This is a genomic window from Bacteroidota bacterium (genome assembly GCA_018831055.1).
Classification (GTDB): domain Bacteria; phylum Bacteroidota; class Bacteroidia; order Bacteroidales; family B18-G4; genus M55B132.
Genome location: JAHJRE010000186.1, coordinates 1 through 54331 on the forward strand (window position 1 = coordinate 1; position 54331 = coordinate 54331).

42 protein-coding genes and 2 tRNA genes are annotated in these 54331 nt (G+C 42.6%); 29 read left to right on the forward strand and 15 right to left on the reverse strand.

The window, feature by feature from the left end; genetic code table 11:
• Nucleotides 1–40 precede the first annotated feature (40 nt).
• From KKA81_11980 to KKA81_12025, 10 genes are all read left to right on the forward strand, one after another.
• Entirely contained in the window at nt 41–1264 is a 1224-nt protein-coding gene (locus tag KKA81_11980) for an FtsX-like permease family protein (protein MBU2651646.1), read from the forward strand.
• 21 nt (nt 1265–1285) lie between these two features.
• The gene (locus KKA81_11985) at nt 1286–2512 is read left to right on the forward strand and encodes an ABC transporter permease (protein ID MBU2651647.1); all 1227 of its coding nucleotides are present in this window, start codon (nt 1286–1288) and stop codon (nt 2510–2512) included.
• Between the two features lie 12 nt (nt 2513–2524).
• Complete coding sequence (locus tag KKA81_11990; GenBank protein ID MBU2651648.1) at nt 2525–4177, forward strand: T9SS type A sorting domain-containing protein; 1653 nt, start codon at nt 2525–2527, stop codon at nt 4175–4177.
• A gap of 13 nt (nt 4178–4190) precedes the next feature.
• Entirely contained in the window at nt 4191–4883 is a 693-nt protein-coding gene (locus tag KKA81_11995; protein MBU2651649.1) for an ABC transporter ATP-binding protein, read from the forward strand.
• Nucleotides 4884–4888: 5 nt separating this feature from the next.
• On the forward strand, nt 4889–6085 hold the full coding sequence (locus tag KKA81_12000) for a hypothetical protein (GenBank protein MBU2651650.1): 1197 nt from the start codon (nt 4889–4891) through the stop codon (nt 6083–6085).
• Nucleotides 6086–6168: 83 nt separating this feature from the next.
• A complete protein-coding gene (gene rpsO, locus KKA81_12005) occupies nt 6169–6438 on the forward strand; it encodes a 30S ribosomal protein S15 (protein MBU2651651.1) in 270 nt (89 codons plus the stop codon).
• A gap of 84 nt (nt 6439–6522) precedes the next feature.
• Nucleotides 6523–8664, forward strand: coding sequence for a polyribonucleotide nucleotidyltransferase (pnp, locus tag KKA81_12010; protein MBU2651652.1), 2142 nt, complete (start codon nt 6523–6525; stop codon nt 8662–8664).
• 153 nt (nt 8665–8817) lie between these two features.
• Nucleotides 8818–9681 carry a sigma-70 family RNA polymerase sigma factor gene (locus tag KKA81_12015; protein MBU2651653.1) on the forward strand — a complete coding sequence of 288 codons (864 nt, stop codon included), beginning with the start codon at nt 8818–8820 and terminating at the stop codon, nt 9679–9681.
• A gap of 49 nt (nt 9682–9730) precedes the next feature.
• Nucleotides 9731–10384, forward strand: a complete 654-nt coding sequence (locus KKA81_12020; protein MBU2651654.1) for a ribulose-phosphate 3-epimerase — start codon at nt 9731–9733, stop codon at nt 10382–10384.
• 99 nt (nt 10385–10483) lie between these two features.
• The gene (locus KKA81_12025; GenBank protein MBU2651655.1) at nt 10484–11947 is read left to right on the forward strand and encodes an aminoacyl-histidine dipeptidase; all 1464 of its coding nucleotides are present in this window, start codon (nt 10484–10486) and stop codon (nt 11945–11947) included.
• Nucleotides 11948–11952: 5 nt separating this feature from the next.
• On the opposite strand, the gene KKA81_12030 is transcribed toward KKA81_12025, so the two are convergent.
• Nucleotides 11953–12531: a hypothetical protein gene (locus tag KKA81_12030; protein ID MBU2651656.1), complete on the reverse strand. Its 579-nt coding sequence runs from the start codon at nt 12529–12531 to the stop codon at nt 11953–11955.
• A 222-nt stretch (nt 12532–12753) separates the two neighbouring features.
• Here KKA81_12030 and KKA81_12035 point away from each other — a divergent pair, with 222 nt between their 5' ends.
• Nucleotides 12754–14247: a hypothetical protein gene (locus tag KKA81_12035; GenBank protein MBU2651657.1), complete on the forward strand. Its 1494-nt coding sequence runs from the start codon at nt 12754–12756 to the stop codon at nt 14245–14247.
• Here the strand turns inward: KKA81_12035 and KKA81_12040 are convergent.
• On the reverse strand, nt 14234–15859 hold the full coding sequence (locus KKA81_12040; protein ID MBU2651658.1) for a sodium/sugar symporter: 1626 nt from the start codon (nt 15857–15859) through the stop codon (nt 14234–14236). The genes KKA81_12035 and KKA81_12040 overlap by 14 nt on opposite strands.
• Nucleotides 15860–15956: 97 nt before the next feature.
• Here KKA81_12040 and KKA81_12045 point away from each other — a divergent pair, with 97 nt between their 5' ends.
• The 5 genes from KKA81_12045 (at nt 15957) to KKA81_12065 (ending at nt 22776) form a co-directional block, all read left to right on the forward strand.
• Entirely contained in the window at nt 15957–17102 is a 1146-nt protein-coding gene (locus tag KKA81_12045; protein ID MBU2651659.1) for a galactose mutarotase, read from the forward strand.
• A 2-nt stretch (nt 17103–17104) separates the two neighbouring features.
• Entirely contained in the window at nt 17105–18706 is a 1602-nt protein-coding gene (locus tag KKA81_12050) for a tetratricopeptide repeat protein (GenBank protein MBU2651660.1), read from the forward strand.
• A gap of 140 nt (nt 18707–18846) precedes the next feature.
• Nucleotides 18847–19956 carry a DUF3298 and DUF4163 domain-containing protein gene (locus KKA81_12055; protein MBU2651661.1) on the forward strand — a complete coding sequence of 370 codons (1110 nt, stop codon included), beginning with the start codon at nt 18847–18849 and terminating at the stop codon, nt 19954–19956.
• 12 nt (nt 19957–19968) lie between these two features.
• Nucleotides 19969–20805, forward strand: a complete 837-nt coding sequence (locus KKA81_12060; GenBank protein MBU2651662.1) for a mechanosensitive ion channel — start codon at nt 19969–19971, stop codon at nt 20803–20805.
• 270 nt (nt 20806–21075) lie between these two features.
• A complete protein-coding gene (locus KKA81_12065) occupies nt 21076–22776 on the forward strand; it encodes a Na/Pi cotransporter family protein (GenBank protein ID MBU2651663.1) in 1701 nt (566 codons plus the stop codon).
• Nucleotides 22777–22785: 9 nt separating this feature from the next.
• Here KKA81_12065 and KKA81_12070 read toward each other — a convergent pair whose 3' ends face one another.
• Both KKA81_12070 and KKA81_12075 read right to left on the reverse strand, forming a co-directional pair.
• Complete coding sequence (locus tag KKA81_12070) at nt 22786–24162, reverse strand: hypothetical protein (protein MBU2651664.1); 1377 nt, start codon at nt 24160–24162, stop codon at nt 22786–22788.
• A 42-nt stretch (nt 24163–24204) separates the two neighbouring features.
• Complete coding sequence (locus tag KKA81_12075) at nt 24205–25215, reverse strand: porin (GenBank protein ID MBU2651665.1); 1011 nt, start codon at nt 25213–25215, stop codon at nt 24205–24207.
• A gap of 148 nt (nt 25216–25363) precedes the next feature.
• Between KKA81_12075 and KKA81_12080 the strand changes: the two genes are divergently transcribed.
• Complete coding sequence (locus tag KKA81_12080) at nt 25364–27634, forward strand: inorganic phosphate transporter (GenBank protein MBU2651666.1); 2271 nt, start codon at nt 25364–25366, stop codon at nt 27632–27634.
• 3 nt (nt 27635–27637) lie between these two features.
• On the opposite strand, the gene prmC is transcribed toward KKA81_12080, so the two are convergent.
• Nucleotides 27638–28519, reverse strand: a complete 882-nt coding sequence (gene prmC, locus KKA81_12085) for a peptide chain release factor N(5)-glutamine methyltransferase (GenBank protein ID MBU2651667.1) — start codon at nt 28517–28519, stop codon at nt 27638–27640.
• 88 nt (nt 28520–28607) lie between these two features.
• Here prmC and KKA81_12090 point away from each other — a divergent pair, with 88 nt between their 5' ends.
• The 10 genes from KKA81_12090 (at nt 28608) to KKA81_12135 (ending at nt 37244) form a co-directional block, all read left to right on the forward strand.
• Nucleotides 28608–29255: a hypothetical protein gene (locus tag KKA81_12090; protein ID MBU2651668.1), complete on the forward strand. Its 648-nt coding sequence runs from the start codon at nt 28608–28610 to the stop codon at nt 29253–29255.
• Nucleotides 29252–30505 carry a glycosyltransferase gene (locus KKA81_12095; GenBank protein ID MBU2651669.1) on the forward strand — a complete coding sequence of 418 codons (1254 nt, stop codon included), beginning with the start codon at nt 29252–29254 and terminating at the stop codon, nt 30503–30505. Before KKA81_12090 ends, KKA81_12095 begins: the two co-directional genes overlap by 4 nt.
• A gap of 27 nt (nt 30506–30532) precedes the next feature.
• Nucleotides 30533–31135: a YigZ family protein gene (locus KKA81_12100; GenBank protein MBU2651670.1), complete on the forward strand. Its 603-nt coding sequence runs from the start codon at nt 30533–30535 to the stop codon at nt 31133–31135.
• A gap of 239 nt (nt 31136–31374) precedes the next feature.
• On the forward strand, nt 31375–32811 hold the full coding sequence (gene dnaA, locus KKA81_12105) for a chromosomal replication initiator protein DnaA (protein MBU2651671.1): 1437 nt from the start codon (nt 31375–31377) through the stop codon (nt 32809–32811).
• A 92-nt stretch (nt 32812–32903) separates the two neighbouring features.
• A complete protein-coding gene (locus KKA81_12110) occupies nt 32904–33380 on the forward strand; it encodes a low molecular weight phosphotyrosine protein phosphatase (GenBank protein ID MBU2651672.1) in 477 nt (158 codons plus the stop codon).
• On the forward strand, nt 33377–34327 hold the full coding sequence (locus KKA81_12115; GenBank protein MBU2651673.1) for a pyridoxal-phosphate dependent enzyme: 951 nt from the start codon (nt 33377–33379) through the stop codon (nt 34325–34327). Before KKA81_12110 ends, KKA81_12115 begins: the two co-directional genes overlap by 4 nt.
• The gene (locus tag KKA81_12120) at nt 34315–35055 is read left to right on the forward strand and encodes an SAM-dependent methyltransferase (GenBank protein MBU2651674.1); all 741 of its coding nucleotides are present in this window, start codon (nt 34315–34317) and stop codon (nt 35053–35055) included. Before KKA81_12115 ends, KKA81_12120 begins: the two co-directional genes overlap by 13 nt.
• Before the next feature lie 66 nt (nt 35056–35121).
• Nucleotides 35122–36036 carry an ATP-binding cassette domain-containing protein gene (locus KKA81_12125; GenBank protein ID MBU2651675.1) on the forward strand — a complete coding sequence of 305 codons (915 nt, stop codon included), beginning with the start codon at nt 35122–35124 and terminating at the stop codon, nt 36034–36036.
• Entirely contained in the window at nt 36014–36817 is an 804-nt protein-coding gene (locus KKA81_12130; GenBank protein MBU2651676.1) for an ABC transporter permease, read from the forward strand. The genes KKA81_12125 and KKA81_12130 overlap by 23 nt, the downstream gene beginning before the upstream one ends.
• Before the next feature lie 64 nt (nt 36818–36881).
• Nucleotides 36882–37244, forward strand: a complete 363-nt coding sequence (locus KKA81_12135; GenBank protein MBU2651677.1) for a hypothetical protein — start codon at nt 36882–36884, stop codon at nt 37242–37244.
• Nucleotides 37245–37415: 171 nt separating this feature from the next.
• Here KKA81_12135 and KKA81_12140 read toward each other — a convergent pair whose 3' ends face one another.
• The 9 genes from KKA81_12140 to KKA81_12180 form a co-directional block, all read right to left on the reverse strand.
• Nucleotides 37416–38648 carry a M48 family metallopeptidase gene (locus KKA81_12140; protein ID MBU2651678.1) on the reverse strand — a complete coding sequence of 411 codons (1233 nt, stop codon included), beginning with the start codon at nt 38646–38648 and terminating at the stop codon, nt 37416–37418.
• 11 nt (nt 38649–38659) lie between these two features.
• Nucleotides 38660–40756: a hypothetical protein gene (locus KKA81_12145; GenBank protein ID MBU2651679.1), complete on the reverse strand. Its 2097-nt coding sequence runs from the start codon at nt 40754–40756 to the stop codon at nt 38660–38662.
• 13 nt (nt 40757–40769) lie between these two features.
• On the reverse strand, nt 40770–41516 hold the full coding sequence (gene fabG / locus KKA81_12150) for a 3-oxoacyl-[acyl-carrier-protein] reductase (GenBank protein ID MBU2651680.1): 747 nt from the start codon (nt 41514–41516) through the stop codon (nt 40770–40772).
• Between the two features lie 63 nt (nt 41517–41579).
• Nucleotides 41580–45824, reverse strand: coding sequence for an alpha-glucan family phosphorylase (gene glgP / locus KKA81_12155; GenBank protein ID MBU2651681.1), 4245 nt, complete (start codon nt 45822–45824; stop codon nt 41580–41582).
• Between the two features lie 95 nt (nt 45825–45919).
• Entirely contained in the window at nt 45920–46681 is a 762-nt protein-coding gene (locus tag KKA81_12160) for an SDR family oxidoreductase (protein ID MBU2651682.1), read from the reverse strand.
• 14 nt (nt 46682–46695) lie between these two features.
• Nucleotides 46696–48255 carry a polysaccharide deacetylase family protein gene (locus KKA81_12165; protein ID MBU2651683.1) on the reverse strand — a complete coding sequence of 520 codons (1560 nt, stop codon included), beginning with the start codon at nt 48253–48255 and terminating at the stop codon, nt 46696–46698.
• A gap of 12 nt (nt 48256–48267) precedes the next feature.
• Nucleotides 48268–49557, reverse strand: coding sequence for a glycosyltransferase family 4 protein (locus KKA81_12170; protein ID MBU2651684.1), 1290 nt, complete (start codon nt 49555–49557; stop codon nt 48268–48270).
• A 39-nt stretch (nt 49558–49596) separates the two neighbouring features.
• Nucleotides 49597–51543 carry an amylo-alpha-1,6-glucosidase gene (locus KKA81_12175; GenBank protein MBU2651685.1) on the reverse strand — a complete coding sequence of 649 codons (1947 nt, stop codon included), beginning with the start codon at nt 51541–51543 and terminating at the stop codon, nt 49597–49599.
• A gap of 99 nt (nt 51544–51642) precedes the next feature.
• Nucleotides 51643–52947 carry an ATP-binding protein gene (locus KKA81_12180; GenBank protein MBU2651686.1) on the reverse strand — a complete coding sequence of 435 codons (1305 nt, stop codon included), beginning with the start codon at nt 52945–52947 and terminating at the stop codon, nt 51643–51645.
• 135 nt (nt 52948–53082) lie between these two features.
• Here KKA81_12180 and KKA81_12185 point away from each other — a divergent pair.
• A tRNA-Ser gene (locus KKA81_12185) sits at nt 53083–53169 on the forward strand.
• A gap of 204 nt (nt 53170–53373) precedes the next feature.
• Here KKA81_12185 and KKA81_12190 read toward each other — a convergent pair.
• Nucleotides 53374–53465, reverse strand: a tRNA-Ser gene (locus KKA81_12190).
• A 161-nt stretch (nt 53466–53626) separates the two neighbouring features.
• Between KKA81_12190 and KKA81_12195 the strand changes: the two genes are divergently transcribed.
• Nucleotides 53627–54331, forward strand: a 705-nt coding sequence (locus tag KKA81_12195; GenBank protein MBU2651687.1) for a hypothetical protein, incomplete at its 3' end; no start/stop codon positions are given.

Consider the following 54331-nt stretch of genomic DNA (forward strand, 5'->3'; position numbering starts at 1 on the left):
GGAGATCGGAGATCGGAGATAAATGCAAATTTAAGGAACGATGACACAATACGTACAAATTGCATGGCGGAATCTATGGAGGAATAAGAGGAGGACACTGATCACGGTGGCTTCGGTTTTCTTTGCCCTGCTGTTGGCTCTTTTTATGCGCTCGATGCAGGTAGGCACATATGAAATGATGGAGCACGACTCGGTAAAAAACACTACGGGTTATCTTCAGGTTCAGGCCAAAGGCTATTGGGACGATAAAACCATTAACAATACTTTTGAGAACAGCCAGGGTCTGGTGGATACATTAATGGAAATTCAAGGGATAACCTGTCTTACACCCCGTCTCGAATCGTTTGCTTTGCTTTCATCGGGCAATATGACCAAAGGAGTCGCCATCATAGGCACAGATCCCGCGATAGAAGACTCGATGACTGGATTAAAAAACAGGATCATCCGGGGAACTTACTTCTCCTCAGACAGTAACTCCATACTTGTAGGGGAAGTTCTGGCCCGATATCTGAAGGTTGATACCGGAGACACTCTGATACTGCTTAGCCAGGGCTATCATGGGATTACGGCAGCCGGGGAATTCATCATCCAAGGCATATTCCGCTTTCCGGCCCCCATGATGAACAGTGAAGTAGCTTACCTTAAACTTCAGGATGCGCAATATTTCTATGCTGCTCCCAATCGTCTGACATCCCTGTCGGTGATGATCGATGATCCCGACATGCTGGAAGATCTTCGTGAGACAATCACAGATAAAACAAGAGGAAAATATGCTGTGCTAACCTGGAAAGAGATGCTGGTTGCTTTGGTGCAGAGCATTGAAAGCGACAATATCAGCGGGTGGTTCATGCTTGGCATTCTTTACCTGGTGGTTGCTTTTGGGATTTTCGGCACCATGCTGATGATGACCATGGAACGAAAAAGGGAGTTTGCCGTGATGGTTTCAGTAGGGATGCAGCGTTATAAACTAACCCGGATAATCCTCCTGGAAACCTTTTTCATAGGTTTACTCGGTATTATTGTAGCATTCCTGATAAGCCTCCCTGTGATCAACTATCTCCACCACCATCCCATTCCGCTCACAGGAGCAGCAGCAGAAGCCATGCTGGAAATGAATGCTCGTCCCATACTTCCGTTCTCCCTTGATCCGGAATTATTTATAAACCAGATCATCGTCATTGGAATACTCACGCTGCTTGCTGTTGTTTTTCCTGTGTATTACGTAAACAAATTTAATATCCTGAGGGCATTCCGGGGAAAATAAACAATTAAAAAATTCAGAAAAATGATCGTATCTGTATCCTGGAAAAATATTTGGAGAAATAAAACCCGAAGCATGGTGGTTATCCTGGCCGTCGCTCTTGGGTTATTCGGAACGGTATTCATGATAGCCCTTATGAATGGTCTGATTGACCAAAAAGTGGATGCTTCCATCAGTAATGAACTGTCGAACATTCAGATACATACCCCTGGTTTCCTGGAAGATAAATCCATACAACATATGATGGATAATGCCGGGTTGCTTGTTGAAAAAGTAAAGAAAACCGAAGGGGTTAAGGCTGTTTGCCGGCGAACAAAATCAATGGGCATGGTCAGCACAGCAAGTTCCGGCAGCGGTGTAATGGTAAACGGTATCATTCCGCAGGAAGAAAAGATGGTGACAGACATACACAAACATACAGTGGATGGATCCTATTTTGAACAAAACTTTAAAGTAACCCCATCAATCTTTATCGGAAAAAAACTTGCAGAAAAACTGAATGCCGGAGTCGGCTCTAAAATTGTGATGACTATTCAAAGCACATCCGGAGATATCACCTACGGGCTATACCGCGTAGTAGGCATATACAAAACAGACAACGCAATGTATGACGAAGCCAATGTTTTTGTAGAAAACACAAGTCTCGTCGATTTAATTGCAGTGGATCCTGACAAATCATCTGAAATTGCCATATTACTTGAAAACAATGATCTTACCGATAAGGTAACAAGCAACCTGAAAGATTCTTTCCCGAAGCTAAGCGTTTTATCCTGGAAAGAATCCGATCCTGCTGTCTTCGCCATGATCAGCCTTATGGATCAGTTTTCCTGGTTTATGGTAGCCATAATAATGATTGCACTGGTATTTGTGATAGTTAATGCAATGTTAATGGCCATCCTGGAACGTACCAGAGAAATTGGGATGCTGATGGCCATAGGAATGAACAAAAGGAGGGTCTTTCTGATGATAATGATGGAAACCATTTTTCTTTCGATCACCGGGGCCATTGCAGGGATATTATTGACTGTTATCACCGTTGCTTTAACTTACCAACAGGGTATCAATTTTGCCGCTTTCGCAGAAGGATTTGAATCGATTGGATACAGTGCTCTGGTTTTCCCTACTGTTAAAACGACATTTTACATTAGTATCGGAGTTATCGTGATAATAACAGCTGCTATCGCTTCGGTCTGGCCTGCCAGAAAAGCTTTGAAACTGCAACCGGCAGCGGCTGTTCGCGAAGATGCCTGATAAAATTATTATATGAATAAAAACATAAACATATTGGTCTTTATCTTTTTTGCCATGACCTGTATCACTTTTTCACTTCAGGGGCAACCTTCTCCGGAAGAAAAGTATCAGGTTTACCGGGATCGTTTGAGAATGGAATTTATGGCAGGAATAGGCCCTGAGACAGGTTTCAGCTTACCTGCTCTGGCACGGGATACTGTGACCGGTACCATTTTATGGTCGGATTGCACCATTGATCTGGGGCAATACATTGGCGTTCTGGGAACAGAATATCATATTCTTTCGCAGGAAGGTAAAGAGACAGGGCAAACGGTAAAGGAGCTTTATTATGCCCTGTATGCTCTTAACCGTCTGGATATTAGCGCCGAGATATATTTCGGTGGTGAACCCAGCCTTAACGGTTTCTTTATTCGTGATGATGTAAGTACCGACTCCCTGAATATGGATTCGGTACTTTCTCGATTAAACCAGGGTTTACCGGTACCATTGATCGATTCCCTGAGGTCAGACCTGATGTCGTCAAATACGCGTGACAAAGAAGAAAGCCTTGATCAGGCCATTTTGCTGATCACAGGGCTGGGACTGGTCAGAAAGTGTGTTCCTGAAGATGTTGTTTATTCTGAAAACAATACCATTTTACCATTCCAGGATTTCGAAACCTCCCTGAGCAAAGAGGCATCCAACCAAATCGCAAGAATCGTGAATTATATGAAAGAAGGCGATTCGGTTATTGTCAGGAGGGACACTACCGATCCAAATTTATACGGGATAATGGGTGAAAACTGGGATTTCATTATTAAAAATCCTGTAACCTATGAAAATGTGATGCGGGGAGAAAATGCATTTCTCTTATCGGCCGGATTTGCAGGAGCGAAATACCATCTCACCGGCCAGGATTCCCCAACCACCGACACTATCCGGGAAACCACGGCAAACGAGATCTTTCAGTATCTTGAGAACTACATGATCCCGAACCAGGAAGATTTTAAAGTGATAAACCTTGATGCAATGTCAAATATATGGCCGGAAGGATTGCAGGCAGATACAACATTTACAGACTATAACGCACGGGTGTTAGGTCCCCGTTCCCGGCAGCAGGATTACGGATGGATACCTATGTTACATCAAATGGTATTCGGTGGTAAAAATTACCTGATGAGTTACCTGCCACCGGATACAATCTTTTACAATGATCCCGAGGCGTATTATGAATACCTGTTGGAACTTGCACCTTCTGAAGGTCCATACAATTACAACGATTCTATTTATCCCAATTTCGAGTGGTCATCAACATCAAGGACCATACACCCGGAACGGAGAGGAGAAACGGGTACTGCATTTCCGGGAAACTATAACGGACTGGATTATATGCTTTATTATAATCTTTATCGTATTTTGTTCGAGTATCCGGTTATTATAGAGGAGATTACACCAGAAGACTTCCTTGTTTTTCCAAATCCGGCAAAAGATTATATTATGGTGTCTTACCCGCAACCCTTCCGTCTCAAATTGACAGATACATATGGCCGTCTTCTTCAGGAGAAGCAATGCTCCCATGCGGGTGTTTACAAAATGTCACTGAATTCATTTTCATCCGGCACCTATATTTTGATCATTTTTCCTGAGAAAGAAAAACCCATAGCAAAAAAAATAATAATACTGTAAACAACTTATAATCATGTCAGTAATTGAAGTTATAAACATTGAAAAGACCTACCAGGAAACGAAAGTGCCTGTGCATGCCGTGAACGGTATTAATCTGGAGTTCGATGAAGGCGAATTCACGGCAATAGTTGGTCCTTCCGGGTCAGGCAAAACAACGCTTCTGAATATGATCGGAGGGCTGGATGCACCCACAAATGGAGAAGTATTGATCAATAACATCAATCTGTCAACCTTACGTTCGAGGAAGCTCATCGATTTCCGGTTGAGAAACATCGGTTTTGTTTTCCAGGCATATAATCTTATACCGGTATTAACAGCATTGGAAAATGTGGCTTTCATATTGCAATTGCAGGGTTGGTCAAAGCAAAAAAGACACGATAGAGCAAAAGAATTGCTCAATGCAGTTGGTATTGATGATGAGCGTTTTCATCACCGTCCGGGTAACCTTTCGGGAGGTCAGCAGCAGCGTGTTGCCGTAGCCAGGGCGTTGGCACCCCGGCCCAAATTTATTCTGGCCGATGAACCGACGGCCAACCTCGATTCCAGGTCCACATCCGAATTGCTTGACATCATGCAAAAGATGAATGAAGAATCAAAGATCACATTTATCTTTTCCACGCACGACCAGCGTGTTATGGACAAGGCAAAAAGGATTATCACCATTGAAGACGGGAAAGTAAAAGAAGATCTGTCTGTCAGAAACTAAAGAGGATGAGAACAAAAACAATTTTGCTTTTTTTCGCACTCTTCCAGGTTTCTGCCATTTATGCCGGAAACGACGGAAAGGAAAGAAAGTACTCCTTGAACGGGCATCTGCAGGATTTACAGATGGAGTGGATAGAAGACTTCAGGGGAAGCTGGCAGGATTTAAACACGATCAGCAACCGTTTCGACTTCCGTTTTTTTCCAAAGCCTTGGTTCAGCGCCCATATCGGAATGCGAAACATCCTGGAATACGGACAATTGGTTGAATACTCCAATATTTTATCAGATTTTTCAAAAGGGGAAGTATCAAGTTTACACGACCTGATGACCAAAGATCCCGGCTATTTACAATTGACATATAGTTTAGCCGATGAGAGGTCATTTTTTGCCTATACAAGTTTTGACAGGGCAAATATTCAAATCACACAAAAAAAATTGTCCTTTACCCTGGGGCGGCAACGAATTAACTGGTCTTCCAATCTTGTATGGACACCAAACGACATTTTCAACACCTTTAATTACTACGATTTCGATTACGTGGAGCGACCGGGTTGTGATGCGGCTCTTGTGCAGTATTACACAGGAAGCACTTCATCGCTGCAGGCAGCGGTAAAAATCGATCACGAAGAGGAGATCACCCTGGGAGCCATGTATAAATTTCTATTGAGAAACTATGATTTTCAGTTTATGGCAGGAAAAATGGATGGTGATGCCGTTGTGGGTGCGGGGTGGTCGGGTCAGGCCTGGGGTGCAGGTTTCAACGGAGAGTTATCCTATTTTCGTGATTTGGACAATTTCAGTGATACATCAGGCCAATTGGTAGCTTCGGCGGGGCTCAACTACACTTTAAACCGCTGGTATTTTCATATGGCAGGACTTCTTAACACCGATGGAACAACCGGGCCTGCCAGTATGGGTAATTTCATTGATTTCAACCGGAACATCAGTGCCAAGACCCTCACCCTGGCCAGATATTCTGTTTTTGGGGAGATCTCATACCAGGTCAGTCCTCTCATCCTGGCTGATGCCTCGGCAATATATAATCCTAACGATAAATCCTTATATCTGGGGCCCTCAGTTGATTTTTCCCTGACTGATAACATTGGTTTGCTTGTAAGCGGTCAAATTTTCCTGGGAAACGAAGGCACCGAGTTCGGGGATTATGGAACAATGCTATATTTGCGGCTTAAATGGTCATTTTAAAAAAATTACCGATAATTGATTGACTATATTAAAAAGAATCATTACTTTTGCAGGCCAATTTTGAATACAGATATTTCAAGAATATGTACTTAACAACTGAAATCAAGCAGAATTTTTTCAAAGATCACGGTAAGTCGGAATTTGACACCGGTTCAGCTGAAGGGCAGATTGCGCTTTTTACATACAGGATCAAACATCTTACAGAGCATCTGAAAGAAAACAAGAAAGACACTGCAACCCGCAGGTCGTTGGTATTGTTGGTCGGCAAAAGAAGGAAGTTGCTTGATTATCTAAAGAACACGGAAATTGCACGGTACCGCTCCATCATCAAGGAATTGGGTATCCGTAAGTAAGATATATTTTGCACCGGACAAAAAAGGCAATTTAGGAATTGCCTTTTTTTGTATTTTTCTATTAGGCATTTACAAATTATTCAAATGACAGTAAAAGGTATTACGAAATCGTTCGACCTTGGAGGGAAAACGGTTTCAATTGAAACCGGCCGACTGGCGAAGCAGGCCGACGGTTCAGCTGTGGTAAAGATGGGCAACACCATGTTGCTTGCCACGGTGGTAGCCAAGAAAGACCCCCTGGAGGGAGCAGATTTTCTACCCCTTACGGTAGAGTATAAAGAAAAATATGCCGCAACCGGCAAATTCCCGGGTGGCTTTTTCAAGCGTGAGGCTCGGCCCTCGGAGTATGAAATCCTCATTGCCCGTTTGGTCGACAGGGCCTTACGTCCCATATTCCCTGATAATTACCATTGCGATACACAGGTACTCATCACCTTGATATCCGGAGATAAGGATGTTGCTCCCGATGCACTTGCTGCCCTTGCCGCTTCATCGGCACTGGCGGTATCCGATATTCCGTTCAATGGACCGATCTCTGAAGTAAGGGTTGCAAAGATACAGAACGAATACATTATCAATCCTACCATTTCATCATTGGAGCATGCCACATTGGACCTGATGGTGGCAGCTACAATTGACAATATCGTCATGGTAGAAGGAGAAATGAAGGAAGTTTCCGAACAGGAAATGCTGGAAGCTCTTAAAATCGCTCACGAAGCCATTCGCATTCAATGCAACGCGCAACTTGAACTTGCCGAAATGGCAGGAAAAGCCGGGGCAAAAAGAGAAATTGAACCGGAAAAGGAAGATGAAGAGCTTCGTCAGCGACTCATTGAAGCCACAGGTGACAAGGTCTATGACCTGGCCAAATCCTTCATTAACAACAAAAAAATAAGGAATGAAAAATTCAGCGAAGTTGAAAAAGAATTCCTGAGCACCTTCTCCGAAGAAGAGCTGGAAGAAAAAGAGGCTCTGATAAAAAAATATTTCCACGATCTTCAGAAAGAGATCATCCGCAAGATGGTACTTTACGAAAAGGTAAGGTTGGATGGACGAAAAACAGATGAAATACGCGATATCTGGTGTGAAGTGGATTATTTGCCTTCAGCGCATGGCTCTGCCGTATTCACACGCGGCGAAACACAGTCTCTGGTAACAGTAACTCTTGGCACCAAGCTTGATGAACAGGTCATTGATGGAGCCATTATCGAAGGCACCAGTAATTTCATCCTGCATTATAACTTCCCGGGTTTTTCAACCGGAGAGGTAAAGCCCATACGGAGCACATCCCGTCGGGAGATTGGCCATGGAAACCTTGCCATGAGGGCGCTTAAACAAGTTATTCCCAATGGGGAAGAAAACCCATACACCATAAGGATAGTTTCAGATATACTCGAATCCAACGGTTCGTCATCCATGGCAACGGTTTGCGGTGGCACCCTCGCACTGATGGATGCCGGTGTCAGGATTACCCGCCCGGTTTCAGGAATTGCCATGGGTATGATCAGTGATGCTGAAACAGGAAAGTATGCTATCCTGTCAGACATCCTTGGCGATGAAGACCACCTTGGTGACATGGACTTCAAAGTTACCGGAACACGAAATGGAATCACCGCCTGCCAGATGGACATAAAAGTTGAAGGCTTATCCTATGAAGTATTGGAAGAAGCTCTGGAACAAGCAAAAAAAGGAAGGATACATATTCTCGACATCATGGAGAAGACCATTTCCGAACCCAGGGCCGATTATAAAGATCATGTTCCCAGGATAGAAAAGATGATCGTTAACCGTGAATTCATCGGAGCCATCATAGGACCTTCAGGTAAGGTGATCCAGGAAATTCAGCGCGAAACCAACACAACCATTGTAATTGAGGAAGAAGGAGAATATGGAATAGTGGATATAGTTTCAAGTGACAAGGAATCTATAGAAAAGGCCAAGCTGAGGATACGCCGGATCGTGGCTGTACCGGAAGTTGGGGAAGTATACCTTGGAACTGTAAAAAACATCACAACTTTTGGTGCTTTTGTGGAGATTTTACCGGGTAAAGACGGGCTTCTTCACATATCGGAAATCGACTGGAAAAGGCTGAAGGATGTAGAAAGCGTGTTAAAGGTGGGAGATCAGATTGAGGTAAAGCTGATTGGCGTGGATGCTAAAACGGGAAAGCTGAAGCTTTCACGTAAGGTATTGCTTCCTCAGCCACCAAGGCAAAATCAGGATTGAAACAAAAACATAGCTTGATTCGTACAATTGCAGCATAATCCTTATTATTTTTGTGACCGAAAATTTTTAAACTTTCAATAATAGGATAGAAATTGAGCCAGATGTTTATGTGGAATCAATTATCACAAAACATTTCATAACCAAAATCATTCTATGAGGCAACTAAAGATCACCAAGCAGGTAACCAACCGTGAAACCGCGTCTCTCGACAAGTATTTGCAAGAGATAGGCAAGGTTGAGTTGCTAACGGCTGAGGAAGAAGTAACGCTCGCCCAGCGTATTAAACAAGGTGACAGGCTGGCTCTTGAAAAACTGACCAAAGCGAACCTGCGGTTTGTGGTGTCGGTATCCAAGCAATATCAGAATCAGGGTTTGAGCCTCCCCGACCTTATCAATGAAGGTAATCTGGGGTTGATCAAGGCCGCCCAGCGTTTCGATGAAACGAGGGGTTTTAAATTCATCTCTTATGCCGTTTGGTGGATCCGCCAATCGATACTCCAGGCTTTGGCAGAACAATCAAGGATCGTAAGGCTGCCGTTAAACAAAATCGGCTCCATCAACAAGATCAACAAAGCTTACGCCAAGCTGGAGCAGGATAATGAAAGGGAACCCAAGGCAGAAGAGATAGCTGAAATGCTCGACATACCCGAAACCGAGGTGAAGGAATCATTAAGGAATTCCGGAAGACATGTTTCAATGGATGCTCCTCTTATCCAGGATGAAGAAAACACAATGTATGATGTGTTGAAATCGGATGAAGGACCTACACCTGAAACAGAACTGATGTATGAATCCCTTCGCAAGGAAATTGACCGTGCCATCTCCACCCTGACACCCAGGGAGGCAGATGTGATCCGGCTCTACTTTGGTCTGAACAGCAAGCATCCCATGACACTGGAAGAGATCGGAGAAAAATTCGATCTGACCAGAGAAAGGGTGCGGCAAATCAAAGAGAAGGCCATTCGTCGTTTAAAACACACTTCCCGAAGCAAAATTTTAAAGACATATCTGGGATAGGAAGCGGACAAAGTCCGCTTTTTTTTTTACTTTTGGTCAAAACCTTTACATGAAACATCTGATAGCACCTTCACTCCTTTCCGCTGATTTCGGTAAACTCAGGGAAGAAATTGAAATGGTGAACAATAGTGAGGCCGACTGGTTTCATATCGACATCATGGATGGCGTTTTTGTCCCCAATATATCATTTGGTTTTCCTGTATTAAAAAGCATCCGGAAATATGCAGCCAAACCGCTTGATGTGCATCTTATGATCATTGATCCCGACCGCTATCTTGAACGCTTTCGCGAGGCGGGAGCCGATTTGATTAGTGTACATTACGAAGCCTGCACACATTTGCATCGCACGGTTCAGGCAATTAAAAACACCGGTTGCAAAGCCGGAGTGGTGTTAAATCCCCATACACCGGTTGCATTGCTAGACGATATCATTGCCGACCTTAACCTTGTCCTGATCATGGCAGTTAATCCGGGTTATGGGGGTCAAAAATTCATTCAACGCACCTATGAGAAAGTCAAACAATTAAAAAAGATGATCTCACAACGAAACAGCGATGCACTTATTGAAATTGACGGGGGGGTAACTCTTGATAATGCCGGGCCTCTCATTCAGGCCGGCGCTGACGTGCTCGTTGCCGGAAACACGGTTTTTGCATCAGACAACCCGGTGGAGACGATAAGAAGATTGAAAAATATGGATTAGATTCCCGGCTTTCGCCCCAGCCTGCCCCGCTTGCCCCGACGAAAGTCAGGGGCAAGCGGGACAGGCAGGATAGCAATATAACAATATAACAATATACCCATGAACAACGAATTATTAAACCTTCAGCCTTCCAAAGTCTGGTATTATTTTTCGGAAATCCTGAAGATTCCAAGACCTTCGAAAAAAGAAGAGAAAATTGCGGCTTATATTAAAGATTTTGGCAAAAAACATAATCTGGAAACCTTAGAGGATGAGGTTGGAAATATTTTAATCCGCAAACAAGCCAGTAAAGGCAGGGGAAACATGGTCCCAGTCATCCTGCAAAGCCATATTGATATGGTTTGTGAGAAAAATGAAGATACGGTCCATGATTTTAACCAAGATCCAATACAGGCATATATTGACAATGGATGGGTTAAGGCACGCGGAACGACCTTAGGAGCCGATGATGGTATTGGCATCGCAACCCAGCTAGCTATTCTGGCTTCCGAAGATATTGAGCATGGCCCGATGGAATGTTTGTTCACTGTTGACGAAGAGACTGGATTAACAGGCGCTTTCGGTCTTAAAGCAGGCTTCTTAAATGGAAAGATCCTGCTGAATCTCGATTCTGAAGACGAAGGACAGCTTTTTATCGGATGTGCCGGCGGAAGAGATACGGTTGCCGAGATACAAACAGGATGGCTCACCACACCGGAGAATCATCAGGCATTCAGGATTAAGGTCTCAGGTTTACTTGGTGGACATAGCGGGGATGATATCAATAAAGGACGGGGCAATGCGAATAAAATACTCAACCGCGTACTTTGGGACGCATCAAACACCTTAGGTGCACTTGTCGCAACGTTCGAAGGCGGTAACTTACGGAATGCAATTGCCAGAGAAGCTTCGGCTACTGTTATGGTTCCCGATAAGCAGGCAGCCAATCTGAAAAAGTTGACAGAGAATTACGACCAGGCCATAAAAAAAGAATTGCATATCTCCGATCCCGGAGTGAAAATTCAGATTGAAGAAACAAATCAACCTGAACGTGTACTTGACACCATAACACAAGCAGCCCTGATCAACAGCGTATATGCCTGTCCCCACGGTGTCATTGCCATGTCGCAGGATATTAAAGACTTTGTGGAAACCTCTACAAACCTGGCATCCGTGAAAACCGGTTCCGATGCAATTATTATTACCACAAGCCAGCGTAGTTCTGTTGATTCAGCAAAAACGGATATCTGTAATATGGTTGCCAGTGTCTTCCGGTTGGTCAACGCACGGATTACTCATAGTGATGGTTATCCGGGCTGGACACCCGATCCCAACTCCAGGATTGTTGAGATCACACGGCAGGCCTACACAGACCTTTTCGGAGAAGAGCCGAAGGTTCTTGCTATCCATGCAGGACTGGAATGCGGGCTCATCGGCGATAAATATCCCGGTATGGATATGATCTCATACGGACCTACACTGCGGGGAGTGCATTCACCCGACGAAAGACTTGAAATATCAACGGTTACAAAATTCTGGGATCTTACCCTGGAGGTATTAAAAAGAATTCCTGAAGAGAAATAACAAGCCTATAACCCCACTCCAAATCCGATACGGATAATTGGATTATTGGGTGCATACTCGGTTTCGTTAAGATTGAACAGCACAAGCAGGCTCACAAAAGCATTCTGGCTTATCCATTGCCGGTAACCGGCCCCTACATAAATATTATGCAATGGAACTCGTTTCATCGTGAAGGTATATATATCCGGAGGTGTGAAATAGATATTCGTCGGTTCTTCATGGCTCAGGAATTCATATTCGGCATGAATGAATAGATCCTGGAAAAAGAAAAGATAATACCTGCCGAAAACACCACCGCCATAATCGTTCTCATCAAACTTCAATCCGCTGTAATTATACCAGTAATATGAATAGGAAAGCCTTACCCCCACATCAAAGCTGGGACTGATATGATAGCCCAGCAGTGGACTTACATAAACATAGCCTTCTCGTGGCCATATCCAGAATCCAATGCCCCCTCCCATAAAAAACCTCTTTTGTAACTGCGGTTGTTTTTCTTCCTGAAAATCCTTGCCAAACTGAGCTTTTACATTGAACAAACCGGTGAAAACCAGCAGTACTATCAAGATAAGTTTTAGTTTCATGAGGGGTATGATCTTTTACAGTTATGAATATTCAAATATACGCATATTTGCTTTCCCATCCCGCAATGAAGAACAAATCTTCAGCGAATCAACAGGCATAATTAATCAGGATAAAATACTGTTCGTCAATTACCTTGATTTTCTCCTGATTGCGTCAGACAATAAATACTATTTTTAAACGTATGACTCGAGGATTGATTATCTTTGACCTGCTTTTTAACTATGGCACTTTACAAAAATCAAAGTAAACTAACGGCATCGCTCATTTCTATTCTCCTCATCCTGATTTTTTTTTCGTGCAGGAAGGAAGATGACATTGACGGAGATCCATCGGTTAAGCTATCTTTTTCAACCGATTCAATTGTCTTTGATACGATTTTCACAACCGTAGGATCTGTCACGCAGTATCTCAAAGTATATAATAATCATGATAAAAGAATAAAGATATCATCTATATTCCTGGGTACAGGTCCATCATCTTTTTATCGCATCAACGTTGACGGAACACCCTCTACGCAACTGAGTAATGTAGAAATTGCCGCTGACGACAGTTTGTTTGTTTTCATCCGTGTCACTCTGGATCCTAATTCGGATCTCACTCCCTTTGTAGTCACTGATCAGATAATATTTGAAACCAATACAAACATCCAGGATATAGATCTTTTAGCCTGGGGACAGAACGCATACTATCATATTGCAGACACAAAGGTGCCCGGCCTCCCAAAATACAAGATTGTGGCACGCACTGACAGTACCGTTACATGGAACAACGACAAACCTCACCTTGTATATGGTTATGCAGTGGTTGATTCATTGGGATCACTCACCATACAGGAAGGAACTTCTATACACTTTCATAATGCATCCGGGTTGTGGATTTACCGATACGGGCATTTGAATGTAGACGGAACCAGGCAAAACCCCGTTACGTTTCAGGGCGACCGTCTTGAAAGCTATTTCAGGGATATCCCGGGCCAGTGGGACAGGATATGGATCAATGAAGGTAATACCGATAACCGCATTAACTACGCAGTGATCCGCAATGGATTCATTGGCCTTCAAACGGAAACACTGAATCTGAACAATCCTGTCGACGGGCATGTTCTCCTGACCAACACCAAAATTGAAAACATGACAGGGGTAGGTATCCTGTCGAGGTTTTACAGGATAACCGGGATCAATAACCTGGTAGACCAGTGCGGACAGTATGGATTGGCTTTGACCTGGGGAGGGCAATATGATTTCCGGCAGTGTACTTTCGCCAATTACTGGACCGAATCTATACGGCAAACGGAAAACCTGGCCCTAACCAATTACTTTGAAGATGCAGGAGGTAACGTCATTGTCTTTGAAATGGACGCCTACTTTGGAAATTGCATTAATTACGGGGCCTTGCAGGAGGAAATGATATTCGATAAAAACAACTCAGCCCCTTTCCTGTATCAATTTGAGAACTGCCTGTTACGTACTCAACAGGATATATCCGACCCAAGCCTTTATCCCGGAAGTTTCAGGAATCAGGATCCCCGGTTTGTCAACACCCAGAAATTTGATTTTCACCCCGATACTTTATCCCCTGTTATCGGTGCCGGGAGCCAGAATGTGATCAATTCCTCGGCTTATCCGTTTATTATATCCATTGATTTAGACGGCAATTCGCGTGTTATTCCCGACATTGGAGCCTATCAGTACACCGGAATTGCTACCAGAAAATAATATACAGGGCAGCGACAATAGCGGAGAGGATGATCGCACCGACATTAAATACCGGTCCGGTGTGAAATAACCCCTTGTGAAGGTCAATACCCTTTGTAACTTTTGATTTTGGTTCCAGGAGGCTGATAAGTATCCCAATTCCGGCAAGCACCAGGAAAACCACGCCCATCCTGTCGAGGAAAGGCTGTGAAGGCAGGATTACCTTAAACAGGAAAGAAAGCGGAATTGTCAGGATCGCCACCAGCAAAGCAGCATTGGGAGTCATTCGTTTCCAGAACAGCCCGAAACAGAATATCACCACCACACCCGGAGTCACAAATCCTGTGAATTCCTGAATATACTGGAATGCCTGATCAAGGCTTCCCAGTAGCGGGCGTGCCGTAATGATGGCGATAATGAGTGCGATAAGGCTTACCATCCTTCCAACCGGAACCATTTGAGTATCGGAAACATTTTTACGGATATAGTTTTTGTAAATATCCATGGTAAAAATGGTTGAGGTTGAGTTAAGCATCGACGCGAGAGAAGATACGATGGCAGCTATCAATGCGGCAAAGGCAAGACCTTTCAACCCGGCCGGCACAAAAGTATGTAACAGCCATGGATAGGCCTTATCGCTGGGTTCAATTACTACTGAAGGATCATCCGCGGTAAGAACGAAGGCGGCAATACCCGGAACTACCACAATCACCGGGATTAAAATTTTCAGGAATCCGGCAAAAATCACTCCCCTTTGGGCCTCACGGATATTTTTAGCAGCAAGTCCACGCTGAATAATATATTGGTTGAATCCCCAGTACGAAATATTGGCAATCCACATACCCCCTATCAACACGCCAAGTCCGGGAAGATCCAGATAAGCATCTTTTACCCCGCCTTTCCCATCCGGTATCATATGCTGTCCTTTTTCCAGGATCATATTAAAATGTTTGGGAGCTTTCTCAAGCATCTCACTAAATCCTGCAACAATACCCTCACCACCGGAAACAGCATCCAATGCAAGGAAAGTTGTAAGCAAACCACCCCCTATCAGGAAAATAACCTGGATAACGTCAGTCCAGGCAACTGCCGAAAGCCCTCCATAAATCGAATAAATGGCAGCAAAAGCAGCAAGGCCGATGATACCCCAGGTAAGAGGAATATCCATAATGGTATGTAAAGCCAGAGCTCCCAGGTACAGCACCGATGTGAGGTTGACAAAAACATATACCAGGAGCCAGAAGGAGGCCATGGCCGTCCTTACCCTGTTATCATACCTCATTTCAAGGAACTGAGGCATAGTATAAATCTTTTTTTCCAGGAAAACCGGAAGAAAAAACTTCCCCACAATGATCAATGTTATGGCAGCCATCCACTCATAGGATGCAATGCCCAATCCGATTGCGAAACCTGATCCGGACATACCTATGTATTGCTCGGCAGAAATATTGGAGGCAATCAGGGAAGCTCCAATAGCCCACCAGGGCAAGGCTTTGCTGGCCAGAAAATAATCCTGCGCAGTCTTCTTGGTACCTTTCTTGGTTCTTGAAACCCATAAACCTACGCCAATAATCAGTAATCCGTAAGCTATGAAAACCAGGTAATCAATAGTAAGGAATCCGGAAGTATTCATGGTTTTTGATTTGCTCAAATCAAAATTAAAAAACTCTTTTTAATTTCCAACATGGGAGCATATATTGTATATTTGAATTATCAAACCTTATGAAATTATGAATAGATCAATCCCCGGCCGGTTGCTTTTTACCGCACTGATCCTGAACTTCTTTTCCTGTAATGGACCACAGCAGGAACCCGGTGAATCTGCAAATCATCAAATCATGCAAATAGAAAGAGAAAACTTCGGTGTTGTAGACAGTACAACAGTTTACCTGTACACACTTCGCAATGAAAAAGGTATGGAGGTGAGCATCACCAATTTCGGAGGAATAGTTACCTCCATAAAAGTACCTGATAAAAATGGTGAATTCGCAGATATTGTCCTTGGTTTCGACAGCCTGACACCATACACCGGAGAGCATCCATATTTCGGATGCATAGTAGGACGCTACGCAAACAGGATTGCCAGAGGAAGCTTTGTCCTGGAAGGAAAAACATACACTTTAGCTACAAACAATGGCCCTAATCACCTTCACGGAGGATTAGCGGGATTTGACAAGAAGATCTGGAAGGCAACAGATCAGGTAAAAAATGATACGGCTTCATTAATCCTCGAATATACCAGCCCTGACGGGGAGGAAGGCTATCCCGGAAATCTCAGTGTTGTGGTAAAATACAGCCTGAACAACCAAAATGAGCTTATTGTCAGTTATCGCGCAACCACTGACGCACCCACACCTGTCAATCTCACCCAGCACAGCTATTTCAACCTGGCAGGTGCCGGTAACGGAGATATACTTGGGCATATCATGATGATTGATGCCGACCGTTATACAGAGGTCGACGAAACGCTGATCCCAACCGGAAATCTTCCCCTTGTGGAAGGTACCCCTATGGATTTCAGAAAACCAGAACCGATTGGTTCAAGGATAGATCAGGTGACGGGAGGATATGACCATAATTATGTTTTGAATAACGAGGGAGAAATGAGGGTAGTGGCCCGTGTAATGGAACCGGAAAGTGGCAGAACGCTTGAAGTGCTAACAACAGAACCCGGCATACAGTTTTACTCAGGAAACTTCCTTGATGGCAGCATAACAGGAAAACAAGGAAAGACATATTTCAAGCACTATGGATTTTGCCTGGAAACGCAACATTTCCCCGATTCTCCAAATCAACCCGGGTTTCCGGATGCAATCCTGGAACCGGGTGAGGATTATAAATACACGGCAATATTCCGGTTTTCCGTACAACCCTGACGATGAAAAAAGAAAGCAAAAAAACCGATCAAACCAAATTTTCCTGGATAATCCTGGGATTGATCCTGGTAATGACCGTTATACTATATGGGCGTTCAACCCGGTATGGATTCATGGAAGGATGGGATGATCTGGAATACATTGAAAATAAAGAAGTTCAGAAAGCAGATATAAGCCGAATATTTTCCGGATTTCAACTGGGCATGTACCAACCGTTAAGCGTTTTGAGCCTTTCGCTTAACTACAGCACGGCAGGAACCAATGCTGCTCCTTATCACACTGCTAACCTATTTCTGCATCTGATAAATATAATCCTGGTTTTTGTCTTTATTAATCATCTAAGCCGGAATAAATCGCTTGGTGTGATATGTGCATTGCTATTTGCTATACACCCCATGAATGTGGAAGCTGTAGCCTGGATATCAGCAAGAAGCACATTGCTTTTTACCGGTTTATCGCTGGGGTCCTTGATTTGCTATTTAAAATATAAAGAACACAACAGAAAGTGGGTATGGGCAAGCATTGCCGTTTTACTATTCATCCTGGCACTCCTGGCCAAATCTCTGGCGATTACACTTCCCCTTGTATTTCTGCTTAACGATTGGTACAGAAAAGGTAAAATAAAATTATGGGATGGATTGGAGAAAATTCCACTTTTGGCCATTTCTGTTATCTTTGGAATTATAACCATCAGGGCATCAGAAAGTTTTGGACATATAACCCCGATTGAGACCCAGTTTACATTAACAGAGCGGGTCATACTGAATGTGCATACCATAATTCTATATTTGTTTAAAGCGTTATTTCCTGTCAATCTTTCGGCTATTTACGCTTTCCCACTAAAAACAACGGGTCATCTGGGATCCCTGTATTATCTGTCCTTAATCCCGGCAGCAGGCCTAATCTTCCTTTTCTTCTGGAAAAACCGTTTTCGGAAAGAGATAATCTATGGTATATTATTCTTTCTGTTGAGCATATCCATTGTTCTGCCTCTATTCTGGTCAAGAAAGTTTATGGCAGGTGAAAGATATGCTTACTTTTCCTTTATCGGTATATTCTTTATTATTGCCCATTTATATAATTATTTGGTTTCAGGAAAGTTAAGCATACCTGATAATGTAAAAAGAGTTATATGGTCGGGAGCGGCAGTTTATATCATTTTTTTAGCGGCAACAACTTTTCAACGGATAACCGTGTGGTCAGGGACTGAGAAGCTAATGCAGGATGTTATCCGTAAAGAAAGGACAGGCCCGGCTTCCGCCCAGGCACATTACTACAAGGGAAGTTTTGATTTTGACCGGCAGAACTATCGAAGTGCCCTGGAAAGCTTCAGCAAAGCGATCGAATTACATCCTGGATTTGCGGAGGCTTATAACGACCGGGGCATTTTGAAAGGCATGGCCGGCAAATACCAGGAAGCCCTGAACGATTTCAACCAGGCGGTAAACAACGACCCGGAAAACCCCGAATCGTACTATAACCGTGGCTTCGCTCTCTATCAGCTCGGCATGAAAACCGAAGCATGCAACGATTGGCACCATGCACAAAAATTAAATTTTAAACCGGCAATAAACGCTCTCATTAAATATTGTGAACAGCAGTAAATTGAAAAAGAATATTTAAAAATTACAAATTCACCAATTAACCCATAATCCATAACCCATAACCCATAACCCAAAACTCATAACTCATCACTCATAACTCATCACTCATAACCCATAACCCATAAAAACACAACAACGCCATGAAACAAATTACCATTACAATTTTATTTTCCCTCTACCTTGGTGTGGTAGCAGGCCAGATGCACTGCAATTATGCACATTATGAAGGCAGTCTTGAAAACGGGACTACTTATATCGCTGATCTTACCTTTAGTAACGGTAAAGTTACCGGATATTATTATTACGAGCTTCATCAGCAAACCGGGAATGCCGATGTGGTCATTTATGGTGACTGGAATTATCTGGAGGGAAAAGTGGATGGGAACAACATCATCCTTTACGAAATGAACAATGGGGATACAAGTGCTGTTATTCGCGGAAGTATTAGCGGAAACCTGGAAATAAAGGGTGATTGGGAGTCTGGAATGCGGGGTCTGAGTTCGGAATTCAATATAAAACCTGTCTTTCCGGAGGGAACGGTAGAATTCCGGTCTTACTGCCATTTGGCTGATACTGCATTGACGAAGAAGACGGATTCACCGAAAGCTGAGATAAATCTTAGCTTACTCCTTCCGGCATCCAGTGTAAAACCGGGACTTGCAAGCCTGATGAATAAATATATCCTTCAGGAATACGCCCAAAAGGACGAAGGCAGGGATGGAACCGGCATCCTGAAAAATATTCGTTTTACATTTTTCAAACAGTATGTTGAGAAGAATAAAGACCTCTATGAAAGCGGGTTTTCCTTCAACTGGGTGAAATATCTGAATTCTGTCATTTATTACAACGAGGACGGATATACTGTATACCGGATCAATAACTATGGTTTCACCGGGGGAGCTCATGGCATTACCAGAATCAATTATATTGTCTTCGACACGGAAAATGGTGTTAAACTAAATAAAGAAGATATTTTCATTGAAGGATATGAAGACCAACTTTCCGGGCTGATCGACAAAAAACTTAGAGAGTTATTTGAAATCCCCGCAGATAAATCACTTCAGGACGGGGGATTTTTTGAGAGCAAGGTTCAAGCCAATGATAACATCTTAATGAATATGAAAGGATTGGGATTTTTATATAACCAATATGAGATCGCTCCTTATTCCTATGGGCAGATAGAAGTGTTTTTTTCATTCGCAGAATTGGAGTCTATTTTTATTCCGGGATTCAGGAAACTGATATATTAATAATTCACGAAAATGAATAATATCAGGGACTTATTCAATTTAAAACTGATCGATACCCAGCATTTTGAGATTTCCATCTATAGTGTGTTGCTTATCCTGGCCTGGATCATCGGTTTGAGGATTGCGCTTTTCCTTATCAGAAAAATCCTGAATAAAACGGAAAGCAGGAAAAAGCTGAATCAGAATCAAACATTTGTGATTTACCAGATCATAAAATATTTTGTGATTGTTATCGCAGTTGTGGTGATCCTGCAGAGTCTCGGTTTAAATCTGACCATATTGACTGCCAGTTCTGCTGCTTTATTTGTTGGTATTGGCCTTGGGTTGCAGCAGGTTTTTAAAGATATGTTTGCCGGATTGATTCTTTTATTTACCGGAACGATTCGAATAGGTGATATCATTGAAATAGAAAATATTGTGGCCAAGGTAACGGGTATTGGATTCCGGACTTCAACCGTAGTGACAAGGGATGATATTGATATGATCATACCCAATTCGCTAATTATTTCCGAGAAAGTAATCAACTGGTCGTATAATAATGACACGACAAGGTTCACACTAGAGATAGGGGTTGCTTATGGTTCTGATGTGGATCTGGTAAAGAATCTCTTAATGGAAGCTGCCGGAGAGCATCCGGAAGTATCCAAGGAACCCGAGCCCTTTGTCAGGTTTACTGATTTTGGGGAATCATCTCTTGATTTTCAGTTGTTGTTTTGGAGCAAAAACATGTACCGTATCGAAAATGTATTAAGCGACCTTCGATTCAGCATTGATAAAAAATTCAGGAATCATGGTGTAAGTATTCCATTCCCGCAAAGAGACGTTCATATTCGGACTAACAAACTCTGACTCTATTTATTAACTGATACGTTTGGGGTGATGGGTAAACAAAGCTACAAGTTGCAAGCTACAAGCTACAAGCTACAAGCTACAAGTTACAAGCTACAAGCTACAAGTTACAAGTTGTAACTGTAACTTGTAACCTGCAACCTGTAACTCTCCATCAACTTTCCTTTTTACCCATTTTATTAATTTAACATTAAGTTTTTCATCAACAGGCGATCTGGCCATTAAAGGTTTGATATTATCCCTATTTTTGCAGGATATTTTGTCCAAACAGTGAATATTTTTAACCTGATACTGGATATTCTTACCATTGCCGGTTCTCTGGGGGTATTCCTCTATGGGATGATCCTGATGAGTGAATCTCTTCAGAAAGTTGCCGGCAGGAAAATCAGGAAAACATTTTCCGCAATCACTTCTAACAAGGTAAAAGGAATTCTATCCGGAACCTTAATAACTTCTGCCATACAATCGTCATCGGCAACAACAGTGATGACAATCGGTTTTGTAAATGCAGGACTTTTGTCGTTATCGGAGGCAATGGGTGTAATAATGGGAGCCAATATCGGAACGACTGCAACACCCTGGTTGGTATCCATTCTGGGATTTGGGAAGACATTCAATATCAATGTAATTCTCCTGCCTTTGATAGCTCTTAGTCTCCCTTTATTATTTTCCGGCAAGAATACCAGCAAATCCTGGGCTGAGTTCATCATAGGGTTTGCCATACTTTTTCTTGGATTGGGATTTTTAAAGGATTCTATACCCGCTTTGGATGAAAGTTCCGCTTTGGTCCAGTATATCCGACATTTTGAAAATTTCAGTTTTACAAGCGTGTTATTGTTTGTTGGGATCGGTTTCATCTTTACGATCTTTTTCCAATCTTCAAGTGCGGTGATGGCCTTCACTTTTGTTATTGCCAGTGATGGCTGGATATCATACGAAATGGCGGCTGCCATGGTATTGGGAGAAAACATAGGCACCACAATTACTGCGAATATTGCTGCATTTGTTGCTAATTACCGGGCGAAGCGGGCAGCCTTATTTCATCTGTTTTTCAATGTCTTTGGAGTCATCTGGTTTTTGCTCCTGTACTTTCCCCTTCTGAATTTGATTGCAGGTATCACCGAGAAACTCCAGGGTTCCGACCCATTTGTTAATGCCGGTGCCATCCCGCTTGCACTTGCCATTTTCCATTCCGGGTTCAATATAAGTAATACACTGATACTACTTCCATTTACAAGATTGATCGAAAGATATCTGAATCATATTTTCATGAGGAAGGATGAACTTCAGGAAACCCATAAGCTGGTTCACATTAACTCCTCCTATCTTAGCACATCTGAGATCTCCATCGTATTGGTAAAGAAGGAGATATCCGCCTATGCCTCGCTGGTAAAAAAAATGTATGATCTCGTTCCTGAATTTCTTATGGAGAAACGACCAAAGAAATACGACAAACTATATCACAAGATCAAGAAGTACGAGGATAATGTTGATGAGATCGAAGTAGAGATAGCAAACTACCTCACCAGAATATCGGAAGGAAAACTCAGTATCAAAGGAACCAAACAGGTCAGATCTATGCTGAATATGATCAATGAGATAGAAAGCATGGGTGATGCCTGCAATAATATGGCCAACAGTATCCGGCAAAAGAATAAGCAAAACTTGTATTTTATCCAGGAACAACGTGACAGACTTAATGATATGTTTTCATTGATCGACGAAGCCCTTAATCTTTTAATCCAGCACCTGAACCTGGAATACGATCAGGTAAACGAAAAGGAAGCCATATCATTGGAGGAGAAAATCAATGAGTTACGGGACAGGATCAAGGAAGAACATATAATCAACCTCAAGGAAGAAAAGTACACGTATCAGACGGGTATTTATTACATAGACCTTGTTTCCCAGCTCGAAAAAATGGGAGATTATATCATTAATGTTACGCAATCCGTTGTACAATCCAAATAGAGCAGATGATTAGTCCTTGAGGAACCCTGCCTGGCTTATCAATGTCCAGCCTGAAGCCCAGTTAAACAAGTAGAAGGCCCCCTTGAAATTTGTTTCTTCAAACCAAACATCCGGAACAGGTTCCAGGCTGCCGTATACATCACCTCCAGGAACGGGTTTGCAGTAATTGGCTGTCACTTCGATGCCCGGATCGGCTATTCTGTTTCCCGCTGAAATAAAACTATTCCTGAATGTTTCATTCTGAAAAGTCACATCAACTCCTGCAGAAGCATAAACATGGAAAATACCTGCAGGAGTGTTGTCGTTCACCTGGTTAAAAATATTATTTGCAATCCTGAGATTACCACGTTCAAACTGGCGATAGCTGTCATCGCTATCCTGAACATATTCGATAAAAACACCTTCCGATTGCCGGATAATAACGGAATTAGCAAGAGTACCCGCAGCATTGGAAAAGAACTCCATTACCTTCATATCTGCCGACATGTCTCTTCCAATAAGAGTGGCATTGAAAATATAAGGATTTGAATATGGCAATCCTGTGACCGGATCGATTCCACCACCTGCTTCGATCAGCTTATCGCCGGATGATGGAGATTGAATGGCCAACCAGAACTGACCGTATCCCCTGAAACCAAGATCAAAATCAATAGCATCGTCATCACAGAAAGCCACAACCATATGCCTGCAATTGACAGTCCCCCCGAAAAACTCTATCCCATCGTCAGCGTTTGAAACCACTTCAACATAATCTACCACGGTACCATCTCCGACACCTGCAAGAGTCAGACCATTAATCTCATTACCTTCGCCAATATTTGTTCCTCCGTGCCGCACAGAAACATAGCGTAAAACCCCGGAATTATCATTATCATCAAAACCACCGTAAATTCCGCGGGGCTCAGTTAATGGGATTCCTTCAATATGAGATTCATGTGAAGAAAGATTCAACTTTGCATTACCAAGAATAATCAGACCTCCCCATAAACCTTTCGTTTCCAGGGGTACAGAACCTTGCAAATCATCTCCTTCCACGGTAAAAATGATGGGGTTTTCAGCCGTCCCCTCTGCATAAATCTTCCCTCCCCTTGCAACAATAAGCGCACTGGCAGCACTTCCCTGTCCGGTCTGAGCACGGATTACCGTTCCAGGTTCAATAGTAAGAACCTGGCCATCGTTTACAAAAATCAACCCACTAAGCAGATAGGATTTTGAATTCTTCCAGGTCACTGTTCCTGTCCCTCCCCCTTTATCGGTGATCACTTCCACTCCCTGAGGGATTTCATAATCACCTTTCCTGCAGGAAGATAGAAGAGCAATCATCAATAGCAATCCAATTGCATTTCCTTTTGAAAAGAGTAAAAACCGCCAATGATTCTTAAACATATTTAGTGGATTTAATACAACCTGTTTAATTTGCAGTCTATCTCAAAGACTACACTCTAAATTAAGATATATATAAGCTTCATTTTCTGCATTTTTTGCATAAGGATACCAATCCTGATAATTCAATGCAAACCTGACTTTGGGTAAAGGAGAATATTGTACACCGCCTATAAGAGTACTTCCGTCTCTGGCGAGATTCCATGGATAATCATCCCCTGCCAGCATATTTGATTTCACCATATCATAACGGCCAAAGATCTGTAATCTCGGCAGGATATTCCACAATCCATATACGGAATAGCCATAACGGTCATATTCCTTCATATAATTCTCATTCCATTTGTAATTATATTCACAGGCAATCCTGAATCTTGTTTTATATTCATATCCCAGGAACAATGACATGGTCGATTGTTTGACATCTTTGGCCGCCAGGTCATAGTATATTCTTAAGGACAATCCTTTTAAAGGTTTTAAGGTAGTACCCCACCCCCCTTTATAAGTATAGTCATTCTGAAGCTGAGTATACCCTTCTCCGTTCATAATGGTCATATCAGCAAGTATCCAATCCGAGATCTCATAAACGATATTCCAGCCGAGGTCTGCGGAAGAGCCAAAACGGTATTCATCCTGGAATGATTTGAATACATACCGGTGATCCCAGTATTTTTCCTGATACTTGAACTGCAACAAATCAATAATTCCGAAGCTACTTTTGATTTTCCCTTTGGTATATGTAATGCATGCGTTTTTAAAATAAGCATAGCGTCTGAGAAGGGAGTATTCGGAAACATCATCCGGACTTCCAATATCCAGTTTGGCTGTGAGTGTAAATTCGGGAGACAGGTAATATTCATAACCAAAATAAGCCCTTTTCACCTCGAAGGCCGATTGCGAATTTCCTGGTGAAATGCCCGCATAAAAATCACTGTACAAGGTAAGCAAGGGTTTCCCAAAAGATAAAAACTCTTCTTTTTCAGAAGGCTGGCTCATTCCTGAAAAAATATTCACAATAAAAATGAGCAGTGTAAGCGAATTTTTTATTATTTTCATCAGGCCAATATTATGTACTGCAAATCAAACATGAATCCAATTATCAGAGAGCAGCAAAGTAATAAAAAATTTAACATTTTCTTAACATACGGAAACAAAGCCATAGAGTCGGAATACCTATTTTCGTTCCCTGCTAAATGACCTGTTAATGGAAATTTTTTATCTTATTGTAGTCATTGTTTTGTTCGGTCTGGCAATATCCGACTTAATAGTGGGAGTGAGCAACGATGCCGTAAATTTTCTAAACTCGGCCATAGGATCCAAAGCTGCCCCATTTAAAATCATCATGTTGATTGCGTCGGTAGGAGTTGTAGTGGGTGCAACATTTAGCAGCGGACTGATGGAGGTAGCGCGTAAAGGTATATTTCACCCGGATCAGTTCACTTTTGCCGAGATCATGGTAATTTTTCTGGCTGTAATGATCACGGATGTTCTCCTCCTCGATACCTTTAACACTTATGGTTTACCAACATCTACAACGGTTTCCATTGTATTCGAGCTATTAGGTGCTGCCGTAGCTGTGTCTATCATTAAGATCATCACCATTGATGGAGTTCCGGAAAATCTGGGTAACTATATAAATTCAGCAAAGGCCCTGGCCATTATTTCAGGGATTTTAGTATCCATTGCAATTGCCTTCAGCGTTGGAGCGATCGTGCAGTATTTTGCACGAATGTTATTTACCTTTAAATACCAAACCAACCTGAAATATTTTGGATCAATATGGGGAGGACTTGCCACAACAGCCATTACCTATTTTATACTGATCAAAGGAGCAAAGGGGTCTTCGTTCATCAGTGAAGCGTCACTGCAGGTCATTGAAGAAAACACAGGATATATCATATTGTTGAGTTTTGTAGGCTGGACTTTCATTTTCCAGTTGATCTCATGGTTTACCAGGATTAATATCCTTAAAATCATTGTAATGATTGGCACTTTCGCGCTAGCGATGGCATTTGCCGGTAACGACCTGGTAAATTTCATCGGGGTGCCCCTGGCGGGATATGAATCCTTCAGAGCATTCCTCGCCAGCCCTGAAATCAACCCCAACAGCCTTAACATGGTTGCACTTACCAAATCCATACAAACACCAACATACATGCTGCTCCTGGCAGGACTAGTGATGGTTTTTACCTTATGGACCTCAAAAAAGGCACGATCGGTCACTGCCACTGAAGTTAACCTGGGCAGGCAGGGTGAAGGATCCGAAAGATTTGATTCTACCTTGCTTTCCAGAACGATAGTCAGACAAGTCAGAAAACTGAACGAGACAATATCAGCCATTATTCCGGAAAACCTCAAGCAAAAAATAGACAAACGTTTTGAGCAACCCAAAAAGACAAGCAAGAAAAAAACAGGAGAAACAAAAGGAAATTTCGACCTTATCAGGGCATCGGTAAATCTCGTGGTTGCCAGTATTCTGATCGCATTCGGAACATCATTAAAACTGCCACTCTCCACGACATATGTCACTTTCATGGTAGCGATGGGTACTTCTCTGTCAGACCGCGCCTGGGGAAGAGAAAGCGCCGTTTACAGAATTACGGGCGTGCTTTCGGTTGTAGGAGGGTGGTTTCTAACAGCTTTTTCTGCTTTCGTCGTTTCATTCCTGATTGCATTGGCCATTTTCTATGGCGGTATCATCACCATCCTGATTTTCATTGTGATAGCCATTTTCTTCATCATAAAAACTCATGCCATACATAAAAAGCGCGAAAAGAACAATAACGATATGGAAATGTTTGCAGATACGGCTAAAGAGATCAATGAGGCTAACGTCGTTTCTGAAAGCGCAAGCACAATTACGAATATCCTTAGAACTGTTCCTGAAATGCTGAAAAACACCTTTACGGGTTTAGCATCAGAAGATCTAAGGGGACTGAAAAAGAACTTCAGGGATGCATCGGAAATCATCAAAAAGACTAAGTATCTCAAGGACAGCATTCACAAAACCATTGCCAGGATTGAAGAAGATATTGATGATACCGGTCCGTTCTATGTCCAGGTTGTTGATTACCTGAAAGAAATATCCAACTGCATCTATCATATATCCAGGGAATCATACAAGCATGTGGATAATAACCACAAAGGATTGCTGAAAATTCAGGTTGACGAGACCCAGAAACTGATGGAGCAAATCCAGAAGTATTTTGATCTGATCATCCTCCGGATTGAAAAGAACAGCTTTGAAAAAATGGCATCGATAGGTCAACTTCAGGATGAAATCCTGGATAACCTGGAGACGTACCGAAAAAATCAGATAAAAAGGATTAAAACGCAGGAAGCCGGAACCAAGAACAGCTTGCTCTACATGAACATCCTGGCCGAAATCAAATACATGATGCTATATTTAAATCAGTTGGTAAAATCGATGCAGGAATTCATTCAGGATCACGATAATGATAACCAGGAGAAGTAAAAATTAGCTTTTGCGTATTCTTGCCATTCTATCCTTCCCATGAATATCTTTACGAATTTCCTCAAGGATAAGACCTTGCTTCTGAGTTAATTCAATCATTTCAGAAACCATGGCTTCATTGAATTCCAGGTAAATCTTCCCCTGAGGTGCAAGATGAAAACCGGCAAAATTCAGGATATGTCTGTAAAAAACAAGGGGATCATCATCGGGAACAAACAATGCTTCGTGCGGTTCAAAGTCCAGCACATTTCTTTTCATATGCTGTTTTTCGCTCCTTCTCACGTATGGAGGATTGCTCACTATGATATCAAATAAACCACAATCCTTCCAGGAAGAGGGTTTCAGGATGTCGGCATGAAGAAAAACTACATCCACATCATTAGCATATGCATTTTTTCTGGCAGTATCAAGAGCATTAAGAGAAACATCCAGGGCATACACTTTCATATGATTTGATCGACCGGATAAAGTAATGGCAATACAGCCCGAACCGGTTCCAATATCTATGACACTTAATTCTTTTTTAACATCAGAATAACTCTCAACTATCCATTCCACCATTTCACCAGTTTCAGGCCTTGGGATCAGTACACCCTCGGAAACCATGAATGATCTCCCACAAAACATGGTTTTACCAATTATATACTGAACGGGGCGGGCGTTAATAAGGTCATTCAAGGCCCGTTCAAACAATCCGGATACAGGAGGCCGCAAATCCTGATCCAGGGAAAGGATCATCAAGGCCCTGGATAAACCAAGGTACTCTTCAACAAGCAAATTGAAGATGTTATTGATCTCCTCCGTTTCATAAAGTGATACCAGGGAACGGCGATAATGTTCTCTCATTTGACGAAGACTGACCGAGGAAACATGCATGGATTTCATCCTAAAAGTTGTATATTTGGAATTCAAGAGTGTACAAAGGTAATCATGAAAAATAAGTCATGAATACCAGCATGAAAAATAGAATATCATGAAGGGAGACATCCTGATTATAAAAGAGCATCATGAAAATGCCGCGCATGAAGTCGCCAACATTGCTTTGCCATTGATCAGGAAGGCAAAGGAGGCATACATTATAACTATTGCTGGGGAATCCGGGGCCGGGAAGTCGGAAATTGCGGAAGCACTGAAAATCATACTGGAGAAAGATGGCATACATACATACATATTTCAGCAGGACGATTTTTTTATTTTCCCACCATTGACCAATGCCAAAAAGCGTAGAGAGGATTTAAGCTGGGTCGGCATGCAGGAGGTTAAACTGGAATTGCTCGATCAGATCCTTGAAGCCTTAAAGAACGGCATAACAGAAATTGAAAAACCACTGGTAGTTTTCGGGGAAGACAGGATAACGGAAGAAACACTGGATATGACCGGAATAAAAGTTATCCTTGCCGAAGGCACCTATACAACAGTCCTGAAAAATGCTGACTTTCATATTTTTATCGATAGGGATATGAATGACACCCGCGCATCAAGGATAGAAAGGGGAAGGGAAGTTCAGGATGAGTTCCTGGAAAAAGTATTAAGAATAGAGCATGAGATTATTTCCCGACACAAGGAAAAAGCAAACATCATCATCCGGAAAGACTTTTCGGTTCAAAATCAATCAGGATGAAGAAAGAGATACAATCCATAGCCATGCTCAGCACGCACGGCTATTTCGATCCGGTACCCAAGCTGGGCAGGGTTGACACCGGCGGACAGGTTGTTTATGTATTACAGCTCGCCAAAGCAATTGCGGCAAGCGGAATTAAAGTGGACATTTTTACCCGTTGGTTTGATCAAGGTCAGCAACAGATCGATCCTGTTCCAGGTCATCCCGGAGTCAGGGTGATACGAATCCCTGCAGGGCCCTGGAAATTCCTGACAAAAGAAGTAATTTACGATGTACTTCCTGAGCTGGCAACAAATATGATCGCCTTCATAAATCATAACAAAGAATACGATTTATACCATGGCCATTATGTGGATGCCGGTGTGGTTACGCTGGATGTGGCATCTGCACTAAAGAAACCTGCATTCTTTACAGCCCATTCGCTGGGTGCCTGGAAAAGAGAACAAATGGGTGGCGATCCGGAAAAAATGGAAATGAAGTTTAACTTTAATTACCGTATTGCTCAGGAACAAAGAATTTTCGATGAGGTACGAGGCCAGACCGTAACTTCCATACTTCAAAAGGAAAAGCTCTTCGAACTTTATAATATTCATCGGGAGAACATCGAAGTTATTCCTCCGGGAGTAGACCTAAAGCGTTTTCATCCGGCAAATGATACAGACAGGAAGTTGTTTGCACAGATTCCCGACAATTATATATTTTGCCTTAGCAGGATCGACACCAATAAGGGGCATGATTTGCTGCTGAATGCATTCGACCTTATCCGAAAAAAATTCCCCGGCTTATTACTTGTCATCGGTGGCGGATCTCCCGAGCCCAACGACAGGGAATTGGAAGTTTTCGAAACCATGGATACCATCATACGCGAAAAGGGAATGGAAAAACAGGTCATGCTCATCGGCTATGTTCCGGATGAATTATTGGTGGCATATTACCAGAAATGCCGTTTTTTTGTGTTGCCATCCATCTTCGAACCGTTTGGCATGACTTCCCAGGAGGCCATGGCATGTGCCAAGACTGTGGTTGCAAGCAAATACGGAGGTATTCGCAATGTTATCCGGCACAGAGAAAATGGTATGCTAATTGATCCCAGGGACGCGAACGAATTTGCGGACGTGATGACAGAACTTATCAGAAATGAACAATTAGCCATGGATATGGGCCAAACCGCCAACCTTATGATCCAGGAAGAATTCGGATGGGAAGCCATCGGAGGAAGATTCCTTGATTTTTATCGAAAATGCTGTTAACCCAAACCAGGAAAAGTAATTGCAACTATGCAGGAAATCCGGGATGAATACTTGACAGTGGCTGATAAATCAGAAGGCCTGTATAAAGAAAAGGGAAGTAAGTTCATTGCTTTGTGTTTTCCGGTAAGTAACGAAGAAGAAATTCACAGTATCCTGGATAAACTCCGCAAAGAATACCATGACGCCAGACATCATTGTTATGCTTACCGGCTGGGAGTCAACGACGACAGGTACCGGATGAACGATGACGGCGAACCGGGAGGATCAGCGGGCAGACCAATTTTCGGTCAAATCCTCTCCAACGATCTAACGGATGTTCTTATCGTGGTGATACGATATTTCGGAGGAATAAAGCTCGGAATGGGAGGTTTAGCAGCAGCCTACAAAGCTGCATCCAAAGAATCTATAGAGAATGCCAATATAATAAAAAAAATAATCACAAAAAAAATCACAATTTGCTTTGAATACCCTCTAATGAACGAAGTGATGAGAACCATAAAAGAACACGGTTTACGTATTGTTAATCAAGCATTTACTACTGATTGCCGGGTAACACTGGAAGCCAGGGTAAAGCAATACAACTTACTCGTTTCAATTTTCGGGAAGATTCATGGTGTCAAGATAGAATAAGTCAAAATATGTAAATGGATTATAAATATCTTTTGTAGAACGCAATAAGTGATTTTGGAATTTTCTGTATATACAATTTTTTTTTCACTAAGTCAAGCATTGATTTTCTTTTTTTTTAACTTTTTTGTAATGATTTTTGTTCGCTAAACATACTACTCCAGTCCAGGAAACTTCGTACGTTATACAGTACAACACCCTTAATAACGAGCTGATTATTAATATTTTGATTGAAATTGCATATGAAAAATAATGCAGTTGAGGTTTGGGAAAACTGCCTAAAAATTATTAAGGATAACATTCATTATCAAAGTTTTAAGACTTGGTTTACGCCCATTAAACCCTTAAAACTGGAGGATTCTGTATTGACGATACAGGTACCGAGCCAGTTTTTCTATGAGTGGCTGGAAGAGCACTACATCAATTTGTTAAAGAAAACCATCAAGAAAGAACTGGGTCCGGAGGGACGCTTGGAGTACAGCATCATCATGGACAACTCCCTCGACCGCAATAACCCTTATTCTATTAAAGTACCCACATCCAACAAAAAGGCCATCAACAATCCTTCGGTACAGATGCCTATTGACATCAACCGGGGCTCATCCCATGATATACCCAATCCTTTTGTGATTCCTGGCTTAAAAAAGATCAAGGTTAATTCACAGCTTGTTGACACCTATTCATTTGAAAATTTCATCGAAGGTGACTGCAATCGCCTGGCGCGTTCAGCAGGCTTTGCCGTTGCGGAAAATCCGGGACGTACATCTTTCAATCCCCTGCTGATATACAGCGATGTCGGCCTCGGGAAGACCCACCTTGCCCATGCCATAGGGGTGCAGTCGAAAAATAATTATCCCGATAAAACAGTTCTGTACGTTACCACCGAGCAATTTATTGCACAGTACATCGACTCGGTGCGTAACAACAACCAGAATGACTTCGTACATTTTTACCAAATGATCGATGTGCTGATTGTTGATGACATCCAGTTTTTATCGGGCAAGGAAAAAACCCAGGATGTTTTTTTCCATATTTTCAACCAACTGCATCAGAACAACAAGCAACTGGTACTAACCTCTGATAAACCTCCTGTCGAACTCAAAGGCATGGAACCAAGGTTGCTTTCGCGTTTTAAATGGGGTCTTGCTGCCGATCTGCAACCTCCCGACCTGGAAACCCGGATAGCTATACTTCAGAAAAGACTTTATAACGACGGCATTGAAATGCCACAGGATGTTATTGAATACATCGCCTACAATGTCAATACCAATGTAAGGGAACTTGAAGGAGCGTTGATATCCATTCTTGCTCAGGCATCACTGAACAAAAAAGCCATTACCCTGGAACTGGCCCGAAAAATGATCGATAAATTCGTTAAAAGCACTGCCAGGGAAATTTCCATCGACTTCATCCAGAAAATCATTTGCGACTATTTCAATATTTCCATTGATTCCATCAATTCCAAAACACGCAAACGGGAAATAGTACAGGCCAGGCAACTTGCCATGTATTTTTCCAAAAAGCATACTAAAGCCTCCCTGGCTACTATCGGACTGCATTGCGGCAATAAAGACCACGCCACTGTACTACACGCATGCCGTACTGTGAACAACCTCGTGGAAACCGACAAACAGTTCCGGATTTATGTGGAGGAAATCGACAAGAAAATTAAAATGTAGCGTTGTTCCATTCATTTATTTATTTTTGCATACATATGTGTTTAACGGGATTCAGTGCCGGATTTTTAAGGCGTTGATTTAAGAAATGAAGTATGAAGATATTGATGGTTTGCCTGGGTAATATTTGCAGATCCCCAATGGCTGAAGGCATTTTACGGCATAAACTAAAATTGAACAGGATTTCTGCGGAGGTGGATTCTGCAGGTTTTGAACCATTTCACGAAGGAGACCCACCCGATCGCAGAGCTATAGCCACACTCAGAAAGAAAGCTATCGAAATTTCACACTTACGCGCCAGGCTTTTTCAGCATGCGGATTTCGATAAGTTCGACAGGATATTTGTGATGGACCGTATCAACCACGCCGATGTTTTATCGATGGCCAGGGATCAGAAGGATAGGGAAAAAGTCGATTTTATCCTGAACAAATCCTTCCCGGGAGAGAACAGGGAAGTGCCTGATCCCTATTATGGACATAATAATGGATTCGAACATGTTTTCGAACTTCTGGACAATGCCTGCGACATTATTATCCAGGAAGTAAAAAACGATTTAGATAAAAACAAGTGAGTCTTCCCGACCTTCGTTTAATCCAGGAGGCTTCGCGCCGGATCAAGCCTTTTATTCACAGAACACCACTGCTGAGCAGCACAAGTATCAGGGAAATCACCGGGTGTGAGCTTTATTTCAAATGTGAGAATCTGCAGAAAGCAGGAGCATTCAAATCACGGGGAGCCTGCAATGCCGTATTTTCTTTGAATGAAGGCGCCATCGACAAAGGAGTATGCACCCATTCTTCAGGAAATCATGCCCAGGCTTTGGCCAGGGCGGCAGGCCTTCGAAAAATGCCGGCCTATATAGTCATGCCGGAAACAGCACCCAGGGTAAAAATAAATGCCGTAAAAGGGTATGGTGGTATTATCACGTTTTGTAAACCAACTTTAGCTGCCAGAGAATCGACACTGATGGAAGTGGCAGCAAAGACCGGTGCTACTGAAATTCACCCTTACAATGACTACAGGGTGATCACAGGTCAGGCAACCTGTTGTCTGGAGATATTGGAAGACATACCTGCGCCCGATATTATCATTACCCCGGTTGGGGGCGGTGGTCTGCTCAGCGGGACAGCACTCACAGCCGCTTATGTATCCTCTCAAACTAAAATATTTGCTGCTGAACCCAAGGGTGCCGACGACGCTTACCGCTCCTTTTACAGCAAGACCTTCTTTCCTTCTGAAAACCCCAGAACCATTGCCGATGGATTACTCACATCACTCGGAAGCCTCACATTCCCGATCATTTTGGAACATGTCGACCACATCCTGACGGTAGAGGAAAATACCATCATCCAAGCCATGCGGCTAATATGGGAGAGAATGAAAATCATTATTGAACCCTCTGCCGCCGTTACTCTGGGTACGGTACTCGAAAACCCGGAGCTATTTGCCGGCAAAAGGACAGTTATCATCCTTTCGGGTGGAAATACAGACCTTGATCATATACCATGGTACTCCTGAAAACAAAATCTTCCGGCATTCTTTACCTGATACCGAATGTTATTGCTAATGAAGATTCGAACCAGGTAAACACCGGGATAATCCTGCCGGTATTGCAAAAGATCAGTGTGCTTTTCGCGGAAGACCTCCGCAATGCCAGACGATTTATCCGCAGCCTGGACCCCGGTTTTAATCTCGAACGGCTGGTCATGCATTCCATTGGGAAGCACGCAGATATGATTGAAATATCCGGAGTATTGTCATCCCTTCCTGAAGGATCAGAATGCGGATTGATCTCCGAGGCCGGAATGCCCTGTATCGCAGATCCCGGAAATATTATTGTCATGGAAGCTCACAGGATAGGCATGCGGGTGATTCCTATCCAGGGCCCCAACTCCATCATCCTGGCTCTGGCTGCCAGCGGGTTTTCCGGTCAGAAATTTGCGTTTCACGGGTATTTGCCGGTCAACCGTAACGAACGCATCCAAAGCATACGTGAAATAGAAAGCAATGCATACAAACTGCATCAAACACAAATTTTCATGGAAACACCTTTCAGAAACAATACTCTACTGGATGATATCCTGAAAACATGCCGTAATGAAACAATTCTATGCATAGCCGCCAACATCACAGCAAGCAATGAATATATTCAAACGGCTCCGGTCAGGGAATGGAAAAACAAACGTCCCGATCTGCACAAACAACCGGCTATTTTCCTGATATATAAAAATGATGATTTTTTTTAACCACAATTGTAATAAAACCTATTCTTTCAGCGTCTAAAGTATAATTTACATCTAATACCACCCACTTTGACAGAAACCATACTTTCGATCGAAAACCTGTCGAAAAGTTACGGCAGGATAAGAGCAGTCGACAAACTGAATCTTGAGGTCAACCGGGGCAATATTTTCGGAATTCTTGGGCCTAACGGGAGCGGTAAGACAACAACATTGGGTATTATCCTTTCGGTGCTGAACCCCAACAGCGGCCGTTTCACCTGGTTTGGAAAACCTAATAGCAAGTACGACCGGTTCCAGATCGGAGCCATCCTGGAATCGCCTGTTTTTTACCCATACCTCTCCGCGGTTCAAAATTTAAAGATTTATGCTGATATCCGGAATGTTTCTTATGATGAAATAGACCGCGTGCTGGAGATAGTGGAATTATCGCAAAGAAAAAACAGCCGGTTCCACACGTATTCGCTGGGAATGAAACAAAGGCTTGCTATTGCTGCCGCCCTGCTGGGAAATCCCAGGGTACTGATCCTGGATGAACCCACCAACGGACTTGATCCGCAGGGTATCGCCGAGATCAGAAACCTGATCCTTCGTATTGCGAACCAAGGGATTACTATAATTCTGGCAAGCCACCTCCTGGATGAAGTGCAAAAGATCTGCACCCACGTTGCGGTACTAGACAAAGGCAAAAATATTTTTACCGGAAAAGTTGAGGATGTGATGAACGCATCTTCCCAGGTTGAGATCCGAAGTTCGGATATGGAACAGTTGGGGAATATCCTTGCAGATATCAATGAAATAAGCACTTTTCAGCGCGAAGGCATCAGCTATATTGTACGCATGAAAGATGGATTCGACAGTGGGGCTTTGAACCTTGTACTTTTTCAGAAAGGATTAACCCTTACCCACCTGGCACAGCAAAAGAAATCTCTTGAAAACCATTTCCTTGAACTCCTTAAGAACAATGATAAAACTGATAAAAATTGAGCTGAAAAAAGCGTTTCCAAGCAGGACATTTTGGATACTTGCAGGATTGTACCTTCTGGTTGTTGGGACTGTATTGCTCGGAGTTCAGAGTTTTCTTGATAATGTTCTCTCTAAAGCCGGAAGTAAAAGCCCTATTCCCATTCCGGAAATAGGAGTCTACGAATTCCCGGTCATTTGGCATAATCTTACCTTTCTGGCAGGTTTTTTCAAGATCGTATTGGGAGTAATTGTGATCATCATGATTACCAATGAGTTTTCTTACAAAACCATACGACAAAACATTATAGCAGGATTCAGCCGGTTGGATTTTCTGAAATCCAAGGTAGGTCTTATTCTGGTTTTATCACTGTATGCAGCCCTGGTGGTTTTCCTGACAGGTACTATACTGGGGTTCATATACACCCAGGAACTTACGATCAGCTCGTTTTTCAATAAATCCGTTTTCATTGCTGCTTTTGCGCTGGAAGTTTTCAGCTATTTATGTTTTGCGTTTATGATCGGTTTCCTGGTAAAAAGATCCGGTATTGCCATCGGATTGCTTTTGTTATATAGCTTTGTGATTGAGCCCATTATCAATTACAAACTCCCGACGGAAGTGGCCGATTTCATGCCCCTGCGCTCCATCAACAATCTTATCGACATACCGAATACAGCCCTCATGAGGCTTTTTGGCGTAGAATTTCAGGATTATATTTCCGTTTATGATGTGTTACTGGTTATTGCTTATACCATTATTTTCCTGGGAATAACTTATTATGTGCTCAGAAGAAGAGACCTCTGATTATATTCCTAAATTTGCACATGACCGGATCCCGGTCGAAAATTAGCACTTAAACCTTTACATTATGAAAACAAAAAAACGGATCACCCTGCCGGCAATATTTATGCTAACAGCCTTAGCCTTAATCCTTATGTCCTTCCAGGAACCAGAAGGAAAAAAAGGTTATGCCACTATGAATATCTATGAAAATTTCTCGATTGTGAATTCCATGATCGTAATTACTTATCCGAACGATTCCAGTGAGGTAATCGATCTCGGGCCATTCAAGTACAATGCAGAATATTTAAAGGAAAACGGAATAACCATTACCCGAACGCTCAACATGATGTATGACAATGGTTACAGAATTGTCAGCACAACTGCCAGCGGCAAGATCAACTCAAATAAGGCAATGAGGATAACAACGATCATATGGGAGAAGGAATAAACGAAGGCAGCAGGCTACAAGTTACAGGTTGCATGAAGTGAACTCATCCTCAATCCTCTTACTCTCTGCCACTTGTCGCTTGTAACTTGTAGCTTGTAGCTTGTAACCTGTAACTTGTAACTTGTAACCTGTAACTTGCTACCTGCATCCTGTTTCCCAATCCCATTATGTTTAAGCTTCCCGTAGCGCCTTAAGCCTCTTCAGCAAGGGAGGATGGGAATAATAAAAGAAAACATAAGCCGGATGGGGTCTAAGATTGCTCAGGTTGTCGACGCTGAGTTTTTTCAGTGCCAGAGCCAGTGAGTCAGCGTTGTAAGTCACAGCAGCATAATTATCAGCCTGATATTCATGCTTCCTGGAAATAACATTTGACACCAGGCCAATGATAAGGGAAAGAGGACTGTATAACAATCCGAAAACAAGCAAGGACATGTGAAAACCAGGATGTTCAGAGCCAAGCGCCTGAGAGAGTTCAGGATGTTTCAGGAAGAGGGATAAAATAAAAAGCATAAATCCTGTTTGCAATACCGACATCACTATTCCCTTGAGGGTGTGTTTCTTTTTATAATGGCCAACCTCATGAGCCAGAACAGCCACCAGTTCTTCTTTCGTATGTTTTTCAATAAGAGTATCATACAATACGATCCGCTTTTTAGGACCCAACCCGGTGAAATAAGCATTCCCTTTACTTGAACGGCGTGATCCATCAATGACATAAATATTTTTCAAGCGGAAACTGACAGAGGATGCATATCTTTCGATAGCATTTCGCAAATCTCCCTGTTCGAGGGGAGTCTGGCGATTAAACCAGGGAACAATAAAATTCGAATAAAACATAGCCATGAAGATCATAAAACCACTGATGACGGCCCAGGCGATAAGCCAGAACCATGGCCCACTGATCATGTAAATCCAGACGATCAAAGCCAGTAATCCGCCCCCAATAATTCCTCCAAGCATCCATCCCTTTAGTTTATCCAGGATAAACGTTTTAGGCGTAGTCTTATTAAACCCGAAACGCTCCTCTATTACAAAGGTGCTGTATGCTGAAAATGGAATGGAAACCACATCAGCGGCCAAACCCAGAATCCCAAAGAAAAGAAGAGCCATTACTACCGGATTAACAGTCACCTGCCTCACCAGTGAATCCACCCAGGCAAAACCACCTCCCGCAATTAAAAGAAGCATAAGGACAAGAGAAACACTATCCGTAATGAGAGAAAACCTCTGTTTTACTCTAAGATAGCGTTGAGATTTCCGGTAGTTATCCGGGTCGTAAATCCCGGCCAGTTCTTCCGGAAGATTATCAGACCAGCAGGTAGAGTTCAGATAGTCGAGAATTCTTTCCAGAATGAATTCCAGTAGTATAAAACCAAGGATGATATAAAATAAAAGTTGGACCATAAGAAAAGTGGTTAATAACTCCCTCCCCATTTCCTGCCAAGCCATTCAAGGGAAAGGATGAAAAGTAAAAGAAAGAAAATCCAGGGAAGGCTGATCATATCAGTATACTTTTCACGGGTATAAATCAAAGGTTTGATATCAGAACGTTGCTCAACAGAATCTTTAAGTGATAATAACTGTTCAGGAAGCACCATACTACCGCCGGATGCCTTGGATATCCTGAAAAGCAGGTTGTGGTTGGCGGTCTGGGAGATACTTTCAAGGCTGACATCCAAAACAGGAAACTCCCCGGTTTCTTCCAAAATCTCATTTCCAATATAGGCTTTGGCATGATACCTGTATATTCCGGGTTGAAGATGCCCTGCGTCTAAAATGTATGTCTCATCAAGGCTATTGAAAGTAAAATCATAAACTTGTCCGGATTCGTTTATTATTTTAATGGTGATTTCCTTTCCTGAAAGGAAGTTAAAATTCTCATCATACAATTCAGCATGCAAAACAACATCCTGGTTTTCAAAATACTGCCTGGCCACTTCCACACGGAACCTTTTACGATCTTCATCAAGAGACAGGTAACGTATGAAATGTGAAATCAGGGTGTTAAATCTTTCGTGATTCCCATTCGAAGAATAATCGCTCAGCCTCCAGCGCCACAAGCCTTCGCCTGCTATTATTCCGGTTTTGGTGTCTGCATTCCGGCCCATTATCGCTAACGGTCGTTGTGTTTCGGCAGAATAAATTTTCTGGTAAAGCATTACCTGCATTGAGGGGGCGAAACGATAATCACCGCTTCGACAAAGCAAAGGAGGCATGGAAGGGAACATCTGTCTGATGTCATCAGGGATCTGGAAAAGGGAAAAATCGGGATTAAGCCATGCTTGTGCTTCATCCTTTGCATCGGAATAATTATCTACCAAAACCCCGGAACCCGATCCATTAAAAATATTTATATCACTAAGAGAGCCAAGAATATACAAAACCGGCACATCTCCATCCCTGATTTCTTCCATGACGCGTAAGGAGGCCGTGCTGGAAGATGGCAGCTGGTGCAAAATTACGAGCTGATACTCCCCGATACTTCCTGTAAAATCATTGATCAGAAAATCCTCAGCTTCATAAAAATAGGTACTTCGAATGGCCTCTTTGAGGGCAGAAACATCAGGATGGGCTGCCTGATAAAGAATAAGAATTTTCTGTTTGGCATCCAGGACATCAATAAAAAACCTGCTTTCATTATTAGCAATAATGTTTTCGCCCTCCAGGATCCGAACCCTCGCGGTATAGGAATTTATGCCGGGTTCACTTGCCGTCAATGATGCGCGGATAATGCGGGAAAACCTGTCACTGTTAATATTGACAGGTTCGGAATATACAACACGGGCATTCTTTATGATCTCAAGCATACTTTGTTTGCCCTGACAACCAAATGCCTGTAAAACTACCTCCACGGGAAATTCGTTCCCCATGTATGCAATTTTATTGTAGTTAACAGTTCGCACCAGCAAATCCATCTGCCGGGTTGTATCACCAAGGGCAACAGTAAAAACCGGATAGTTCCCCCACTCCAGAGTGTAAAAGGGATTTTGCCCCCTGTTATAAATCCCGTCACTGGCAAGGATCACAGCTCCAAGGTTAAGATTCTCATATCTTGCATCTACATCCTCCAATGCACTGGCAATATCCGTTGATTTGTCAGTAAAAACCATATTCAACAGATCACTTTCCTGTTCTCTGATTTTTTCACCGAAAGCATAAACATCAACCTGGTAGTTTTCCGATAATTCTGCCAGTAGTTTCCGGCTATCTGAAAGGTAAGCGGACCATAGAAGAGAGTCCTGCGGGACAAATACGGAAGACGACTCATCCTGTAAAAAAACGATTACAGGTTTATCAACCCATTCAGTTACAGATCTGACCAATGGAGAAAGCAAAAGAAACGCCAGAAGGGTCACCCCCACTCCCCTCAAAACCGCAAGCACCCTTTTCAGATTCACATTAAGCTCATCCGATTTATTCCTGTAATACAAGATAAGAGCATAAACGGTTCCGGTGACCATGCAAAGCAAAACAAACCAGAACGGATAGGATGTAATTATGTCGAATTTCAATGCAGAAAATAATTTAACGGTTCATTCCTCCGCAAACGCTGACAACCTGTCCGGTAACATAGGATGAAAGGTCGCTTGCAAGGAATAATGCAGTATTCGCAACATCATCCGGAGTGCCTCCACGTTGCAGCGGAATTTCACTGATCCATTTTACTCTTACATCTTCAGGAAGCTTGTGGGTCATTTCTGTTTCGATGAATCCGGGTGCGATAGCGTTACAACGTATATTCCTGGATCCCAATTCATGAGCAATTGATTTTGTAAATCCAATAATACCGGCTTTACTGGCCGAATAGTTTGATTGCCCTGCATTTCCATTCACGCCCACCACAGAACTCATATTAATGATAGAGCCGGAACGTTGTTTGATCATAGCCCTCTGAACGGCCTTGGTAAGATTGAAAACGGATTTCAGGTTTACCTTCATGATCAGATCCCAGTCGTTTTCAGTCATTCTCATTAACAGGTTGTCGCGGGTAATGCCGGCATTGTTTACCAGGATATCGATTTTACCAAAATCCTGTAACACCTGTTGAACCAACTCCTCGCTCTTCTCAAAGGATCCGGCGTCGGAGGCATAGCCTTTGGCTTTAATGCCCATGGATAGCAATTCGCCTTCGAGTGCTTTCACATTTTCATCCACAGAAAGGTCGGAGAAAGCAATATCAGCTCCTTCTGTTGCGAAGGCCAGGGCAATGGATTTCCCGATGCCTCTGGCGGCTCCGGTAATCAAAGCAGTTTTTCCTTGTAATAGTCCCATAATGATCCGATTAATTCATAAACTGGTTCAAAGATAAATAAAGCCATTGTAATAAAGAAAGAATTAAGCCCAGGTTAACAGCGGAATTTCCTGCCGGTGAGCCAGTAAGGGATGTGTCGGATAGATCCTGAAGGCATAATCAAGCAATCCGGCATATTCCATTGGAAATGAGCATTCAAAAGTAGCTTCATGTTTATAGGCGTTGGCAAGTTGCAATTGTTTTACGAACAAAGGCACAGGTATTGCATTGCTTACTCTGTAACCGAAAATAGCGTCAATACCGATGTGGCTTGCATTGATCCCGTTGGTTTTGACTTTAATTTCTGCTTTAAACTCATCACCAAGTTTCATATTGTACCGGGATGTGTCGGGAAGTTTAACTGACAAGACCTCAAGATAATTCCATTCTCTACGTATATGTTCTTTCCAGGAAGCCAGCTCCACTGCATGCAAACAGTTGTTTTCCTTCATAAGCCTGCTTCTGGCAATGAGCGGGTTATAGAATTTCTCAAAATACTCATCCAGCATTCGTTTCATCGTGAAGTTCCAGGCTATTTCGGAGATACAGTTTTTTACGCCTGCAATCCATTCAGAGGGAAGTCCTTTTGCATCAAGCTTGTAATAAAGGGGTAAAATCTCATCTTCCATGAGATTGTATATGGTTTCGGCATCCAGTTCATCCTGGAAATGTTGGTTTTCATAGGTTTTATTTTCCTTGATTGCCCAACCTGCTCCGGGTTTATATCCTTCGGCCCACCAGCCATCCAACACACTTAGATTCAGCACACCATTCATAACTGCCTTTTCACCACTGGTACCGGATGCCTCCATTGGCCGGGTCGGAGTATTCAACCACACATCAACTCCATGGGTCAGCATCCTGGCAACATGCATATCATAATTTTCAACAAAGAAAATCTTACCAATGAATTCCGGCATTTTGGTGATCTCAATAATACGTTTTATAAGATCCTGCCCGGCTTTATCGTTTGGATGTGCCTTTCCGGCAAATATTATTTGCACTGGCCGGTCGGGATGATTCATAACGGCTGCAAGCCTTCCAAGATTATTAAATAAAAGGTGAGCTCTTTTATACGTAGCAAATCGCCTGGCAAAACCAAACGTCAGAGCTTTAGGGTTGAGAGCCTCCACAGCCTGAAAGACAATTTTAGGCGGATCCTGACGATCGGTCATTTCTTTGGTAATCCTTTCCTTCAGGAATTCTATCATTCTTGTTTTTAATTCCATCCTGATTTTCCAGATAGTCTCGGAAGGAACCTGGTGTATCTTGCGCCAATAAGCAGGGTTGGACTGATCTTGCATAAATTTGGCCCCGAACTCATTATCGTAAAGCTTTCTGAACTGCCGGGCTGTCCAGGTTGGAAGGTGAACCCCGTTTGTCACATGAGTAATATGAAGTTCATCCTTATAATATCCAGGAAAAAGGCTGGAAAACATTTCCCTTGATACTGCCCCATGAATTTTACTGACTCCGTTCACTTCCTGGGAAAGTTTAACAGCCAGAACGCTCATGGAAAACCGTTCATTGCCATTGGAGGGATCGAATCGTCCAAGAGCCATAAAATCGTCCCAGGAGATGTTTAAACGCTCTGCATAATGAGGGATATAGGTTCTGAGCAGATCCTCCGAGAAATAATCATGACCTGCAGGAACCGGGGTATGGGTAGTAAACAAGGTGGAGGAACGTACTACTTCCAATGCTTCCGCAAAAGTCAGTTTTCTTTCCTTAACCAAACGGTGAAGCCTTTCAATGCCAATAAAAGCGGAATGGCCTTCATTGCTATGATACACATCGGGTTTGAAACCCACCTGATTCAGAAAACGGATTCCACCAACACCCAGGAGCAACTCCTGTTTGAGACGCATTTCCGTATCGCCTCCATATAATTGATGGGTAATTGTACGGTCCTTTTCCGTATTTTCGGGTATATCAGCATCAAGCAAATACAAAGGGATCCGGCCTACGTCAAGTCGCCACACTCTGGCATACAATGTTCTGCCAGGCAAAGCAATGCTTACTTTAACCCATTTTCCCTCATTGTTTTTTACAAGATTCAGAGGCAATTTGGAAAAATCCTGTGCAATATATGTGGAAATCTGCTCTCCAAAAGCGGAGAACTCCTGCTGGAAATACCCATACCGGTATAGCAATCCTATTGCAAGTAGATTTTTATTGGAATCGCTGGCTTGTTTCAGGTAATCTCCGGCAAGGACTCCCAAACCACCGCTGTATATCTTCATTGATTCATGCAATCCATATTCCATACTGAAGTATGCAATCAGTCCATCAGGCTTTGTATCAGCCTTTTTCATATAGATCTGGAATCGGTCGTATACTTTCTTCAGTTTCTCAATATATTCCTGATCTTCAGAAAGCTCCTTCCACCTTTCGTACGATAAAGATTCGAGGAGCATGATGGGATTATGACCGCATTCTTCCCAATAAACCGGATCCAGCGTTTCGAACAACTCGGTTGCATCACAATTCCACGACCACCAGAGGTTCATCGAAATTGATTGTAAGCCTTCCAATACAGGAGGGATATCCGATTTAACTTCAATTTTCTTCCAGTGTGGTTCTATTTTTTGTGTTTCCCGGACTTCAAAAAAGTGGTATTGTTGCTGCTTACCCCTGAAAAGGGCTTCTCTCTCAGCAGCCTTAGCTATGGCAAGATGATAAGCATCCTGGTAATTCTTGATAAAATTCGACCACAAAGCATTTTGAGAAATCCTAAAAGCACTTTCCCTGGCCAAATGCATCTGCTCACCGGATAATTCCGAAAACTCATGGATAGTACTACGAATGGCTTCGACGGCCGATTCATCCTGGCCGGTGCGGTCAATTATCTTTATCCCTTCATGAGATCCCTGATCCTGTGTTTGCACCCACAGTCCAAATCCTGCAAGATTAGTAGTTATAGAAGGTATATGGAATGCCGCACTTTCAAGCGGAGTATACCCCCAGGGTTCATAATAGGATGGGAAAACACTAAGATCAAAACCCGTCAGGAAATCATAATATTTCAGGTTGATGATGCCATCCATTCCATCGAGATAAGCTGGAATAAATACAATCTTCACCAGATCGTCAGGGGAATTATTGAGATTGTTGGCCTGTATTCGGTTCAGGATAGGATCGGAGTACTCATCAAAAAGGTGATGTGTCAGATATTCCCTGGTAACAGGATTGGAATAATCGGGATTCTTCATTCTTTGAAGCAATTCCTTTCGTTTCCCCGAATGATGAGCCGGGACGGAAATGACAGCCAGCACCTGGCGGTTCATAGATTTTTCCCGGTTAATACGACCTAAAGCATCGATATAAAGATCTATCCCTTTGTTTTTGAATTCATAGCGTCCGCTATTCAACACCAGCAAGCTGTTCTCATCAATATCCTGATTCAGAAGTCCACGGACTACGCTAAATATTTTATGTCTGGCTTCAGCTCTTTTCTCTGAAAGCCCTTGTTCATCCGGTACAATTGAATCGTCAAACCCGTTTACGGTAATAACATCACAGTCTCTTGCAAGAAAACGCTGGCATTCCCGCGCAGTTATGCTACTAACTGTAGTAAAACAGTCAGCCAGGGCAGCAGCTGTTTTCTCAAGAGAAAATTTTGAATATATACCGAAATCCCTTGCCAGCCTGCTAATATCAAACTTATCCATATCCCTGTACAACGGGAGGCCGTTACCTGCAATCGACCGGCCCATCACCGTTGCGTGGGTTGTGAAAATAGTCCCTGCCTGGGGAACAGCTTCCTTAAGATACAAGACTCCGGTACCGGTCATCCATTCATGAAATTGCGCCACTACCCGGTCGCTGGCAGAAATATTATATTCATAGAAACTCTCAATAACCCTGCCGGCTGCATACCCGAACAAAGCAGGCTCGATATAGTCCCATTGTCCTGAGAGAGAATCGAGTTTATATTTCTCCCAAAACTCAAAAAAAATGGTGTCTTTTAAAGAGAAATATGGTGTAAAATCCACAAGAATTACAATGGGTTGTCCGGCTACATTCCATCGGCCGATCCTGATGTTAAGCCCTGACTTCCTGGCTTTTTCTTTCCAGGAAACAAAAATATAAGGATCTTCAATAAAATCAGGATGTTCACGTGTTTCCTTCCAGACATCGGGACCGATAAGAATGTAATTATCTTTAAGTTCATTGGCAAGTGTCAAAGCTTTAGTAGAAAGAACAGTATAAATTCCGCCTACTTTGTTGCAAATTTCCCAGCTAACTTCAAAAAGAAAATCAGGCTTTTTGATAGGATGGTTATTCATAACAGCAGTTTAGTTTTTCAGAAATGCGAAAATATAAAAGTAATAAGATTGGGCAAAAGAAAATTTCGAGTAAAAACAATCACAGAAAAAGAACATTAACCCATTGAATACCTTACAGTTCCGCCATCCACCGACAGAGTTTGTCCTGTAATATAGGCTGACAGCGGCGACAATAACCAGAGAGCAAGGATGGCAAACTCGTCCGGATCTCCCAATTTGCCAACATTAATTTCTTTAACAATCTGCTCACGGTAATGCTCAGTGCTCTTGCCGGTTTGTTGACTCTTTTTCAGGAATAATCTATCAATGGCAGCAGTATCATGATACCCCGGAGCCATGACATTCACTGTGATTCCCTGTGGTGCATATTCCTCTGAAATTGTTTTGGCAAGGCCTACAACAGCCATACGCAGGGAATTGCTAAGCACCAGGTTTTCCACCGGTTGTTTAACAGAAATGCTTTCGCTGAAAACAATCCGACCAAAGCGTCTTCTAATGAAATGCGGTAACAAACCGTGCACGAGTTCCACTTTCCAACGAAACAGTAGTCTGTAAGCCTCATCCCAATCTTCTGTAGTTGTTTCCAGGAAAGTTCTGGCAGGAGGTCCTCCGGCATTAATAAAAACGCCCCGTATATCCTTTTGGGAAGCAGAATTGAGCAATGAGCCGATAATCTCCGGATCGCGAACATCACCGGGGATGAGCATCAGTTTTTCATGTTCCGGGAAATCATGAAGATTGCGCGCACAGGCAATAACACATGCATCCTCTGCCAACAAGCGTTCTGCCACAGCCCTACCCAACCCCGAACCTGCTCCGGTAACCAGAAACCACTTATCCCTTACCTGAAAATCCATTTAAAACGAATTATTTACTTACCATCAAGGATATTAAACAACTTATCGCGGAATTTACGGATATCCGAGCTTTTAACTTTACCCAGTTCATCCCGTAACTGTTCGTATCTAGCTTTAGCTTTAGCACCAAGGTTCCGGATAATCTTTTCCTGAATTTCATCACCGGCATCCTTAAGGGCCACTGCCAGTTCTTCAAGATCCATTTCCTTAACCATTCCTTTAATCCTGGTATTTGAAACTTTTAATAGGTCATCCAGATCGGCTTTCTTCTGTTTAGTGCCTGATTTAACCTTTTCGGAAATCTTCCGGGCAGTTTTGCTTACCAATTCTTTGACATCTTCTACGACTTCAGCCTGCTTTTGGCTAATGGTTTGCCAGTCGGATGAAGATGAACAATTCCTGAGTCGAATAATAAAATCAGACAACACGTTCATGTAATTAATGAAAGCCTCATATGGAGTTCCGTATGGATTGAAGTATTTATGCACATCTCCATCGGAAAACCATTTGGTGCACATATAATAAAAATGATCACTTGTTTGGAGGTACACCCAATCGTTTTGTATATCAGGATAAGGGCAGTTTCTTACACTATCCTCCAGCTCATAGAGTTTGGCAAAGGCTTCATCCTGCAACTCATTTCCAAGCCATGCAGTAAGATCTCTTTCCTCATCTGCCCAGGATATTGGGTAAGGTACATGTATAGAGCCAACAGGTTGCATTTTTGCAGCCAATTCTGAGGGAGTGTTAAAGGTGAAGTTTGAGTGAGAGAACACTCTGGCAGGCAGGGCACGCATAAAGTCAAAAATACCGGTCTCTGGCCACTGGTGTTCGCCAAAAGTTTCATAATCCATAAAAAGGTTCACCACTTCCTCTTTGGGATCAATTTCATTAAGCCAACCCACAAACTTTTCTGTTGTTAAAGGCCATTCCTGCCAGCTTTGTTGCGAAAACCTGAAGGCAATATCATCACTAAGGCGAAAATTCTTCAGCAGGAGTTTAAGTTTTGGATTGATAGCATTACAATACATATAATTAGGACTTTTCCAGCCCAGGATATGCTTGGCGCCTTCCGTAAGCATAGTCTGATAACCCATATCTGCAACCATCTCGCCTATTGTATCGGAATATATCAACTCCGTATTTCTGAAAGTAACGGGTTTAATCCCGAAATGCTTCATAATTTTCTCGCCATGCCGGTTTACCTGGTTCTCGAATTCTGTGCGGCTTTTTAAAGCAGCCAGCGAATGACCATGTGTTTCAGCAAGGAATTCAACACAACCGGTGGCGGCAAGGTCTTTGAAACTCTGCAACACGTCCGGAGCATACATTTCAAACTGATCAAGGGCAGTTCCTGAAATGGAAAAGCTCACTTTAAAAGCGGGACCATATTCTTTAATATGATCCAGCAAAAGGCTGTTCATAGGCAGGTAACACTTTTCAGCCACCCTTTTTATAATGTATTTATTCTGATATTCATCGTAATAATGATGATCTTCCCCGATATTAAAAAAACGGTAGGTTTTTAGCCGGAATGGCTGATGAACCTGGAAATAAAAGCAAATTGATCTCATACCAAAATATTGTTAAACAGTTTCACCTGATATTCGTTTATAAACATCCTTAACCTGGTTGGCGGCATTATCCCACTTCAGGTTATTCACTTCATCCTTTCCATATCTTATGAACATTTTTGAAAGTCCTTCATAGTGTAAAAGACCATAAATAGCATCGGCCATGCTATGGATATCCCAGAAGTCGATTTTTAATGCATGGATCAGCACTTCGGCAACGCCGGATTGCTTTGAAATGACAACCGGGACATTGGAACGCATTGCTTCCAGGGGAACTATCCCAAAAGGTTCCGATACTGATGGCATCACAAAAACATCGCTAAGGCCAAACATATGATCTACATCGTCACCTTTCAGGAATCCGGTAAAATGAAATTTGGTGGCGATACCAAGCTGGGCAACCCTTCGGATAATTTTATTCATCATGTCGCCGGTTCCAGCCATCACAAACCTTACATCAGGGTCTTTATCGATGACCATTTTGGCGGCTTCAACGAAATAATCCGGGCCTTTCTGGAAAGTAATACGCCCCAGGAAAGTGACGACCTTTTCCTTAACATTTCTCCTTACATCTGCCTCTCCCCTATTACTGGGCTCAACGGCATTATAGATTGTAACTACCTTATTTTCATCAATCCCATAGCGATTTATCACGATATTTCGTGTAAGGTTGCTCACAGCGATAACCATATCGCTTTCCTCCATCCCTTTACGCTCAATGTCGTATACATTTTGATTGACATTTTCTCCGGAACGGTCGAATTCGGTTGCATGCATATGGGTAACGAGGGGTTTACCGCTAACGGCTTTAGCGGCAATTCCGGCAGGGTAAGTCAGCCAGTCGTGGGCGTGAATAACGTCAAAATCATATTTCGCCGCAATAGCAGAAGCTACCAGGGCGAAGCGTTTCACTTCGTTCATCAGGTCTTTACCATATTTCCCTGAAAACTCAAACCTTTTTGCCAGAACAGAATCATTAGAAAGAGATTTCTCCAGTTCCTTTTCTTCCATGATCCTTCTGAACTCCTCAGGTCCAACGTAAGGGATAAGATTGGAACCTATCTGCATATAAGTAATCCGGCGCCAGTAATCCTGGTATTCCTGATCGGAGAAATCGACGGGAATATCGCTGGCATTAATAAGCCGGACTATATTCTGGTCCTCATCACCATAAGCTTTGGGAACCACAAAAATAACTTCCACGCCTTTTTTCAGTAAGCCTTTGGTCAAACCGAAACAGGCAGTACCTAAGCCTCCGGTTATATGAGGTGGAAATTCCCACCCGAACATTAAAACTCTCATGCTCAAAGAAGTATTTTGCAGCTAAACAACGGTTCAGCTTTACTGTTCATATTTATCGAGTAAATATTTTATTCTGATCAATTCGGCCACACTCCAGGCCTGCGAAACAGCACCACCCGGTTTATGAGGCGGATCGCCGTCATATACCTCAGAAACAGTTCCGATACCGGCTTCTGTCATCACTTCTTCAAAGCCCTTGTATAGTTTTTTAATGTAATTAGTTCCGGATTTTCCGTGTAGATTAAGGTAAGCTTCAGCAAAATGACCAAGCAACCATGGGAATACCGTACCCTGGTGATAAGCATCATCACGCTGGCCCTGATTTCCTGAATAAATACCTTTGTAGTTCTTATCCTGAGGAGATAATGTGCGCAAGCCTCTTGAAGTCAGTAATTCCTTTTCAACAGATTTGATCACCGCCTGCTTTATTTCATCATCAATCATGCTGTAAGGAAGAGATGCGGCAAAGATCTGGTTAGGCCGAAGAGAGCGGTCAATTTCATCCCTGTTGATCACATCAGCCAGGTATTGCTTATCCTTAAGCCAGAAAGTGTTGATGAAAGCTGCAGGGATCATATCTGCTATAGGTTCCCATGATTTGACAAAAGCTTTATCACCGGCAGCTTTAGCCAGTTCAAGGCTGTACCGGATCGCATTGTACCATAAAGCATTTACTTCAACAGCAAGGCCGGTGCGAGGTGTGACAGGTTTACCGTAGGCAACAGCATCCATCCAGGTAAGAGCAATGCCGGGTTGGCCAGCATAAAGCAGACCATCCTCCTGCATTCTGATATCATAATCGGTCCCGTCACGGTAGCCTTCAAGCACCTTTTTCATTTTCTTTCCATAATTTTTCCAGATATCTCCGGATTTACCTGTAATAATCCGGTACTGTTGCAGGGCCCAAAAGAACCAGAGTGGAGCATCCACCGACTGAAAATTGGAACCATCACCTTTACCAGCATTAGGAAATAGAGGCCCTTTTAACTCCGAAACCATGGTATTGATCACAGCCCAGAAAGCATTCTCATTTCCGGAGGTAAGCGTAAGTCCAGGAAGGGCAACAAATGTGTCCCTTCCCCACCTTCCAAACCAGGGAAATCCGGCAATTACCTCAGCTTTATTACCTTTTTTAACAACAAACTGTTGGGCTGCATTAAAAAGACAATTCTCAAAATTATCGCGTGGAATACGGTTTTTAATCTCCCTTGTATAAGAAGTTTTAAGGGAAGCAGGACTAACCTCTTCAGTACCGGCAGCAAAAACAATGCTTTCACCTTTTTTTATTGATAATTCGAAAAAGCCGGGAACAAAAAGATCCTCCTGATAATCATAACCACGAAGCATTTCTTCCTGGTATTCAATATTGTAATACCAGTTTGGGACATGAACATACTCGGGTTTTTTACTGAACTGCATATACAGAGGACTGTATCCTGCATAAAGTCTCATGCGTATACCGTTCGGCACATTCTCATATTTATCATTGAGAAACATATTTGCACGATGCAGGCTATGCACGTTCCTGAATGCAAGAAAAGGCCTGAATCGCAGTTTTGTGGGAGAATGAGCTTCCAACAAGGTATAGCGTATCAAAACCCGGTCAAAGTTTTCCATAAGGATCATTTCCTTTTTAAGGACCACACCACCAACCCTATAAACAAGATAAGGAATAGGATCCATACTGAAATCCCGGACATACTTGTGGCCCTTAGGTTGGTATACCCCTCCCGGGTATTTATGGATGCCCAGGTTAAATTCCGCCTCATGTTGGATGATAGTTTCATCCAACGTGGAGAGCAATACATGATTTTCGAAATCTATCCCCGGTTGAGGAGCAACCAATAATCCATGATACTTACGGGTATTGCAGCAAATAATGGTCATACTGGCATATGCGCCCGCCCGGTTCGAACGTATCAACTCTTTGTTTAACGAATACTCCAGATTAATCAACTGGCCCTTATCAAACTTAATATAACTCATACCTTTGAAAAATTGACCGAATATCAAATCAGAAATGAAGTTGCAAAATTAATTCAAATTAATTAGAATAAATCTAATTTAGAATATTTTAACAAAAAATTAATGTTTTCTGTTGAATCTGTCTTCTATATATTTTAACGCTTCCCGTATTTCCAGGGCTGCACTTGCAGGTCCCACCCTGATGTAAAATTCCTCACCAAAACCTTTTTGTTGCAGAAAAACCGGGAATGGAGCGGGATTGCATGAAACACGGCATACGGTTTTTCCGTCAAATTTTTCCAGGATAGTTTTAACATAAGGTGAAGATTCCTGCCCGAGGGATGATTTAACCAGATTCCAAAAATGGAGGAGGAATTTGTCATCATTTTCAAAGACATCGATTTCAATGCCGCTGATGGATCCATCGTCACGCACACCTATAAGAAGATCGCCGCCGGAAGAGTTTAAAAAGGCAGCAATAGATTTAAGGCTTGCATGTTCTATGGCGGGGTTCTTTTTGTTCTGGTATACATCCCAGCGCAATGATGTTTTGAATTCCAGAGTATCACTTTCACCCTCCCGGATAAGAGATAACACTCCCATAAAAGAATTCCCATTTTCTTCGAAAAGAGATAAATACTCCTTCACCTGAATTGCTTCTTCGTACAAACGGCGGAACATCATTACCGCCGATCCGGCATCCTGCACTAAATCATGACTCTCGGGTTCATATCCTGTAACTCCGGGAAGACTAGCAGCATATTGTTCCGGAAACTTCAGGTGGGTGGCAACCCATAAGTTTACATATTCTGAAGCAATAATCCTTCCTGAAACAAAAAGTAAAGGAAGCAGAATACCGCTTCGGTGATAATGCAGTAACAGACAAACTGCCGATCGCTGCATTGGATTCATAGAAAGATAGGCATCCGAAATACGGTCATGAATAAAACTCTGGCCGGCTACATCCTTTTCTTCAGGCATAATGCCGGTAAACAGGAAATTGTTAATAGAGGTATTGATCTCCGAAACACCGGTATAGATCAGATTAAGGATATAACTATTGTTTTCAAGTAGCTCCAGCGTTTTATCATTATCATTTCCGGGAATAACATTTATTTTTCCTGTTTTAATACCAACAAGTATGTCTTCATCCGCCAGTTTCTGCATTCCCAGCGCAAGGGGATCATTTCCCAGGTCGAGAAAATCCTTTTGAAAGGAGAATAAAGTATAGGGGTTGACAGAACCTGTATCAACATGACCATCAAGGCTCAGCCGGGTCAGAATGTGTTTGAGCAGTCTTGCTTCAGGGTGAGCTATTTCATAACCTCCGGGAGTAAGCAGGGGATTTCCGTTAAGGTACAATGCCCAATCGTTATCACGCATTATCAAGTCGAAACTACTCATGTTACCGGCATTAATTTCCATATAAAAGGGCTTATTGATAAAGGGTAAAATTAGTGAATTTCTGGTTTACGCCAGGATAAAACCCTGCTTATTGAGAATTTCCTAAAAAATGAAACCAGGTGGTTTACCTGAGAGTTTTTTTTCTATTTTTGCCGCGGAGGAATGGCAGAGCGGTCGAATGCGGCGGTCTTGAAAACCGTTGACCGTTTACGCGGTCCGGGGGTTCGAATCCCTCTTCCTCCGCAATATTAAACATGAAACCCGGCCAAACCGGGTTTTTTTTATTATATGGCTATATGGTTATATGGTTAGGTGGCTATATGACTATATGGCTATATGGCTATATGGTTAGATGGTTAGATGGTTAGGTGGTTAGCTCAGCAAAGGAATATAACCCCGGCTTTCGCCGGGGCAGGCCCTGGCGAAACAGGGATAATTAATTATTGTTGGCGGAGAAAGAGGGATTCGAACCCCCGGTCCCGCTATCGCGGGACAACTGATTTCGAGTCAGCCCCGTTCGACCGCTCCGGCATTTCTCCGGGGGCAAAATTAATACAATTTTTTTATGATTGGCCACAGCCTTTAACTTGCCAATAAAAACCGTTAACTTATTAACACTTGACACGGCTGCAATATTTGCTAATTTTGCTTAAGGTTAGTTAGGATTTCGAAATCAGGGAAATAATTTATTAATAAAAAGATGAAACAGTTTTTAATCATTCTGCTTAGCTTCACCCTTTTTCACCAGGCATACTCCCAAAAGGCAGGAAACCTTCAGGCCTACCTTTATTATACTACTTTTCTCTCCCCCACCGATGGTCCGTATGTTGAAACCTATCTTTCGGTGGTAGGACAAAGCGTAAAATTTGTTCGTGGGACCAACGGCAAGTATCAGGGAAGTGTATCCGTTACAGTAATATTCCGGCAGGGAGAAGAGATTGTTGATTTTGCAAAATACGAATTGCTTAGTCCTGAAATTGATGATACCACACAGGTGAATTTCAATTTTCTGGACCAGCATCGCTACCTGCTTTCCAATGGGAAATATGACATGGAAATCATTATTGCCGATCAAAACCGTAAGGTAAAACCCTATATTACCACAGAACCAATATTAATCGATTTCCCGGGCGATCAGGTAAGTATTTCAGGGATAGAATTGCTGGAATCCTTTGAAAGATCGGATAAAGCATCGGTGATCAACAAAGGGGGATTCGACCTTATCCCTTATGTTCATAATTTCTATCCACAGGAAATTAATCGTATGATGTTTTACGCGGAGATATACAATGCTTCATTAACATTCGGTGATGGTGGGCCCTTTTTATTAACATGGTATATTGAATCATTTGAAACCCGCTCAAAGCTCGAAAAGTTTGTAAGAAATAAAAGAGAAACCGCAAAA

Bases quoted from the DNA above. Each gene is read 5' to 3' on its own strand.
- KKA81_11980 (MBU2651646.1), top strand. From the start codon at position 41: ATGACACAATACGTACAAATTGCATGGCGGAATCTATGGAGGAATAAG.
- KKA81_11985 (MBU2651647.1), top strand. From the start codon at position 1,286: ATGATCGTATCTGTATCCTGGAAAAATATTTGGAGAAATAAAACCCGA.
- KKA81_11990 (MBU2651648.1), top strand. From the start codon at position 2,525: ATGAATAAAAACATAAACATATTGGTCTTTATCTTTTTTGCCATGACC.
- KKA81_11995 (MBU2651649.1), top strand. From the start codon at position 4,191: ATGTCAGTAATTGAAGTTATAAACATTGAAAAGACCTACCAGGAAACG.
- KKA81_12000 (MBU2651650.1), top strand. From the start codon at position 4,889: ATGAGAACAAAAACAATTTTGCTTTTTTTCGCACTCTTCCAGGTTTCT.
- rpsO (MBU2651651.1), top strand. From the start codon at position 6,169: ATGTACTTAACAACTGAAATCAAGCAGAATTTTTTCAAAGATCACGGT.
- pnp (MBU2651652.1), top strand. From the start codon at position 6,523: ATGACAGTAAAAGGTATTACGAAATCGTTCGACCTTGGAGGGAAAACG.
- KKA81_12015 (MBU2651653.1), top strand. From the start codon at position 8,818: ATGAGGCAACTAAAGATCACCAAGCAGGTAACCAACCGTGAAACCGCG.
- KKA81_12020 (MBU2651654.1), top strand. From the start codon at position 9,731: ATGAAACATCTGATAGCACCTTCACTCCTTTCCGCTGATTTCGGTAAA.
- KKA81_12025 (MBU2651655.1), top strand. From the start codon at position 10,484: ATGAACAACGAATTATTAAACCTTCAGCCTTCCAAAGTCTGGTATTAT.
- KKA81_12030 (MBU2651656.1), bottom strand. From the start codon at position 12,531: ATGAAACTAAAACTTATCTTGATAGTACTGCTGGTTTTCACCGGTTTG.
- KKA81_12035 (MBU2651657.1), top strand. From the start codon at position 12,754: ATGGCACTTTACAAAAATCAAAGTAAACTAACGGCATCGCTCATTTCT.
- KKA81_12040 (MBU2651658.1), bottom strand. From the start codon at position 15,859: ATGAATACTTCCGGATTCCTTACTATTGATTACCTGGTTTTCATAGCT.
- KKA81_12045 (MBU2651659.1), top strand. From the start codon at position 15,957: ATGAATAGATCAATCCCCGGCCGGTTGCTTTTTACCGCACTGATCCTG.
- KKA81_12050 (MBU2651660.1), top strand. From the start codon at position 17,105: ATGAAAAAAGAAAGCAAAAAAACCGATCAAACCAAATTTTCCTGGATA.
- KKA81_12055 (MBU2651661.1), top strand. From the start codon at position 18,847: ATGAAACAAATTACCATTACAATTTTATTTTCCCTCTACCTTGGTGTG.
- KKA81_12060 (MBU2651662.1), top strand. From the start codon at position 19,969: ATGAATAATATCAGGGACTTATTCAATTTAAAACTGATCGATACCCAG.
- KKA81_12070 (MBU2651664.1), bottom strand. From the start codon at position 24,162: ATGTTTAAGAATCATTGGCGGTTTTTACTCTTTTCAAAAGGAAATGCA.
- KKA81_12075 (MBU2651665.1), bottom strand. From the start codon at position 25,215: ATGAAAATAATAAAAAATTCGCTTACACTGCTCATTTTTATTGTGAAT.
- KKA81_12080 (MBU2651666.1), top strand. From the start codon at position 25,364: ATGGAAATTTTTTATCTTATTGTAGTCATTGTTTTGTTCGGTCTGGCA.
- prmC (MBU2651667.1), bottom strand. From the start codon at position 28,519: ATGAAATCCATGCATGTTTCCTCGGTCAGTCTTCGTCAAATGAGAGAA.
- KKA81_12090 (MBU2651668.1), top strand. From the start codon at position 28,608: ATGAAGGGAGACATCCTGATTATAAAAGAGCATCATGAAAATGCCGCG.
- KKA81_12095 (MBU2651669.1), top strand. From the start codon at position 29,252: ATGAAGAAAGAGATACAATCCATAGCCATGCTCAGCACGCACGGCTAT.
- KKA81_12100 (MBU2651670.1), top strand. From the start codon at position 30,533: ATGCAGGAAATCCGGGATGAATACTTGACAGTGGCTGATAAATCAGAA.
- dnaA (MBU2651671.1), top strand. From the start codon at position 31,375: ATGAAAAATAATGCAGTTGAGGTTTGGGAAAACTGCCTAAAAATTATT.
- KKA81_12110 (MBU2651672.1), top strand. From the start codon at position 32,904: ATGAAGATATTGATGGTTTGCCTGGGTAATATTTGCAGATCCCCAATG.
- KKA81_12120 (MBU2651674.1), top strand. From the start codon at position 34,315: ATGGTACTCCTGAAAACAAAATCTTCCGGCATTCTTTACCTGATACCG.
- KKA81_12130 (MBU2651676.1), top strand. From the start codon at position 36,014: ATGATAAAACTGATAAAAATTGAGCTGAAAAAAGCGTTTCCAAGCAGG.
- KKA81_12135 (MBU2651677.1), top strand. From the start codon at position 36,882: ATGAAAACAAAAAAACGGATCACCCTGCCGGCAATATTTATGCTAACA.
- KKA81_12140 (MBU2651678.1), bottom strand. From the start codon at position 38,648: ATGGTCCAACTTTTATTTTATATCATCCTTGGTTTTATACTACTGGAA.
- fabG (MBU2651680.1), bottom strand. From the start codon at position 41,516: ATGGGACTATTACAAGGAAAAACTGCTTTGATTACCGGAGCCGCCAGA.
- glgP (MBU2651681.1), bottom strand. From the start codon at position 45,824: ATGAATAACCATCCTATCAAAAAGCCTGATTTTCTTTTTGAAGTTAGC.
- KKA81_12160 (MBU2651682.1), bottom strand. From the start codon at position 46,681: ATGGATTTTCAGGTAAGGGATAAGTGGTTTCTGGTTACCGGAGCAGGT.
- KKA81_12165 (MBU2651683.1), bottom strand. From the start codon at position 48,255: ATGAGATCAATTTGCTTTTATTTCCAGGTTCATCAGCCATTCCGGCTA.
- KKA81_12170 (MBU2651684.1), bottom strand. From the start codon at position 49,557: ATGAGAGTTTTAATGTTCGGGTGGGAATTTCCACCTCATATAACCGGA.
- KKA81_12175 (MBU2651685.1), bottom strand. From the start codon at position 51,543: ATGAGTTATATTAAGTTTGATAAGGGCCAGTTGATTAATCTGGAGTAT.
- KKA81_12180 (MBU2651686.1), bottom strand. From the start codon at position 52,947: ATGGAAATTAATGCCGGTAACATGAGTAGTTTCGACTTGATAATGCGT.